47 protein-coding genes (1 of these 47 running past the window's edge) are annotated in these 57,671 nt (G+C 72.2%); 35 read left to right on the forward strand and 12 right to left on the reverse strand.

Going from position 1 to position 57,671, the window contains the following annotated elements:
* The first annotated feature begins 242 nt into the window (after nucleotides 1–242).
* The 7 genes from AB0G16_RS15685 (at nucleotide 243) to AB0G16_RS15715 (ending at nucleotide 8,019) form a co-directional block, all read left to right on the forward strand.
* Nucleotides 243–1,439 (forward strand): histidine kinase, encoded by a 1,197-nt coding sequence (locus AB0G16_RS15685; protein ID WP_362804818.1) that lies wholly within the window; start codon nucleotides 243–245, stop codon nucleotides 1,437–1,439.
* Nucleotides 1,440–1,567: 128 nt separating this feature from the next.
* A complete protein-coding gene (locus AB0G16_RS15690) occupies nucleotides 1,568–2,329 on the forward strand; it encodes a LytTR family DNA-binding domain-containing protein (RefSeq protein WP_362804821.1) in 762 nt (253 codons plus the stop codon).
* Nucleotides 2,326–2,856 carry a hypothetical protein gene (locus AB0G16_RS15695; RefSeq protein ID WP_362804824.1) on the forward strand — a complete coding sequence of 177 codons (531 nt, stop codon included), beginning with the start codon at nucleotides 2,326–2,328 and terminating at the stop codon, nucleotides 2,854–2,856. The genes AB0G16_RS15690 and AB0G16_RS15695 overlap by 4 nt, the downstream gene beginning before the upstream one ends.
* A 49-nt stretch (nucleotides 2,857–2,905) precedes the next feature.
* A complete protein-coding gene (locus tag AB0G16_RS15700; protein ID WP_362804827.1) occupies nucleotides 2,906–4,405 on the forward strand; it encodes a cation acetate symporter in 1,500 nt (499 codons plus the stop codon).
* 67 nt (nucleotides 4,406–4,472) lie between these two features.
* Nucleotides 4,473–5,789 (forward strand): MFS transporter, encoded by a 1,317-nt coding sequence (locus AB0G16_RS15705; RefSeq protein ID WP_362804830.1) that lies wholly within the window; start codon nucleotides 4,473–4,475, stop codon nucleotides 5,787–5,789.
* Between the two features lie 293 nt (nucleotides 5,790–6,082).
* The gene (locus AB0G16_RS15710) at nucleotides 6,083–6,412 is read left to right on the forward strand and encodes a DUF485 domain-containing protein (protein WP_362805103.1); all 330 of its coding nucleotides are present in this window, start codon (nucleotides 6,083–6,085) and stop codon (nucleotides 6,410–6,412) included.
* Nucleotides 6,409–8,019, forward strand: a complete 1,611-nt coding sequence (locus tag AB0G16_RS15715; RefSeq protein ID WP_362804833.1) for a cation acetate symporter — start codon at nucleotides 6,409–6,411, stop codon at nucleotides 8,017–8,019. Before AB0G16_RS15710 ends, AB0G16_RS15715 begins: the two co-directional genes overlap by 4 nt.
* 152 nt (nucleotides 8,020–8,171) lie before the next feature.
* Here the strand turns inward: AB0G16_RS15715 and AB0G16_RS15720 are convergent, their stop codons facing one another.
* Nucleotides 8,172–9,074, reverse strand: coding sequence for an aldo/keto reductase (locus AB0G16_RS15720; protein WP_362804836.1), 903 nt, complete (start codon nucleotides 9,072–9,074; stop codon nucleotides 8,172–8,174).
* Nucleotides 9,075–9,176: 102 nt separating this feature from the next.
* Between AB0G16_RS15720 and AB0G16_RS15725 the strand changes: the two genes are divergently transcribed.
* Entirely contained in the window at nucleotides 9,177–10,277 is a 1,101-nt protein-coding gene (locus tag AB0G16_RS15725) for an alpha/beta hydrolase-fold protein (RefSeq protein WP_362804839.1), read from the forward strand.
* Here AB0G16_RS15725 and AB0G16_RS15730 read toward each other — a convergent pair.
* The 8 genes from AB0G16_RS15730 to AB0G16_RS15765 form a co-directional block, all read right to left on the reverse strand.
* On the reverse strand, nucleotides 10,214–11,731 hold the full coding sequence (locus AB0G16_RS15730; protein WP_362804842.1) for a wax ester/triacylglycerol synthase family O-acyltransferase: 1,518 nt from the start codon (nucleotides 11,729–11,731) through the stop codon (nucleotides 10,214–10,216). The genes AB0G16_RS15725 and AB0G16_RS15730 overlap by 64 nt on opposite strands.
* Before the next feature lie 224 nt (nucleotides 11,732–11,955).
* On the reverse strand, nucleotides 11,956–13,128 hold the full coding sequence (locus AB0G16_RS15735) for a sulfite oxidase (RefSeq protein WP_362804845.1): 1,173 nt from the start codon (nucleotides 13,126–13,128) through the stop codon (nucleotides 11,956–11,958).
* Between the two features lie 186 nt (nucleotides 13,129–13,314).
* Nucleotides 13,315–15,000 carry a DNA polymerase/3'-5' exonuclease PolX gene (gene polX, locus AB0G16_RS15740; RefSeq protein ID WP_362804848.1) on the reverse strand — a complete coding sequence of 562 codons (1,686 nt, stop codon included), beginning with the start codon at nucleotides 14,998–15,000 and terminating at the stop codon, nucleotides 13,315–13,317.
* A 10-nt stretch (nucleotides 15,001–15,010) separates the two neighbouring features.
* Complete coding sequence (locus tag AB0G16_RS15745) at nucleotides 15,011–15,673, reverse strand: cupin domain-containing protein (RefSeq protein ID WP_362804851.1); 663 nt, start codon at nucleotides 15,671–15,673, stop codon at nucleotides 15,011–15,013.
* Nucleotides 15,674–15,754: 81 nt separating this feature from the next.
* Nucleotides 15,755–16,609, reverse strand: a complete 855-nt coding sequence (locus AB0G16_RS15750; RefSeq protein ID WP_362804854.1) for a PmoA family protein — start codon at nucleotides 16,607–16,609, stop codon at nucleotides 15,755–15,757.
* On the reverse strand, nucleotides 16,600–17,631 hold the full coding sequence (locus AB0G16_RS15755; RefSeq protein WP_362804857.1) for a Gfo/Idh/MocA family oxidoreductase: 1,032 nt from the start codon (nucleotides 17,629–17,631) through the stop codon (nucleotides 16,600–16,602). Before AB0G16_RS15755 ends, AB0G16_RS15750 begins: the two co-directional genes overlap by 10 nt.
* A 73-nt stretch (nucleotides 17,632–17,704) precedes the next feature.
* Nucleotides 17,705–18,976, reverse strand: coding sequence for a glycoside hydrolase (locus AB0G16_RS15760; RefSeq protein ID WP_362804860.1), 1,272 nt, complete (start codon nucleotides 18,974–18,976; stop codon nucleotides 17,705–17,707).
* Between the two features lie 281 nt (nucleotides 18,977–19,257).
* On the reverse strand, nucleotides 19,258–20,271 hold the full coding sequence (locus AB0G16_RS15765) for a LacI family DNA-binding transcriptional regulator (protein WP_362804863.1): 1,014 nt from the start codon (nucleotides 20,269–20,271) through the stop codon (nucleotides 19,258–19,260).
* Between the two features lie 196 nt (nucleotides 20,272–20,467).
* Between AB0G16_RS15765 and AB0G16_RS15770 the strand changes: the two genes are divergently transcribed.
* From AB0G16_RS15770 to AB0G16_RS15790, 5 genes are all read left to right on the forward strand, one after another.
* Nucleotides 20,468–21,766, forward strand: a complete 1,299-nt coding sequence (locus AB0G16_RS15770) for an extracellular solute-binding protein (RefSeq protein WP_362804866.1) — start codon at nucleotides 20,468–20,470, stop codon at nucleotides 21,764–21,766.
* Between the two features lie 8 nt (nucleotides 21,767–21,774).
* Nucleotides 21,775–22,758, forward strand: coding sequence for a sugar ABC transporter permease (locus AB0G16_RS15775; protein WP_362804869.1), 984 nt, complete (start codon nucleotides 21,775–21,777; stop codon nucleotides 22,756–22,758).
* Nucleotides 22,755–23,579 (forward strand): carbohydrate ABC transporter permease, encoded by an 825-nt coding sequence (locus AB0G16_RS15780; RefSeq protein ID WP_362804872.1) that lies wholly within the window; start codon nucleotides 22,755–22,757, stop codon nucleotides 23,577–23,579. The genes AB0G16_RS15775 and AB0G16_RS15780 overlap by 4 nt, the downstream gene beginning before the upstream one ends.
* Nucleotides 23,580–23,656: 77 nt before the next feature.
* A complete protein-coding gene (locus tag AB0G16_RS15785) occupies nucleotides 23,657–25,210 on the forward strand; it encodes a cellulase family glycosylhydrolase (protein WP_362804875.1) in 1,554 nt (517 codons plus the stop codon).
* Nucleotides 25,211–25,332: 122 nt separating this feature from the next.
* Nucleotides 25,333–28,371, forward strand: coding sequence for an endo-1,4-beta-xylanase (locus AB0G16_RS15790; protein WP_362804878.1), 3,039 nt, complete (start codon nucleotides 25,333–25,335; stop codon nucleotides 28,369–28,371).
* A gap of 100 nt (nucleotides 28,372–28,471) precedes the next feature.
* Here AB0G16_RS15790 and AB0G16_RS15795 read toward each other — a convergent pair whose 3' ends face one another.
* Nucleotides 28,472–29,170, reverse strand: a complete 699-nt coding sequence (locus AB0G16_RS15795; RefSeq protein ID WP_362804881.1) for a MerR family transcriptional regulator — start codon at nucleotides 29,168–29,170, stop codon at nucleotides 28,472–28,474.
* An 87-nt stretch (nucleotides 29,171–29,257) separates the two neighbouring features.
* Here AB0G16_RS15795 and AB0G16_RS15800 point away from each other — a divergent pair, with 87 nt between their 5' ends.
* On the forward strand, nucleotides 29,258–29,734 hold the full coding sequence (locus tag AB0G16_RS15800; RefSeq protein WP_362804884.1) for a DUF6194 family protein: 477 nt from the start codon (nucleotides 29,258–29,260) through the stop codon (nucleotides 29,732–29,734).
* Between the two features lie 81 nt (nucleotides 29,735–29,815).
* On the opposite strand, the gene AB0G16_RS15805 is transcribed toward AB0G16_RS15800, so the two are convergent.
* Nucleotides 29,816–30,478, reverse strand: a complete 663-nt coding sequence (locus AB0G16_RS15805) for a DUF4142 domain-containing protein (RefSeq protein ID WP_362804887.1) — start codon at nucleotides 30,476–30,478, stop codon at nucleotides 29,816–29,818.
* Nucleotides 30,479–30,789: 311 nt separating this feature from the next.
* Here AB0G16_RS15805 and AB0G16_RS15810 point away from each other — a divergent pair, with 311 nt between their 5' ends.
* The 17 genes from AB0G16_RS15810 to AB0G16_RS15890 all read left to right on the forward strand — a co-directional run bounded on the left by AB0G16_RS15810 (nucleotide 30,790) and on the right by AB0G16_RS15890 (nucleotide 52,584).
* Nucleotides 30,790–31,389 carry a sulfite oxidase-like oxidoreductase gene (locus AB0G16_RS15810; protein ID WP_362804890.1) on the forward strand — a complete coding sequence of 200 codons (600 nt, stop codon included), beginning with the start codon at nucleotides 30,790–30,792 and terminating at the stop codon, nucleotides 31,387–31,389.
* Nucleotides 31,359–32,117 (forward strand): ferredoxin reductase, encoded by a 759-nt coding sequence (locus AB0G16_RS15815; protein WP_362804893.1) that lies wholly within the window; start codon nucleotides 31,359–31,361, stop codon nucleotides 32,115–32,117. The genes AB0G16_RS15810 and AB0G16_RS15815 overlap by 31 nt, the downstream gene beginning before the upstream one ends.
* Nucleotides 32,114–32,386 carry a DUF6510 family protein gene (locus AB0G16_RS15820; protein ID WP_362804896.1) on the forward strand — a complete coding sequence of 91 codons (273 nt, stop codon included), beginning with the start codon at nucleotides 32,114–32,116 and terminating at the stop codon, nucleotides 32,384–32,386. The genes AB0G16_RS15815 and AB0G16_RS15820 overlap by 4 nt, the downstream gene beginning before the upstream one ends.
* Nucleotides 32,387–32,923: 537 nt before the next feature.
* Nucleotides 32,924–34,486, forward strand: a complete 1,563-nt coding sequence (locus AB0G16_RS15825; RefSeq protein ID WP_362804899.1) for an amino acid adenylation domain-containing protein — start codon at nucleotides 32,924–32,926, stop codon at nucleotides 34,484–34,486.
* A 12-nt stretch (nucleotides 34,487–34,498) separates the two neighbouring features.
* On the forward strand, nucleotides 34,499–34,717 hold the full coding sequence (locus tag AB0G16_RS15830; protein WP_362804902.1) for a phosphopantetheine-binding protein: 219 nt from the start codon (nucleotides 34,499–34,501) through the stop codon (nucleotides 34,715–34,717).
* Nucleotides 34,714–36,054 (forward strand): FAD-dependent oxidoreductase, encoded by a 1,341-nt coding sequence (locus tag AB0G16_RS15835; RefSeq protein ID WP_362804905.1) that lies wholly within the window; start codon nucleotides 34,714–34,716, stop codon nucleotides 36,052–36,054. The genes AB0G16_RS15830 and AB0G16_RS15835 overlap by 4 nt, the downstream gene beginning before the upstream one ends.
* On the forward strand, nucleotides 36,047–37,750 hold the full coding sequence (locus AB0G16_RS15840; protein WP_362804908.1) for a class I adenylate-forming enzyme family protein: 1,704 nt from the start codon (nucleotides 36,047–36,049) through the stop codon (nucleotides 37,748–37,750). The genes AB0G16_RS15835 and AB0G16_RS15840 overlap by 8 nt, the downstream gene beginning before the upstream one ends.
* A complete protein-coding gene (locus tag AB0G16_RS15845) occupies nucleotides 37,747–39,111 on the forward strand; it encodes a lysine 2,3-aminomutase (protein WP_362804911.1) in 1,365 nt (454 codons plus the stop codon). The genes AB0G16_RS15840 and AB0G16_RS15845 overlap by 4 nt, the downstream gene beginning before the upstream one ends.
* Nucleotides 39,108–40,142 carry a hypothetical protein gene (locus AB0G16_RS15850; RefSeq protein ID WP_362804914.1) on the forward strand — a complete coding sequence of 345 codons (1,035 nt, stop codon included), beginning with the start codon at nucleotides 39,108–39,110 and terminating at the stop codon, nucleotides 40,140–40,142. The genes AB0G16_RS15845 and AB0G16_RS15850 overlap by 4 nt, the downstream gene beginning before the upstream one ends.
* A gap of 4 nt (nucleotides 40,143–40,146) precedes the next feature.
* Complete coding sequence (locus AB0G16_RS15855; protein ID WP_362804917.1) at nucleotides 40,147–41,445, forward strand: AMP-binding protein; 1,299 nt, start codon at nucleotides 40,147–40,149, stop codon at nucleotides 41,443–41,445.
* Nucleotides 41,442–42,734, forward strand: a complete 1,293-nt coding sequence (locus tag AB0G16_RS15860) for an MFS transporter (RefSeq protein WP_362804920.1) — start codon at nucleotides 41,442–41,444, stop codon at nucleotides 42,732–42,734. Before AB0G16_RS15855 ends, AB0G16_RS15860 begins: the two co-directional genes overlap by 4 nt.
* Nucleotides 42,731–43,621 carry an SDR family NAD(P)-dependent oxidoreductase gene (locus AB0G16_RS15865; RefSeq protein ID WP_362804923.1) on the forward strand — a complete coding sequence of 297 codons (891 nt, stop codon included), beginning with the start codon at nucleotides 42,731–42,733 and terminating at the stop codon, nucleotides 43,619–43,621. Before AB0G16_RS15860 ends, AB0G16_RS15865 begins: the two co-directional genes overlap by 4 nt.
* Entirely contained in the window at nucleotides 43,618–44,040 is a 423-nt protein-coding gene (gene paaI, locus AB0G16_RS15870) for a hydroxyphenylacetyl-CoA thioesterase PaaI (protein WP_362804926.1), read from the forward strand. Before AB0G16_RS15865 ends, paaI begins: the two co-directional genes overlap by 4 nt.
* Nucleotides 44,041–44,125: 85 nt before the next feature.
* On the forward strand, nucleotides 44,126–45,388 hold the full coding sequence (locus AB0G16_RS15875) for a hypothetical protein (protein ID WP_362804929.1): 1,263 nt from the start codon (nucleotides 44,126–44,128) through the stop codon (nucleotides 45,386–45,388).
* Nucleotides 45,389–45,790: 402 nt separating this feature from the next.
* Complete coding sequence (locus tag AB0G16_RS15880) at nucleotides 45,791–46,375, forward strand: hypothetical protein (RefSeq protein WP_362804932.1); 585 nt, start codon at nucleotides 45,791–45,793, stop codon at nucleotides 46,373–46,375.
* Between the two features lie 616 nt (nucleotides 46,376–46,991).
* On the forward strand, nucleotides 46,992–50,630 hold the full coding sequence (locus AB0G16_RS15885) for a CARDB domain-containing protein (protein WP_362804935.1): 3,639 nt from the start codon (nucleotides 46,992–46,994) through the stop codon (nucleotides 50,628–50,630).
* Between the two features lie 664 nt (nucleotides 50,631–51,294).
* Complete coding sequence (locus tag AB0G16_RS15890; RefSeq protein ID WP_362804938.1) at nucleotides 51,295–52,584, forward strand: hypothetical protein; 1,290 nt, start codon at nucleotides 51,295–51,297, stop codon at nucleotides 52,582–52,584.
* A gap of 127 nt (nucleotides 52,585–52,711) precedes the next feature.
* Here AB0G16_RS15890 and AB0G16_RS15895 read toward each other — a convergent pair whose 3' ends face one another.
* Entirely contained in the window at nucleotides 52,712–53,743 is a 1,032-nt protein-coding gene (locus tag AB0G16_RS15895) for a LacI family DNA-binding transcriptional regulator (RefSeq protein WP_362804941.1), read from the reverse strand.
* 215 nt (nucleotides 53,744–53,958) lie between these two features.
* Between AB0G16_RS15895 and AB0G16_RS15900 the strand changes: the two genes are divergently transcribed.
* The 4 genes from AB0G16_RS15900 to AB0G16_RS15915 all read left to right on the forward strand — a co-directional run.
* A complete protein-coding gene (locus AB0G16_RS15900; protein ID WP_362804944.1) occupies nucleotides 53,959–55,233 on the forward strand; it encodes a sugar ABC transporter substrate-binding protein in 1,275 nt (424 codons plus the stop codon).
* A gap of 2 nt (nucleotides 55,234–55,235) precedes the next feature.
* Nucleotides 55,236–56,162, forward strand: coding sequence for a sugar ABC transporter permease (locus AB0G16_RS15905; protein WP_362804947.1), 927 nt, complete (start codon nucleotides 55,236–55,238; stop codon nucleotides 56,160–56,162).
* Nucleotides 56,163–56,253: 91 nt separating this feature from the next.
* Nucleotides 56,254–57,027 (forward strand): carbohydrate ABC transporter permease, encoded by a 774-nt coding sequence (locus AB0G16_RS15910; RefSeq protein WP_362804950.1) that lies wholly within the window; start codon nucleotides 56,254–56,256, stop codon nucleotides 57,025–57,027.
* Nucleotides 57,020–57,671 carry the beginning of a beta-L-arabinofuranosidase domain-containing protein gene (locus AB0G16_RS15915; RefSeq protein WP_362804953.1) on the forward strand. 1,220 nt of this gene lie beyond the right edge of the window, so the window shows 652 of its 1,872 coding nt (coding positions 1–652); the start codon lies at nucleotides 57,020–57,022; its stop codon lies beyond the right edge, outside the window. The genes AB0G16_RS15910 and AB0G16_RS15915 overlap by 8 nt, the downstream gene beginning before the upstream one ends.

Genomic DNA, 57,671 nt, shown 5'->3' on the forward strand with positions numbered 1-57,671 from the left:
CCCGCCGCCCCCGCCGCCCCCGCCGCCCCCGCCGCCCCCGCCGCCCCCGCCGCCCTTCGCCGTGCGCCACCGCCCTCCACCGGGTGCCGGCGCCCGCCGCCACCCGTCGCCGCGGTTCCTCCCCGCGCACCGCCGGTCGCGCGGAGGGGGCCGCCCGGCTCTGTCCTGATGTCCTGATAAGGAAAGCTCCGTGATCTCCATGGACGAGGCACGGGCGGGACGGGGAGTATAAGGTCCGGAGCGTGGAACCCGTCGTCGCCGTGTTGCTGGTCACCGCCCTGGTCGGCGTGCCCGCCCTGGTGCTGTGGCGGGTGCTGCGCGGGCGCCGGGAGCTGGGCAGCAGCCCGGCGGAGCGGGCGACCTTCGAGACCCTGCACACCGCCTCGCTGGCCGCCCCGCCCCTGCGGGCCGGGCTGACCGAGGCGGGGGCCCAGAAGGCCTCGCGGTACCTGCGGGAGCTGCTGGGCTCCCCGGCGCTGGCCATCACCGACGAGAAGCGGCTGCTGGTCTACGACGGGGAGGGCGACCACCACGCCCGGGACGTGTTCACCCACGCCGACAAGACCCTCGCCGGGGGGCGGACCAGGGTCCTGGGCCCTGAGGTCGTCTCGTGCGACCTTCCCGAGTGCCCGATCCGGTTCGCCGTGGTGGTTCCGCTGACCACCGACGGCCGGGTGGTCGGCTCGCTGGCCGCGTACGGCGGACACGCCTCGGCGGGCCTCGTCAGGGCCGCACACGAGGTCGCGAACTGGGTGAACTCGCAGCTCGAGCTGGCAGAGCTCGACCGCTCCAGGACGCGCCTGATGGAGGCCGAGGTCCGGGCGCTGCGCGCGCAGATCTCCCCGCACTTCATCTACAACTCGCTGACGACGATCGCCAGCTTCGTCCGCTCCGACCCGGACCGGTCCCGCGAGCTGCTGCTGGAGTTCGCCGACTTCACCCGCTACTCCTTCCGGCGGCACGGGGAGTTCACCACGCTGGCCGAGGAGCTGCGCTCGATCGACCGGTACCTGACCCTGGAACGTGCCCGTTTCGGTGACCAGCTCCAGGTGACGCTCCGCATCGCCCCGGAGGTGCTGGCGGTGGCGGTCCCCTTCCTGTGCCTGCAGCCGCTGGTGGAGAACGCGGTCCAGCACGGGCTGGAGAGCAAGCCCGGGACCGGGCGCATCTCGATCGTCGCCGAGGACGCCGGGGCCGAGTGCAGGATCAGCGTCGAGGACGACGGCGTCGGCATGGAGCCGGCCCGCCTGCGCCGCATCCTGGCCGGTGACGCCGACGAGCGCTCCGGGGCCGGGGGGGTGGGGCTGGTCAACGTGGACGAGCGGCTGCGTCAGGTCTACGGTGACGAGTACGGCCTGGTGGCGGAGACGGCCAAGGGGGCGGGCACGAAGGTCAGCGTCCGCCTGCCGAAGTACCATCCGGGTGTCTCGGCCCGTTGAGCCCGTGCCCGGTCAGCCGTCGCCGCCCGCCGTCGGGACCCTCCGCTCGCGACCACGAAGAGTTGACATGCGATGTCTGATTCACCACCCTCGAGAGATCCTCACGTGAACGGTCCGGGGGAGTGGACGTGACCGGCCTGCGCGTCCTCGCGGTGGACGACGAGCTGCCCGCGCTGGAGGACCTGGCCTACCTGCTGCGGGACGACCCCCGCATCGCGGAGGTCTCCCTGGCCAGGGACGGGGCCGCCGCGCTGCGCGTCCTGGACCGGGCGATCGCCGACGGCCGGCCGATCGACGCGGTCTTCCTCGACATCCGGATGCGCGGCCTGGACGGGGTGGTGCTGGGCCGGCTGCTCTCCCAGTTCGCCAACCCGCCCCGGGTGGTCTTCGTGACGGCCTACGAGGAGCACGCGGTCGACGCCTTCGAGATCAAGGCCGAGGACTACCTGCTCAAGCCGGTCCGGCCGGAGCGGCTCGCCGAGGCCATCCGGCGGGTGTTCGTCTCGGCCGAGCTGCCGGAGGGCGAGGCCGCCGGCCGCGGCGACCCCGACACCATCCCGGTCGAGCTCGGCGGCGTCACCCGGTTCGTGGCCAGCACCGAGGTCCGCTACGTCGAGGCGCAGGGCGACTACGCCCGCCTGCACACGGCGGGCGGCAGCCACCTGGTGCGCATCTCGCTGGCGACCCTGGAGGAGCGCTGGGCCTCGGCGGGGTTCGTGCGGGTGCACCGCAGTCACCTGGTCGCGGTCAAGCACATCGACGAGCTGCACATCGACTCGGGCCGGTGCGTGGTGCGCATCGGCGAGACCGAGATCCCGGTCAGTCGGCGCCACACCCGCGAGCTGCGGGACCTGCTGGTCCGCCGGGCGCGCAAGGGGCGGCCGGAGTGAGCCGCGTCCCCGAGCCCGGTCAGGGGGGCGAGCCGCGCCGGTGGATCGGCGACCGGTCGCGCCGGGAGCCGGAGCGCTCCCGCAAGGAACCCGAGCGCCCGCGCCGGGACGCCGACCGCCCGTCCCGCAGGGACGCCGACCGGTCCAGGCGGGAGTCCGAACGGCCGCGGCGCGAGGTGGTGACGAGCCCCCGGACGCTGGCCCCCCGCCACCCGCGCTACCCGGTCACCCGGGAGATCGACGAGCAGACCCGGCTGGGCGAGATCTACATGCGCTCGCTGATCCGCACCCAGTTCCGGCTGGCCCTGTTCGTCTGCACGGTGCTGGGCTGCGTGGTGGGCGGCCTGCCGCTGCTGTTCCTGCTGGTGCCCGACCTGCGCGCGGTCCGCCTGCTGGGGATCCCGCTGCCCTGGGCGGTGCTGGCCGGCCTGATCTACCCGGCGTTCGTGGCCGGCGCCTGGCTCTACGTCCGGCAGGCCGAGCGGAACGAGCGCCACTTCGCCGAGCTGGTGGACCGGGCCCGTTGATCCGCCACCCGGGGCCGCGGCCCCCCGTCCGACCGCCGGGGGAGACCGGATGAACACCGCGTACGGGATGACGGCGGTGGTGCTGGTGGTGCTGGCGGCGGTGCTGATCGGCGCGTTCGGCATCAGGCTGTCGCGGACCACCTCCGACTTCTACGTCGCCTCGCGTACCGTCTCCCCGCTGTGGAACGCCTCCGCCATCGGCGGCGAGTACCTGTCGGCGGCGAGTTTCCTCGGCATCGCCGGGCTCATCCTCACCTACGGCGCGGACATGCTCTGGCTGCCGGTCGGCTGGACGGGCGGCTACCTGGTGCTGCTGGTACTGGTCTCGGCGCCGCTGCGGCGCTCGGGCGCGTACACGCTGCCCGACTTCGCCGAGGCGCGGCTGGAGTCGATGGCGGTACGGCGGATGGCCGGGGTGCTGGTCGTGCTGATCGGCTGGCTGTACCTGATGCCGCAGTTCCAGAGCGCCGGCCTGGTCCTGCGGGCCATCACCGGCGCCCCCGAGTGGGCCGGGGGGCTGCTGGTGGCCGCGGTGGTCGCGGTGAACGTGATGTCGGGCGGCATGCGGTCGATCACGTTCGTCCAGGCGTTCCAGTACTGGCTGAAGCTCACCGCGCTGGCCGTGCCGCTGATCTTCCTGCTGCTGGCGTGGCGGGGCGGCGGGGCGCCGGGCCTGAACGCGCGGGACGCGGCCGTCTGGGCGCTGCCGCTGGCCGGCGACCGGGAGTACGGCCTGTACTCCACCTACTCGCTGATCCTGGCCACGTTCCTGGGCACCATGGGACTGCCGCACGTGCTGGTCCGGTTCTACACCAACCCCGACGGCCGGGCCGCCCGCCGCACCACGCTGGTGGTCCTGTCGCTGCTGGGGGCCTTCTACCTGCTGCCGGCCGTCTACGGCGCGCTGGGGCGCATCTACGTCCCGGAGCTGGAGGGCAGCGACACGGTGGTGCTCGCGCTGCCCGGCCACCTGATCGGCGGCGTGGCGGGCGACCTGCTGACGGCGCTGGTGACGGCCGGGGCGTTCGCGGCGTTCCTGTCGACCTCCTCCGGGCTGACGGTCTCGGTGGCCGGGGTGATCGGCCAGGACATCCTCAAGGGCGGGGTGCGCTCGTTCCGGGCCGCGGCGGTGCTGGCGGTGATCGTGCCGCTGGCGCTGGCCGCCGCCGCCCGCTCGCTGCCGGTCGCCGACGTGGTGGGCCTGGCGTTCGCGGTGGCGGCCTCCTCCTTCTGCCCGCTGCTGGTCCTGGGCATCTGGTGGCGGCGGCTGACGCCCGCGGGCGCGATGGCCGGCCTGCTGGCCGGAGGCGGCCTGGCCTGCCTGGCGGTCCTGATGACGATCGGCGGCGGGCCGCACTCCGGGCTGCTCGGCGCGCTGCTGGCCCAGCCCGCGGCGTGGACGGTACCGATCGCGTTCCTCGTCATGGTGGTGGTCTCGCTGCTGACGCCGTCACGCATCCCGCCGAACGTGGCGCGCACCATGGTGCGCCTGCACACCCCCGAGACCCTCGACCTGGACCGCGGCGACTGGCGGCCCCGTTCCTCTTGACGGGTCCGGCCGCCTATGGCGGAATGACCGTTATGCGGGTTTATTTAGGGTGTTTTGATTAGTTTTGGTGGATATCGGCGAGGTCCTGCGGCTGCCCCGGTTCAGGCTCGTCTACATCGGGATGGCCGTCAGCCTGCTCGGTGACGCCTCGCTGCTGCTGGTCCCCGGCATCCTGGCCAAGAGGCTCACCGGCTCGGACGGCGCCGCCGGCCTGACCCTGTTCTTCTTCACGCTCCCGCTCTGCGTCTCGCCCTTCTTCGGGTACCTGATCGACCGTACGGACCGCAGGAGGCTCCTGGTCGTCACCTGCCTGCTGTCGGGGGTCGCGCTCCTGCCGCTGGTCGCCGTCACCGGGCCGGAGACGTTCTGGCTGGTCTACCCGGTGTCGTCGGCCATGGGCTGCTCGTACGCGGTGATCTTCGCGGCGCTCGGCGGGCTGCTCAAGGGCATGCTGCCCGAGCGGTTGCTGGGGCAGGCCAACGGCGCCCTGCACACCACCCGGCAGGGACTGCGCCTGGTCGGGCCGCTGCTGGGCGTGGCGATCCACGCGAGCTCCGGGATCGCCGTGCTGGTGCTGTTCGACGTGATCACCTTCCTGGTCGCCGCCGCGGTCTTCGCGGCCCTTCCCGCCCCCGCGCCCGGACCCGCCCCCGCGCCCGGACCCGTCTCCGTGCCCGGACCCGCCGGCGGCCCTTCTCGCCCCGCCCGCGCCTCCCGTCCTGCCCGCTCCCCCCATGCCTCCCGTTCATCCCGCTCCTCCCGTCCTGCCCGGGTCCCCCCTGCCCGGCCGGCGCGGGAGGAGTTCTGGGCCGGGGTCAGGCACGTGGCCGCCGACCCGCCGCTGCGCCGGGCGGCCGCGGCCTCCTGCCTGATGTTCACGCTGGCCGGGGCCACCGAATCGCTGATCTTCGCCGTCATCGAGCACGGGCTCGGCAGGTCGCCGGAGTTCACCGCGCTCACCTCCGTCGCCATGGGGGCGGGGGCGATCGCCGGAGGCCTGTGGGGTCCCACGATGATGGCGCGCAGGGGTGAGCTGTCGGTGATCGGCGCGGGCATCGTGCTGTACGGCGTGGCGGTCATCTGCTGGGTGGTCCCGGCCGACACGGTCGTCCTGGCCGCGATGGCGGTCGCGGGCGCCGGTCTCACCATGGAGGGGGTGGCCAGGGCGACCCTGGTGCAGCGCCGCAGCCCCGGCCGGCTCGTGGGGCGGGTCTCCACCGCGTTCGAGTCCATGGCCGGGTTCACCCAGCTCTTCTCCCTCCTCGCGGGCGCGGCGCTGGTGTCGCTGGTCGACTACCGCCTCCTGCTGGTCCTGGTGGGCCTGTCGGTGTGCTGCGCCGGGGGCCACGCCCTCAGGGGACGGGCCCGGACCGCCACGCGGTGACAGCCGCGCCGGGCCGGCCGCCGGGGGGCGGGGAACCGCCCTGCGCCGGCCGTCGCGCGGTGCGGGGCGCGCTCCGCCCGGCCTCCGCGGGCGGGAGTGCCCGCCGTCCGCCGACGGGGGACGAACGGGGCCGATGACCATTCGGCGTACGAGACAGACCTTTCACCGCAGGACATATCCAATTGAACGCGACTCGTCGGCGCCTCGGCGAAGAGAACGCGTGCGGGTCTCCACGGAGGGTAGCGTCGCCCCCTACGTTGTCCGTGATCCAGATCACATTTGTGGGAGGTCTTGTGACCGCCAGGCAACACGATTCATCGGTTTATGAAGAGATTCAGGCCAGCGAACAGTTTCAGGAGCTGAGGCGCCGTTTCCGGGCGTGGGCGTTCCCGATGACCGCCGCGTTCCTCGCCTGGTACCTGTTGTACGTCATCCTGTCGGCCTGGGCCCGTGACTTCATGGGCACGAAGGTCATCGGCAACATCAACGTCGCGCTGATCTTCGGTCTGCTCCAGTTCGTGTCGACGTTCGGCATCGCCTGGGCCTACTCCCGTTTCGCCGGGAAGAGGCTCGACCCGCTGGCCGACGAGATCCGCCACGACACCGAGGGGAAGAGCGAATGAGCAGCCAGACGCTGTCCACGATCCTGTTCCTGCTCTTCGTCGTGGTGACGCTGGGGATCACCTTCTGGGCCAGCCGCAACACCAAGGACGCCACCGACTACTACGCCGGGGGCCGCGGCTTCAGCGGCGTGCAGAACGGCCTGGCCATCGGCGGCGACTACATGTCGGCCGCGAGCTTCCTGGGCATCGCCGGCATCATCGCGCTGTCGGGCTACGACGGCTTCCTGTACTCGATCGGCTTCCTGGTCGCCTGGCTGGTGGCGCTGCTGCTGGTCGCCGAGCTGATGCGCAACTCCGGCAAGTTCACCATGGCCGACGTGCTGGCCTTCCGGATGAGCCCCCGTCCGGTCCGCACGGCCGCGGGCGTCTCCACCATCACGGTGTCGATCTTCTACCTGCTGGCCCAGATGGTCGGCGCGGGCGCGCTGGTCGGCCTGCTGCTCGGCGTCACCTCACCGACGGGCAAGGCGCTCACCATCGTCGGCGTCGGCGTCCTGATGATCGTGTACGTGGTGATCGGCGGCATGAAGGGCACCACCTGGGTGCAGATCGTCAAGGCCGTGCTGCTGATGGGCGGCGCGGCCCTGATCACCCTGCTGGTGCTCGCCCACTACGGCTTCAACCTGTCGGGCCTGCTCGGCGACGCCGCCACGCAGAGCGGCAAGGGCGCGGAGTTCCTGAATCCGGGCGGGAAGTACGGCACCGAGGCGCAGGGCCTCGCGGGCAAGATCGACCTGATCAGCCTGGGCCTGGCGCTGGTGCTCGGCACCGCCGGCCTGCCGCACATCCTGATCCGCTTCTACACCGTCCCCACCGCCAAGGACGCCCGCAAGTCGGTCCTGTGGGGCATCGGCATCATCGGCGTCTTCTACCTGCTCACCCTGGTGCTCGGCTTCGGCGCGGCGGCCCTCGTCGGCGGCAAGGCGATCGCGGCCCAGGACAAGGCGGGCAACACGGCGGCACCGCAGCTCGCCGAGGCGATCGGCAAGCAGATCTTCGGCGACGTCGGGGGCACCGTCCTGCTGGCCGTGATCGCGGCGGTCGCCTTCGCCACGATCCTCGCGGTCGTCGCCGGGCTGACGCTGGCCTCCAGCTCCTCCTTCGCCCACGACCTGTACGCGCACGTCTTCAAGCGCGGCAACGTCACCGACAAGGAGGAGGTGCTGGTCGCCCGGATCTCCGCCTTCGTCATCGGCGCGATCTCGATCGGGCTCGGCATCCTCGCCCAGGGGCAGAACGTGGCGTTCCTGGTCGCGCTCGCCTTCGCGGTGGCCGCCTCCGGCAACCTGCCGGCGATCCTCTACAGCCTGTTCTGGAAGCGCTTCAACACCGCCGGGGCGGTCTCGGCCATCTACGGAGGCCTGGCCTCCGCGCTGTTCCTGGTGATCTTCTCGCCGGTCGTCTCGGGCAGCGCCACCTCCCTGTTCCCCGACGCGAACTTCGCCTGGTTCCCGCTGAGCAACCCCGGCATCGTCTCGATCCCGATCGGCTTCCTGGCCGGCTTCATCGGCGCGAGGCTCAGCAAGGAGTACAGCGCCGAGAAGTACGCCGAGATCGAGGTCCGCTCGCTGACCGGCGTCGGCATGGAGAGGGCCTCCAAGCACTGACGGCCCACCCGGGGTCCCGCCGCGGCGGGACCCCGCTTCGACGGGGCCCGGCCTCGGCGAGGTCCGTCCATGACGGGACCCTGCCTCGGCGAGGTCCGGCCGCGACGGGGCCCGGCCGCATCGCGCGGCCGGGCCTCGTTCTCATCGGCCCGTCAGCGGGACGCCTCGTCCAGCAGGGCCAGCTCGTCCTCCGAGAGCGTCAGCCCGGCCACCGCCAGCAACGGCCGCAACTGCTCGACGTTGCGGGCGCTGGCGATCGGCGTGGCCACCGTCGGCTGGGCGGCGAGCCAGGCGAGCGCCACCGTGGCCGGGGCGACATCGTGCGAGGCCGCCACCTTGTCCAGCGCGTCGAGCACCCGCGGGCCCCGCTCCGACTCCAGGTACTGCGCCGCCTTGCCCGCCCGGGGGCTGTCCACGCTCACCCCGGCACGGTACTTGCCGGTCAGGAAGCCGCGGGCCAGCCCGTAGTAGGGGGTGGAGGTCAGCCCGTGCTCGATGACCACCTCGCGCAGCGCCCCCTCGTAGTCGCGTTCGAGGAGGTTGTAGTGCTGCTGCAGCACCCCGTAACTGGCCAGGCCCTCCCGCTCGGAGACCCGCATGGCCTCGTCGAGGCGCTCGGCGCCGTAGTTGGAGGCGCCGATGTTGCGGACCTTGCCCTCGGTGACCAGCTCGTCGAACGCGCCGAGGGTCTCCTCCAGGGGCGTGTCCGCGTCGTCGACGTGGGCCCAGTACAGGTCGATGTGGTCGGTGCCCAGCCGGCGGAGCGAGTCCTCGGCCGCCGCGCGGATGTTGGCCGCCGACAGGCCGGGCCGCTCGCTCCACATGCCCACCTTGGTGGCGACCACGATGCGGTCGCGGTTGCGGCGCGAGGCCATCCACTCGCCGAGGATGGTCTCCGACACCCCGCCGGAGTAGAGGTCCGCGGTGTCGACGAGGTTGCCGCCCGCCTCGGCGTAGGCGTCCAGTACCGCGAACGAGTCGTCTCGATCCGCGGTCCAGCCGAATACGTTGCCACCGAGGCAGAGAGGGAACAGGTTCAGCTCAGAAAAGCTCATGTGCTAACTCTATTTCGCGAATAATCGCGCGGTTGCCGGGCATCGGCGACGACCGGCGGAGCGTTATTATGATCGGCGTCAATAAGACCGCCGGAGGCTCCCATGGCGCCAGGTTCACGGGTACGCGGATTCCTCGCCGGCGCCGCCGTCGCGGCCGGGCTGTTCGTCCTGGTGGCGGCCGTCGTGGTCGCCGTGGCCTCCCACCGGCCCGGATCCACCGGCCCCGCGCCCCCCGGGCGGCCCGGCGCCTCGGGCGCGCCCCGCACCCCGGACGCCCCGCGGGAACCGAAAGCCACCCTCGGTGACCCCTCCGGCGGGACCTCCGGCAGGGCCTCCGGCGTCCCCGGCGGTGTCGAGGTGATGGCGGAGGAGAGGTCGGGCGACCGGCGGATGGACCTGACCCTGCGCTCGGCCGCCCTCGGCGACGTCACCCGGGTGCGGCTGCTGCTGCCCGAGGGCTGGTCCAGGGACGCCGGCAGGACCTGGCCGGTGCTCTGGCTGCTGCACGGCGGCCTCGACGACCACCGCTCCTGGTCGGCGTCCGACGTGGACGGGCTCACCCGGGACGACCCCGTCATCGTCGTGATGCCGGACGGCGGCCGGTGCGGCAGCTACTCCGACTGGTACAACGGCGGCGACGGCGGCCCGCCCCGGTGGGCGACCCACCACCTGAGGGAACTCCTCCCGCTGCTGGAGAGCCGGTACGCGGCGAGCCGGGAGCGGGCGGTCGCCGGATACTCGATGGGCGGCCAGGGCGCGATGCTCTACGCCGCCGCCGGCGGTTTCAGGGCCGCGGCCTCCTTCAGCGGCGCGCTGCACACCCTCATGCCCGGCGTCGACGTCGCCGTCATGCTCGGCACCACCGCGGGATGCCCCGGCACCGACTGGAAGCGCGTCTGGGGTGACCCGCGCGAGGACCGCGAGGTCTGGGAGCGGCACGACCCGTACCATCTGGCGGACCGGTTGCGCGGCGTCCGCCTCTACGTGGCCTCCGGGGACGGCGGCAGGCGCGACGGCGAGCTGTTCGGCGACCTCACCGAGGAGCTCGCCCACAAGGCGGCGCTGGCCTTCACCGGCCGCCTCGAGGCGCTGGACATCCCCTTCGAGCCGCACTTCTACCCGGGCCGCCACGACATGACCTACTGGAACGGTGAGCTGCGCCGGGCGCTGCCCATGCTGCTGCGGTCGGTCGGGGCCCGCTGAACCTGCTCGGTCAGCTCGTCCATGGCCCCCCGCAGGTGGTCCATCAGCCGCCACACGTCGGCCACCCGGTCCGGGCAGGACAGGATGCCGAAGTCGAGCGAGCCGTCGTAGGAGAAGCAGGTGATGCTGACCCCGCCGCTCACGTCGGTCAGCACCGACATGGGGTGGTAGGCCAGCACCCTGGCCCCGCACAGGTAGAGCGGCAGCTGCGGGCCGGGCACGTTCGAGACGATCAGGTTGACCGGCGGCAGCACGATCGAGGCCAGCCGGAACACCGCGGAGGTCGCCAGCGCGGTGACGGCGGCCGGCAGCATCGACGACAGCTCGCCCAGCCAGCCCGCCGGGGAGCCGGCGAAGCGCAGCTTGGCCGCGCGCATCGTCCCGGCCATGACCCGCAGGCGCTCGCGCGGGCAGGACAGGTCGGTGGGGATGGGGGTGACCATGACGGAGATCTGGTTGCCCACCACCCGTCCGGAGCCGTCGCCGCGGACCGCGACCGGCACCGCCGCGATGAGCGGCCGGTCGGGCAGGGCGTCGCGCTCGCGCAGCCACGTGCGCAGCGCCGACGCGCAGAGCGTCATGACCACGTCGTTGACGCTGGCCCCCGCGCCCCTGGCCACCCGCTTGACGTCCGAGAGCGGGATGGACCCGAAGGCGAAGCGCCGCTCGGCGCCGATGGGGCCGTTGAACGGCGTGCGCGGCGCCGCCAGCACCGGCAGCTCGGGCAGCTCCTCCGCCTTCCCCGTGACCATCCGGGTGACCGCGGCGGCCACCTGCCGGGCACCCGGCAGCGCCGAGGCCAGCGGCATCGTGTCGAGCTCGGCCGCCATGCGGCCCAGCGAGTACAGCGTCCGGGCGGGCTGCAGCACCGTCCTGACCGCCGCCACGGCGAGCATCCCGGCCAGGCCCGGGGCGGCGGCCGCGGGCACGGGCGGCGTGGCCGGCGGCCCGGGCGGCTCGACGGCGCGCGGCTCGGGCGTCAGGTCGAGCAGCGCGGCGATCGTCTCCGCCCCGGACACGCCGTCGATGGCGCAGTGGTGCACCTTGGCGTAGAGGGCGACCCGGCCGCCGGTCAGGCCGTGGATGAGGTGCATCTCCCACAGCGGGCGGGAACGGTCCAGGTGCCGCTCGTGGATCCGGGCGACCCGCTCGGCGAGCAGGGCGTCGTCCCCCGGGGCGGCGAGGGTCGTCTCGTGGACGTGAGCGGCGACGTCGAAGGCGGGATCCTCCACCCAGTAGGGCCGGTCGAGGTCGAACGGCACGGTGGCCAGCCGCATCCTCAGCGCCGGGGTCAGGTGCAGCCGCTCACGGAGCAGCCCGACCAGGCGTGCCAGGGTGAGGGGCCCGGCGCCCGCGCGCGACGGGGCCAGGACGGCCAGCCCGGCGACGTGGGCCGCCGTGGTCGCCGACTCGGCGTGCAGGAACTGCGCGTCGAGCGCGGTCAGCTGGCGCATCGGACGGACCTCCCGGGAACCGGGGGGAACGCGTGCAGCCGTCATCTCGCCCTCATCGCCTCGGCACGTCTCGTCTCGCCACGGGACCCCGGACCTCTCCCCGCCCCGGCCGGTGGTCCCGGCCGGACGCCGTGACCGTGTGCCCCGGCCGCCCGTCGCCCCGGGTGACCTTCCCGTTCCTTTGGGTCACCACACCTTCCGGCTCGTGGCCCGCCCGGCGCCGGTCATCCGTCCACGACGGTCACCGGGTGGCGGACGACGGCGTCGAAGAGGTAGCCGAGGTCGTTGTGCGGGGTGTGGTCGGGCTGGACCGCGCCGGTCTCGTCGGTGGCGCGGGCCAGCAGCAGGTACGGGCCGGTCCTGGGCGGCCTCCAGACGACCTGCCAGCGGGTCCAGGCCGTCGCCGTGTCCGGGCCGCGCAGCGCGACGCGCTGCCAGGAGACGCCACCGTCCAGGCTCACCTCCACGTCGGCGATCCGGCCGCCTCCCGACCAGGACCTGCCGCGCAGCACGTACGGCCGCCCGGCGCTCAGCACGGCGCCCCAGGGCAGCTCGAAGGCGCTCCTGACGCCCCGCGCGGTCAGCGGCGGGCCGCCCCCGGGCGGGTAGGCGTCGCCGAACATCCGGTAGAGAACGGTGTTCCACGGCGAGGACAGCGGCGAGGTGGAGACCTCGATGTCACCGACCCACTTGATCGACGCCAGGCCGATCCAGCCGGGGACGACCAGCCGCACCGGGTGGCCGTGGTCGGGCGGGAGCGGCTCGCCGTTCATCTCGTAGGCCAGCAGGACGTCACGCATCGCCTTGGACACCGGGATCGGGCGGCGTACCCGGCCGTGGTCCACGCCGTCGGCCACGTAGGCCGGGTCGAGGCCGCGGGCCATCACGTCGACGGCGTCCGGGGTGATCCCGGCACGTTCCAGCACCGTGGCCAGCGGCACCCCGCGCCAGCGGGCCACCCCGACGCCGCCCAGGCCCCATGGGGTGCCGGTGGCCGGCCGGTGCTGCTGGGAGGCGAACAGGCTCCGCCCGTTGCCCGCGCACTCGATCGCCACGTCGCGCGTCACCGAGGGCAGGGCGAGCAGCTCCCGGTGGCCGAGGTCGCGGGGGGAGGCCAGGCCGGTGCCGTGCAGGCGCAGCCGCCAGGAGGACGCGTCGACGATCGGGGTCCGGGTGTGGTTGCGCACGAAGAAGCGGTCGTTGGGCACGTGGAAGCCGACCTCGCGCATGGCCTCCCAGCGCATCTCCGCGTTGGTCTCCAGCTCGGCGAACAGCTCCGGCGGCAGCGGCTTGACGATCCCCGAGGAGGGACGCGCGCCCCCCGCGGGGTCGTCCTCGGCGATCCCGCCGGCCCGGCGGCGGTAGGTGGTCTCGTGACGGCTCTTCTCGTACGGCATCCGGCATCACCCCTTCGTCTACATCTATTTCCTACCAGGAAAGTCTGTAATATCGAAGGACGGAACATCTCTGTCACCCATGATGTCGCCGGGTCCCCGGGACCCGGGACCCGGGACCCGGGACCCGGGGCCCGGGACCCGGGGCCCCGCGTCCCGGGGGTCCCGGGAGTCCCGGGTCCCGGGGCCTCAGCGGCCGAGGAAGGCCAGCAGCCGTTCCAGCGGCCAGGTGTTGATCACGTCGTCGGCGGTGAGCCAGCCGCGCTGGGCGACGCCGACGCCGAAGCGCTGGTTGTCCAGGTGCGGCACCGCGTGGGCGTCGCTGTCGACGGAGAACCTCACCCCGTGGTGGCGCGCCAGCCGCACCAGGTCCGAGGGCAGGTCGGAGCGGTCGGGGAAGGAGTCGATCTCCATCGCGGTGCCGGTGCGGGCCGCGGCGCGGAACACCTCGTCCCAGTCGGCGTCCACCGGCGGGCGGACGCCGATCCTGCGGGTGGTCGGGTGGCCGATGATGTGCACGTGGGGGTTCTCGCAGGCGGTGACGAAGCGCCGGGTCATCTCCTCGCGCGACTGGTTGAAGTGCGAGTGCACGCTGGCCACGCAGACGTCGAACCCCTCCAGCACCTCGGCGGGCCAGTCGACCGAGCCGTCCGGGGCGATGTTCAGCTCGCTGCCGTGCAGCAGCCGCATGTCCGGGTAGCTCCCCTGCAGCGCGCGCAGCCGCTCCCGCTGCTCCAGCGCCTTGTCCAGCGTCATCCGCTGCATCGCCAGGTCGGGCGCGTGGTCGGTCACCGCGTAGTAGGCGTACCCGCGCGCGCGGGCGGCGGCGACCATGTCCTCCAGCGAGGCGATCCCGTCGGTCAGGTCGGTGTGGGTGTGCAGGTCGCCCCGCAGGTCCTCGACGGTGACCAGGACGGGCAGCTCGCCGGCGAGCGCGGCGGGGATCTCGCCGCCGTCCTCGCGCAGGGTCGGCGGGATCCACGGCATGCCGAACGCGGCGAAGACCTCCTCCTCGGTGGCGGCCGCGATCACGCGTTCCCCCTCGAACAGGCCGTACTCCGAGAGCTTCCAGCCCTTCTTCACGGTGATCTCCCGCAGGTGCACGGTGTGCTCCTTGGAGCCGGTGAAGTACATCAGCGCGGCGCCCCAGGACTCGGCCGGGACCAGGCGCAGGTCGACCTGGACGCCGTGGGCCGTGCGGATCGAGGTCTTCTTCGGCCCGGAGGCGACGACCTCGGCCACGTAGGGCTGCGCCTTGAAGTCGTCCATCAGCGACTCGGGGCCGACCGCGAGGACGTCGACGTCGCCGACGGTGTCCTTCATCCGGCGCAGCGACCCGGCGTAGGCGATCCGCTCGGCGCCCGGCAGCGAGGCGATCACCCGCTCGGCCAGGTCCATGGCCGTCCCGGTGTGCATCCTGGCGCTGTTCTCGGCCAGGTGCTCGACCCCCTTGAGGAGGTTCTCCACGGTCTTGGCGCCGAAGCCCTTGACCCCCTCCAGCCGCCCCTCCTCGATGGCCCTGGCCAGCGCCTCGGGGGAGTCGATGCCCAGCTCCTTGTACAGGAAGACGGCCTTCTTCGGCCCGAGCGAGGCCACCCGGGTCAGCCGCCGCACCCCCTGGGGGACCTTCTCGCGCAGCTCGTCGAGCTGGCGGAAGCCGCCCCGCTCCAGGTACTCCTCGACCTTCTTGGCGATCGCCTCGCCCACCCCCGGCACGCTCCGCACCGGTACGGCCGTGATGTCCTCGGCGAGGCCGGCGATCGCCTTGGCCGCCTTCTGGTAGCTGCGCACCCGGAAGGCGTCGCCGCCGTTCATCGCGAACAGCTCGGCGTACTCCTCCAGGGCGGACGCGACGTCGTCGTTAGCTCGTGCCATGCCCCCCAGCCTAGAAGGCGGCGTGCTCCGGGACGGGATAGGTCAGCAGATGGCCGCACATGCCGTCGCGGGGCACGGCGGCCACCCGCGTGACCCCGGCCTCGCGCAGATGGCCGAGGTCGCCGGCGCGCAGGGCGGCGAGCTGCTCGCCCGTGGTCTCGGCGGCGCGCAGCGGGCCCTCGCGCCAGCGGGACTCGAAGGCGTCCAGCCGGGGCGCGAGCAGACCGGCGGCGGCCTCCAGGAAGGCGGCGAAGGCCTCCCGGCCGCCCTCGCGCAGCGTCAGGAACCCCTCGACGGCCAGGTCCCGGCGCTCCAGCGGGTCCGAGCCCACGGCCAGGGCGTACCGGGCGGGGTCGGCCAGGACGTCGGAGGGGAAGGTCAGGACGGCGTCGCCGGCCTCGGGCAGGCCGCTGTTCTGCATCAGCACCACGATGCGCAGGTCACCGCCGTTGACCAGGCGGTGGACGGTGCCGGGGGTGAACCGGACGACCTCGCCGGGGGCCAGCGGGGTCTCCCGGTAATCGCTCCAGGTCAGGGTCTGCACGGCGCCGGAACCGGCCACCACGACGTAGGCCTCGGAGCAGAGCGTGTGCAGGTGCGGCGAGCCGCCGTGCAGGCCGTCCGGGGCGGGCTCGTCGTAGACGGACAGGTCGCTCACACCCACACCGAACACGGGTCCTCCTTCACGTCGGTCCCGCGCTCACGCCCGGGTCGTACACGGGTCCTCCCTCACGCCCGGATCGGGGACGAGATCTCACGTCGTCCCGTTCCGGCCCGGTGCCGGGCACGGGTGCTCCCTCACGTACGCCTCCAGCCGGGCGCGGTCCCACGCGCCGGTGGCGACCGTCATCCGGTAACGCAGGAACAGCGTCTCCCCGGGCGGCAGGACGAGCGGGTCGTGGAAGGCGATGGAGGGGTTGACGGCCGCGAACGGCGTGGTGCGGACGAACCAGACGGCCGGCCGGCCGCTCTGGAACAGCAGGGTGGAGGACCGGTCGACCTCGTCGTGCGCGCCGACGTAGGCCAGCCACGCCGACTCCCGGCCCATCATCTCCGGCCCGTCGCCGCGCTCGGCGATCACCGTGCCGTGCTCGAAGGAGCGCGGCCCGCGCCAGAACAGGCCGCAGTAGCCGGCCATCGGGCGGCCGTTGGTGGTGGGACTGCCGAAGACCAGGTCGCTGCCGCGCACGTTGACGATCTCCGTGGACACCTCCAGCGTCCAGGAGTCCTCGCACACGTCGCGCACCTCGAACGTCCGGAGCTCGTCCACCCAGTGCTCGCCGCCCTGGGTGTGCCAGGTCAGGCGCTCCACGCCGGGGGAGGGGAAGTCCTCGTGCCGCATGGTCCCGTTGTTGGGCAGGTCCACGTACCCGGCGGCCTCGCGGACGTAGCTGCCGCCGCCCCAGAAGTTCTCCCCCGACAGGTCCGAGACGGTGAACTGCAGCCCCCGGTGCCAGCGGTGGTCGTGCGGGCGGTAGGCGCTGACCACGTCGCCGGCCGTCGTGCGGATCGGGTGGAAGTAGGGTTTCGGCGACTCGAAGACCGGTGTCTCCGGCTCGTACACGTAGCGCAGGATCGGCACGCCGCGCTCGGTGAGGGTCAGCTCCATCCGCGTCCGTCCAGTCGGTCGTAGAAGGGGTGGCCGGGAACGAGGTCGGCGCGGAGCACGGGCCGGCCGGTGGCCGCCGAGGCGTACAGGCCGGTGGCCAGCTCCAGCGCCCGGCGCCCGTCGGCCCCGCCCATGGGCGGGGGCTCGCCGCGCTCGTAGGCGTCCAGCAGGTCGGCGAGCTGGGCCTCGTGCGAGCTGGGCAGGTCCTCGGGGGGGTTCCACAGCGCCGAGGTGGAGCTCCAGTCGGCGTTGCGGTAGCCGTACAGGTGGCGCAGCTCCACGGTGGCCTCGGTGTAGTCGAAGCGCAGGTAGCTCTCCTCGCGCCGCGACAGCACGCTGTTGACGATCGAGGCCATGGCGCCGGAGTCGAACCGCACCGTGGCCATGGAGACGTCCTCGGTCTCGATCCGGCGCTCCAGCGTGCCGGTCATCGCGCGGATCTCCGTCCAGTCGCCCAGCACCGAGAGCATCAGGTCCATCTGGTGGATGCCGTGGCCCATCGTGGGGCCGCCGCCCTCGGTCTCCCACCGGCCGCGCCAGGGCACCTCGTAGTAGGCGTCGTCGCGGTACCAGGTGGTCACGCAGAGCGCGACCAGCGGGCGGCCCAGCTCGGGCGCGAGCGCGCGCAGGTGGCGCGCGCCCGAGCCGAAGCGGTGCTGGGAGACGACCGAGGCGCGTCCCGGCCCCTCGGCGGCCGCGATCCGGTCGTACTCGGCCAGCGACAGGCAGGCGGGCTTCTCGATCCACACCCAGGCGCCCGCCTCCAGGCAGGCCACCGCCTGCGCGGCGTGCAGGTGCGGGGGCGTGCACAGGTGGACCAGGTCGGGCCGCTCGGCCTCCAGCATCTCCTCCAGCGAGGTGTACGCCCCCTCGATGGAGTGCTCGGCGCAGAACGCCTTCACCCGCGCCTCGTCCACGTCCATCGCGGCCACCGGGCGGACCCGGTGGGCCTGGGAGCGCAGCGCGGGCAGGTGGCAGATCCCCGCGATGCCGCCGGTGCCCACCACCGCCGCCCGGATCACCGCCCCCTCCCCGCGGTGCTCCGTGCGAGGGGGGACTTTCCGGGCGAAGGTGACAGGAGGAGGCTCATGATCCTCATCGTACGACCACGGTCGTCAGGGAGCGCGGCGGCAGCACGAGATCGCGGCCGGTGTGACGGCCCGGCAGCGGGGTGGGCGTGAGCGAGTGCGCGGTGTCGGTCAGGTAGGAGGTGGCCCGCCCCGGCTTGGTCCTGATCCTGGTGGAGACCTCGGTGGTGGCGGTGTTGAGGATCTCCACGACCTCCGAGCCGTCGGCGTTGCGGAAGGCGGTCACCTTCAGCGCCGGGTCGGGCGCCTCGGCGGCCAGCCGGACCGCGCCGGGGCGGATGAAGCGGCTGTAGGCGGCCAGCGCCCACAGGCGCTTGGCGACGCGGTAGGTGGCGGTCGCCTCGTCGATCTGGATCAGGCCCCGGGTGGTGCCGCGCGAGGCGCCGAACCAGAAGACGTAGCCGGAGACCCCGCCCACGGTGAACGAGTCGTGGATCTGCCGGGCGACCGCGAAGCCGTCGTAGCCGCTGCCGTCGTCCCAGGCCTCGTTCCAGGTGTCGCCGTTGGGCGACCACTCCGACATCCACGTGGGCCGGTCGGTGGGCAGCGGGCCGTCCACCGGGCTGACGTAGGGGTGGCCGGTGTGCGTGGCGACCCACTTGCGCGCGACCGGGTCGGCCTCGATGGCCTTGGTGTACTCGCGCTGCTGGGACCATCCGGCGGCGTCGCAGCAGGCGACCTTGATGCCGGCGCGGGCCGCGACCGGGCCGAGCACCTTGACGAAATCGGCGGCCTCGGCCGGGGTGAAGCGCATCGAGGCGTAGGAGACGGTCAGGTCGGGCTCGTTGGTGAAGCCCAGGTCGGTGACGCGGATGCCCTCGCGGGCGTAGAACTTCGCGTACTGCACCAGGTAGTTCGCGTACGCCTTGCGCCACTCCGGCAGCAGCGAGCCGCCGTTGCTGTCGGAGCCGTTGTCCTTCATGTAGCCCGGGGCGCTCCAGGCGTCGGCGTAGAAGCGCTTCACGCCGTACCGCTTGGCCTCCTTGGCCAGCCACACCTGGCCGCCGTCGTCGCCGTCCCACACGTACCTCGGCGGCGCGTCCGGGCCGCCAGGGTCGACGGGCTGGATGGAGGACATCAGGTCGTACGGGCTGCCGGTGGGGGAGGAGCCGATGCCCAGCCGCAGGATGCTCAACCCGGCCCCGGTGCGCGGGTTGAGCCACAGGTCGAGGATCTCCCGCTGCGACGCGGCGGGCAGCGCGCGTACCAGCTCGTTGCGCCGGAACGCCTGGGAGAAGCCGAAGCCGTCGATCCGCTGGAGGGTCCGGTGGCGGTCCACCCGGATCTCCGGACCGGCCCCCGAGCCGGTCGGTGAGCCGGAGGGGCCGGCCGGTGGGGCGACCGGCGAACCGGTTCGCGGACCGCCCTTGGCGCCGGCCTCGGGGCCGTCCCCGGGGCCGGCCTGGGCGGCGGCCGGGACCGCGCCGAGCAGAGGGAGGAGGAGGATCGGTACCAGTACTGTCCTGCGACGTCGAGACACGCGGAAACCCGCTTTCCGAAACTTTCACAAGATTACAGATACTTTTCGTCTCAGTACCGTAAACGTCACGTGGGTGAGCGTCAACGCCCCGTCCGGGGCGCGGTGCTCTCCCGCACGACGAGCTCGGTGCTCAGCTCCACCCGCCGGGGCTCGCGTCCGTTCGCGGACGGGTCGAGCACCATCCGGGTGGCCAGCGCCGCCATCTCCTGGAGCGGCTGGCAGACCGTGGTCAGCGGCGGCCAGGCCGAGCGCGCCAGCGGCAGGTCGTCGAAGCCCACCACCGACAGGTCCCCGGGCACCGCCATGCCGCGCCTCCTGGCCGCCTCCAGCACGCCGAACGCCTGCATGTCGCTGCCCGCGAAGATCGCGGTCGGCGGGTCGGCCAGGGAGAGCAGGTCGTGGCCCCCGTCGCGGCCGGACCCGACCAGGAAGTCGCCGTACCCGATGAGCGCGGGGTCCACCGGCACCCCCGCGGTCTCCAGCGCGGCGCGGTAGCCGTCGACGCGGGCCCTGCTGCACAGCATGCCGGGCGGGCCGCCGATCATGCCGATCCTGCGGTGCCCCAGCTCCAGCAGATGGCGGGTGGCGGCGAGGCCGCCGTGCCAGTTGGTGGCCCCGACCGAGGCGACCCCGGGCGGCGGCTCGCCGTCGGGGTCCACCACCACGAAGGGGATGGACCGGGCGGCCAGCCGGTCGTGCCGGTCGGCGCTGATCCGCGAGCCGACCAGGATGGCCCCGTCGGTGCGCCGGGCGGCGATCCGCTCCACCCAGTCCCGGCCCGGACCGGTCCGGTCGTGCAGGACCGAGATCACCACGCCGGCGCCGACCTCGCGGGCCGCGGCCTCCACCCCGCGCACCAGCTCCATCGCCCAGGGGCTCTCGATCTCGGTGAACACCAGGTCCACCAGCCCGGCGGGGCCGTCGCCCTGGCCGCCCCTGCGCCGGTAGCCGTGCTCGCGCAGCAGCCGCTCCACCCGCTGCCTGGTCGCGGGGGCGACCTCGGGCCGTCCGTTGATGACCTTCGAGACGGTGGGCGCGGAGACTCCCGCCCGCTCGGCGATGAGGGCGATCGTCACGCGCCTTGTGGTCGACATGAAGCGAATACTAACCGAAAACTTTCGGAAATTTCACCGTCCCGATCGGGGGCGGGCCCGGGGGCCGGAGGGCACGGGACGGCATCACTACCTCGGTGACTATTGACGCGTAACCGCCGGTTTACCTATTCTCCGGGACACGAAATATTCGGGGTACATATGAAACTTTCCAGCCTCACTCCCGAAAGGGGATCCCATGCTGAGTCGGCGAGGCGTGGTGGCTCTGGCGGTATCGACGCTGCTTCTCGGAGCTTGCAGCACGAGCGGAGAAGACGGCGGTGCCACGTCCGGTGCCGCCGCCGGCTCTGACAAGGTCACCTTCGAGTTCTGGAACCTGGCGACGGCGGAACCGATGAAGACGTTCTGGGCGGATCGCATCAAGGAGTACCAGGCGGCCCATCCGAACGTGACGATCAAGAACATCGCCATCGAGAACGACTCCTACAAGCCCAAGCTGGCCACGCTCACCCAGTCGGGCAAGGCGCCCGACCTGTACTCCACCTGGGGCGGCGGCGTGCTGAAGCAGCACGTCGAGGCGGGACTGGTCAAGGACCTGACGACCGACGCCGCCGACGTCATCGGCGGCATCACCCCGGCCGCCATGTCCGCCTACCAGTTCGACGGCAAGACCTACGGGCTGCCCACCGACATCGGCATGGTCGGGTTCTGGTACAACAAGGCGCTGTTCAAGAAGGCCGGCATCACCGAGCCGCCCACCACCTGGACCGGGTTCCTGGACGCGGTCAAGAAGCTGAAGGCGGACGGGACCACCCCGATCGCCCTCGCGGGCAAGGCCAAGTGGCCGGGCCACTACTACTGGTCCTACCTGGCCATGCGGATGGCCGGGCTGGAGGCGTTCAAGCAGGCCGGCACCACCCACGACTTCACCGGGCCCGACTTCGTCGCCGCCGGGCAGAAGCTCAAGGAGCTCGTCGACCTCCAGCCGTTCCAGAAGGGCTTCCAGGGCGCCGACTACTCCACCCCCGACGGCCAGGCCGCCACCATGGGCAACGGCAAGGCCGGCATGGAGCTGATGGGCCAGTGGGCCCCGTCCGTGCAGAAGGACTCCGGCAAGGGCCTCGGCGACGACCTCGGGTTCTTCACCTTCCCCGCGGTCGAGGGCGGCAAGGGGGCGCCCGGCGACGCGTTCGGCGGCGGCGGCGGCCTGGCCGTGGGCGCCAACGCCCCGGCCGCCGCGCTGGACTTCCTGAAGTTCGCGCTCAAGGCGGAGAACCACAGCAAGGCCGTCAAGGCGGGCGGGGTGCTGCCCGTGCTCAAGCAGGGTGAGGAGGCGGCCGTCACCGACCCCCACATCAAGACGGTCTCCGAGACCCTCGCGGCCGCGAGCGGCTTCCAGCTCTACCTCGACCAGGAGTACCCGCCGGCCGTCGGCCAGGAGATCAACGACTCCGTGGCCGAGCTGATCGGTGGCACCAAGACGCCCGAGGAGGTCGTCCAGAGCATCACCGAGACGGCCAAGGCGGAGTCGGAGTAGCCGCCCGGATGAAGACGCTGACAGGGCCGGACGCGCGTCCGGCCCCTCCCCCCCAGGGACCCGCCCCCGCGCCACGGCGCGGGGGCGGGTCCCGCCGGGGGCGCGGCTGGGTCACCGCGATCCTGTTCGTGCTCCCCGCGCTGGTCCTGTTCACCCTGCTGGTGCTGGCCCCCATCGTGGTGGCCGGCTACACCAGCCTCTACAAGTGGAACGGCATCGGGCCGCCGAGCAACTTCATCGGCCTGGACAACTTCACCCGGCTGTTCGCCAGCGACATCTTCATCGGCGACCTGCGCAACGGCGGCATCCTGATCGTGCTGGGCCTGGCGGTCCAGCTCCCGCTCTCGCTGGGCCTGGCGGTGATGCTGAACCAGCGGATCCGCGGGCGGGCCTTCTACCGGCTGCTGTTCTTCGCGCCGTACATGCTCTCCGAGGCGATCATCGGCGTGCTGTTCTCGCTGATCCTCTCGCCCGAGGCGGGCCTGGCCAACCGGATACTCGTCTCCTGGGGCCTGGAGCCCTGGACGTGGCTGTCCGAGCCGGACACCGTGATGTTCTCGCTCTTCCTGGTGATCACCTGGAAGTACTTCGGCTTCCACATGATCCTCTACCTCGCGGGCCTGCAGAGCATCCCCAAGGAGCTGAGCGAGGCGGCCAGGATCGACGGCGCCGGAAGCTGGAACGTGTTCCGCCACGTCACGCTGCCGCTGCTCGGCCCCACCATCCGGGTCAGCGTGTTCCTGTCCATCATCGGCACCATCCAGCTCTTCGACCTGGTGTGGATCCTCACCGGGGGCGGTCCCTCGCACGCCTCCGAGACCATGGCCGTCAGCATGTTCGAGTACGGCTTCAAGCGGTCCCAGATCGGCTACTCCAGCGCGATCAGCGTCGTCATGTTCCTGATCAGCCTCGTCTTCGCCCTCGGCTACCAGCGGTTCGTCCTGCGCCGGGACCTGGAGGGGGCCAGCACCACCATGGGAGACCGCCGATGATCGCCCGGCTCCGCACGTTCCCGATCCACGCGCTCATCTGGATCGCCGCCGTCTTCATCGTCATCCCCTTCCTGTACGGCCTGCTCGGCGGGTTCAAGACCTCCGACCAGCTCTCGGGCAACCCGCTGGGCCTGCCGTCGCCGTGGGTGACCGGCAACTACACCGACGTGATCGCCTCCGGCACGTTCTGGCGCCAGTTCCTCAACAGCCTGTTCATCGCGGTCGTCACGACCGCGCTGGTCGTGGGCCTGTCGGCGATGGCCGCCTTCGCCTTCGCGCGCTTCGCCTTCCGGGGCCGCGAGTTCCTGTTCACGCTGTTCGCCATCGGGCTGATGTTCCCGTTCGCGGTGGCGATCCTGCCGCTGTTCGTCCTGCTGCGCACCTTCGGACTGCTGGACAACCCGCTGGGGGTGATCCTGCCGCAGGCCGCGTTCGGCCTGCCGCTGACCGTCATCATCCTGCGGACGTTCTTCCGGTCCATCCCGAAGGAGATCGAGGAGGCGGCCATCATCGACGGCTGCAGCCCCTTCGGCTTCTTCTGGCGGGTGCTGCTGCCGATAGCCCGCCCCGCCCTGGCCACGGTCTCGGTCCTGGCGATCGTGGCGAGCTGGAACAACTTCTTTCTCCCGCTCGTGGTCCTCAACGACCCGAACCTGTGGACGCTGCCCCTGGGCGTCCAGCAGTTCCAGGGCGAGTACATGGCCGACACCGCCAGGATCCTGGCCTACGTCATCGTCTCCATGGTCCCGGCCCTGGCCTTCTACGCCGTCGCCGAGCGCCAGCTGATCAGCGGTCTCACCGCGGGCGCCACCAAGGGCTGATCCCCATCCCCGTTCACCCCCGTTCGTCGTCGTTCGTAGTGATTCATCGTGGTTCGTCGTGTAGGAAGTGAGAAACAATGACCCTGAGCGTTGCCGGATCCCGTCTCGTCGACGCGGCCGGCACCCCGGTACGGCTGCGCGGAGTGGGCCTCGGGGGCTGGCTGAACATGGAGAACTTCATCACCGGCTACCCGGCCAACGAGTCGTCGATGCGCGCGGCCGTCAGGGACGCGCTGGGCGAGGAGCGCGCGGAGCTGTTCTTCGACCGCCTGCTCACCTCCTTCTTCGGCCCGGACGACGCCGCGCTGCTGGCCGGGCTCGGCGTCAACTGCGTCCGCGTCCCGGTCAACTACCGCCACCTGGAGTCCGACGACCGCCCCTTCGAGATCGACGAGCACGGCTTCCGTCACCTGGACCGGGTGATCGGCCTGCTCGGCGAGCACGGCATCCACAGCGTCATCGACCTGCATGCCCTGCCCGGCGCGCAGAACCAGCACTGGCACTCCGACAACCCCACCCACATCGCGGCGTTCTGGCAGCACCGCCACTTCCAGGACCGCGCCGTCCACCTGTGGGAGGTCATGGCCGACCGCTACCGCGGCAACCCCTGGGTGGCCGGCTACAACCCGGTCAACGAGCCCGGCGACCCGAGCGGGCAGGTCGTCGGCCCCTTCTACGACCGCCTGGTCAAGGCCGTGCGCGCCGTCGACCCGGGCCACGTGCTGTTCCTGGACGGCAACACCTACTCCACCGACTTCTCGATCTTCCGCGAGGTGTACGAGAACACCGTCTTCGTCTGCCACGACTACGCGCTGGCCGGGTTCGCGCACGGCGGCCCCTATCCCGGGCACACCCGGGGGGAGTGGGTGGACCGGGAGCAGCTGGAGCGCTCCTTCGAGCGCCGGACCGTCTTCCAGCGCCAGACCGGCACCCCCATCTGGGTCGGCGAGTTCGGCCCGGTCTACACCGGGGACCCCGACATCGACCGGCAGCGCTACCAGATCCTCCGCGACCAGCTTGAGATCTTCGACTCCTACGACGCCGGCTGGTCGCTGTGGACCTACAAGGACGTCGGCCTGCAGGGGCTGGTCTGCGCGGGCGAGCCGTACATGGGCCGGTTCGGCGACTTCATCGCCAAGAAGCAGCGGCTGGGCGCGGACCGGTGGGGGTCGACGATGGAGGAGGCGGCCAGCGAGCTGGCGCCGCTGCACCGGCTGATGGAGACCGAGTTCCCCTCCTGGGACCCCTACCCCTGGGGCGCCCGGTACCAGGTCGACGACCTGATCCGGCACATCCTCATCGCGCAGGCGCTGCTCCCCGAGTACGCCGGGCTGCTGCGCGGCAGCTCCGACGAGGACCTGATCGCCCTGGCCGACTCGTTCGCGCTCGCCCGGTGCAGCCGGCGGCAGCCGCTGCTGGACCTGCTCGCCGAGAACCTGGGCGCCGGGAACCCGAGCGCCGAGCACCTGCGCGCCGGGGATCCGCTCGGAGGGGATCTCCTCGGCGGGGACTCACGCGGCGGGGACTCACGCGGCGGGGACCCGCTCGGGGAGGGCCGGTACGGGGAGGAGTCGCACGCCGGGGACCCGCGCGGGAAGGAGCGGCTCGGGCAGAACTCCCTCGGGGCCTGACACCCTGACGGCTCCTAGGTAGATATCCGGAAAAATCCGGAAAGGCGTGGTATTCCGGGAAAGCCAATACACCCCCCACCCGATTCGTTTCCACTCCTACCTGACCGAGGAGCCCTGGAAAGATGCGCCGCCCCCGGCCGCGAAAAACGGCCCTGGCCCTGCTCCCCCTCGTCCTGTCCCTGCTCGCCGGAACGGTGGCGGGCCTGCCCGCCGCCCCGGCCGCCCACGCGTCCGCCGCGTGCGCGGGCGCGCACACGTCCGCCACGCACACGTCCGCCGCCGCGATCGCCACCTACGACTTCGAGTCCGGGACCCAGGGCTGGGAGCCGCGAGGCTCCGAGGTCTCGGTCACCGCCACCTCCGACGCCGCGCACGGCGGCACCCGCTCCCTGCTCACCACCGGCCGCACCGAGACCTGGCACGGAGCGGCCGTCACCCCGCCGTTCGAGAAGGGCGTCACCTACGAGGTGTCCGCCTGGGCGCGCGCCGCGGCCGGCCAGGAACCCTCGACCCTCGCGCTCACCGTGCAGCGCACCCCCGCCGGGGGCGAGGCCGTCTACGAGCGGGTCGCGGCGGCCACCGTCACCGACTCCGCCTGGGTCCGCCTGACCGGCACCTACACCTACAGCGCCGACTCCGCGCTGTCGCTGTACGCGGAGAGCTCGGAGGCGACCGCCGCGTTCCACCTCGACGACATCGTCGTCACCGCCGACACCGACCCGGCCAGGTCCGGTCTGACCAGCGACTTCGAGACCGCCACCGCCGAGGGCTGGACCTCGCGCGGCGGCGCCGTCCTGACCGCCGAGGCCGGCGCCGCGCACGGGGGCGCTCACGGCCTGGCCGTCACCGACCGGCAGGCGGCCTGGGACGGCCCGTCCCGCACGGTCCTCGGCAAGATGGCCAAGGGGTCGAAGTACGACCTGTCGATCTGGGTGCGCAGCGCCACCGCCCAGAGCGTGAGCCTGGCGGTCGAACGCCGGACGGGCGACACCCCGTCCTACGACCGGGTCGCCGGGCCCCGCGCCCTGGCCGCCGGCGAGTGGACCAGGCTCACCGGCACCTACCTGCTGGCCCACGACGTGGACCTCCTGAGCGTCTACGTCGAGTCGGCCGAGGGCACGGCGCCCTTCGCCGTCGACGACTTCCGCCTGGCCTACATCGAGCCCAAGCCGGTGCAGACCGACATCCCCTCGCTCAAGGACACGGTGCCGTTCACGATCGGCGCGGCCTTCGAACGGGCCGCCACCCTGGGCGAGCACGCCAAACTGATCACCAAGCACTACGGGAGCGTCACCCCGGGCAACAGCCTCAAGTGGGACGCCACCGAACCGGCCGAGGGGGAGTTCACCTTCGGCGACGGCGACCACCTGGTGGACTGGGCGACCGCCAACGGCCTGCGGGTGCGCGGCCACACCCTGGTCTGGCACAGCCAGACGCCCGCCTGGGTCTTCGAGGGCGCCACCAAGGAGATCCTGCTCCGGCGCATGGAGAACCACATCCGCGCCGTGATGGGCCGCTACAAGGGCCGGGTCGGCACCTGGGACGTGGTCAACGAGGTCGTCGACGAGAACCGCCCCGACGGGCTGCGCCGCTCCCCGTGGTTCGAGATCGCCGGCCTGGACTACATCCGGACCGCCTTCCGCGTGGCCCGCGAGGTCGACCCGGACGCGACGCTCGTCATCAACGACTACAACACCGAGTTCCCCCGCAAGCGGCGGGCGCTGTACGACCTGGTCGCGAAGCTGCGCGCCGAGGGCGTCCCGATCGACGCGGTCGGCCACCAGTTGCACGTCAACATCGAGCACCCGCCCGCCTCGTACATCGAGGACACGATCGAGACGTTCGCCCGCCTGGGCGTCGAGCAGCAGGTCACCGAGCTGGACGTGAGCGTCTACACCGACTTCGTGAGCTCCTACGACACGGTCCCGGCCGAGGTCCTCGCCCTGCAGGGGCACCGGTACCGGGAGATCTTCGACGTCTTCCGGCGCCAGGCCGAGCACCTGTCGTCGGTGACCGTCTGGGGCGTGGCCGACGACGCGACCTGGCTGTCGACCTTCCCGATCACCCGGCTGAACCCGCCGCTGCCGTTCGACGACGAGCTCCAGGCCAAGCCCGCCTTCTGGGGCATCGCCGACCCCACCCGGCTGCCGCCGCTCGTCCGCGCGCTGAACGCGCCCGCGGGCACGGTCACGGTGGACGGCAAGCGGGACGGCGAGTGGGACCTGCTGCCCGGCGCCCCCGTCCCCCGGGCCGGTGACCTGTCCGCGAGCTGGCAGGCACGCGTCGCGCCCGGCGGCCCGTCGGGCCCGTCGGGCGGTCTGTACGTGCTGGCCGAGGTCGTCGACGCCACCGCCGACAAGGCCGACACCGTCACCTTCACCGTGGACGGCACGGCGTACCGCGTCCGGCGGGGCGGCACGCACGCCCACGGCTTCAGGGCGCACGCCAAGCCGACCGCTACCGGTTACCGGGTCGAGGCGCTGCTGCCCGCGCGGATCGGCGCGACGGCCGAGGCGCGGGTCGTGGTGGACGACGCGTCCGGCGGGGAGATCTCCTGGACCGGGAGGCTGACCCCCGTACCGGCCGTCAGGACCACCACCGCGCCCCGGGGCGCACCGGTCGTGGACGGCGTCGCCGAGGCCGCCTGGAACAGGGCGCCGGAGATCGTCACCGCCACCCGCGTCCAGGGCGCCTCCGGGGCGAGCGCCAAGGTCAGGGCCGTGTGGAACGCCGGGGTCCTGTACGTCCTGGCCCGGGTGACCGACCCGGCGCTCAGCGAGGAGTCGCCCGACGCCTGGGCGCAGGACTCCGTGGAGATCTTCGTGGACCCGGGGAACGACAAGACCCGGGGCTACGGCGACGACGACGGCCAGTACCGGGTGAGCTTCACCGGCAGGAAGACCGTCGGCGGCACCTTCGACGCGGTCTCGGTCCGGGACAACCTGACCGCCACGGCCGTCCGGACCTCCGGCGGCTACACGGTCGAGGCGGCGATCAGGCTGCCCACCGTCACCCTGGCCAAGGGCACCCTGCTCGGCTTCGACGCGCAGGTCAACGACGCCACCGGCGCCGCCCGTACGGGCGTGGTGACGTGGAACGACCCGACCGGGCGCGCCCACGTCGACACGTCCAGGTGGGGCGTGCTCCGGCTCACCTCCTAGCCGGACCCTCCGGCGCGGGCCGGTGCCCGGGTCTTTCGGCCGGGCACCGGCCCGCGCCGGGCGGGGCGGGGCGGGGCGGGGCGGCCCCGCGCCGGGCGGCTCACGCCGGCGGGATCAGCGCGGCGAGCGCGGCGAGCGCGGCGGAGGCCTCGAGGAGGGCCCTGGAGCGGGCGTCGACGCTCGCGTCCCGGGCGGCCAGCGCGGCCGTCACCTCGTCCCACCGGCGCGCGCCCCGCAACTCCGGCATCAGCGCCCGCAGCGGGGCGACGCGGTGACCGGCCCTGCGGAGCTGGTGGACGATCCGCGCGTCGCGGACGTCGTCCGGGAGGTACCGGCGCGGCCCTCCCGGGGAGGTCCGGCGGGGCACGACGAGACCCTCGGCGTCCCAGTGCCGCAACGTCGAGGGCCGCACCCCCAGCGCGGCGGCGAGCTCGGAGACGCCCATGGCGTCCGACGGGCGTACGTCGGCGATCGGCTCCTCGGCGATCGTCGCGGCGGCCCGCCTGGCCAGCCCGACGTCCCGCCGCTCCGTGTCGAGCCGGGCGTGCGCCGCGTCCAGCAGGGCGAGCAGCTCTGGCAGGGGGCGCGTGTGGACCGCGCGCATGATCCGCCTGGCCTCGACCGGCCCGGCACCGGCCGCGAGGGCCCGGTAGGCCAGCGCCGACCGCACGTGCGTCTCGTCGTAGACGCGGTATCCCGTGGCGGTGCGCGCCGCCGGGGGCAGCACGCCGTCGTGCTCCAGATCGCGCACGTGCTGGACCGAGCACCCGGCACGCCGCGCCACGTCCACCGTCCTCATGACGGGCGACTTGCGACTTCTCCCCGGCCGAGCTCGGGGCCGTCGGGGCGAAGTCTCCACATGGACATGAATGAAACGCTACAACACATGAGCATCGACGAGATCATCGAGTTCCTCAGCGGCCTCGAGGGGGTTCTCACCCTCAGGCCGGCGCCCGGTGACGGTTCACCCGAGATCAGCTGGGGCGACGTGTTCTTCTACCACGCGCCCGACGGCGCGATCCCGGAGAGGACCCAGCCCTTCGCGACGATCGTGACGAAGGACTACCCGGGCGACGGGCGCTCACGGCTGGACCGCCCCGGCGCCTTCCGCGTCAACGTCTCCGCCGGGAAGGACGCGTTCGCCGAGTGGACGGGCCGCCGGCCGCGCGACCCGGAGCCGGAGGGGACCGACCCGAGCGTGACGGACACCGTGATCGCCCACCCCGTCTACGGCGCCCAGGGCTGGCTGGCCGTGGTGAACCCGGGGCCGCGGACGGAACCGGCGGTCCGGGAACTGCTCCGCACGGCCCACGACCTGGCCCGCTCGCGGCACGGGCGGCGCGCCGGGCCGGGATCGGCGTGATCCTCGGCCGTGCCGTTCCCCGGCCCGGCCTCGCCCCGAAGGCGCCGGGCCGGGGATCCGTCCGTCGCCCGGTGACCCCGCTCAGCTCTCCGACGGGCCGGGGGCCGGGCTCTCCTCGGCCTGGAGCAGCATGTCGATGTGCTTCTGCACGACCGGCTTGGCGGTGACGGCGATCTGCTTGACCTCGGGCGAGGCGCCGCTCTCGATCTCCTTGTCCACGGCGGCGAGGGTCGCCCGGTGACCGGCGAGCTCGGCGGTGATCCAGGCCTTGTCGAACTCGGCGCCGTTCAGCGCCGCGACCTTGTCGAGCTGCTCACGCTGCGCCGGAGCGGGAGCGGGCGGGAGCTCGACACCGAGCCGGCCGGCCACCTGCCGTACCGTCGCGTCGAGCTTCGTGTGGTCGGCGATGAAGATCTCCCCGAGCTCGCGGACGGTGGCGGCGTTCGGCCGCCCCGGCGCGTCGGCGGTCTTCTGCTGGGCCGCCTTGCCCGCCTCGATCTCGGACAGGTTGGACTGGTGCGCCTTGACGAGGAAGTCCCGGTCCTGCCGGTTGGCGGCCTGCGGCGAGCCCGCCGGGGGCGGCGGGGGCGCGGGGGAGCCCACCGGGGGCGGCGGAGGCGGCGGGGGCGCGGGGGAGTCGGCCGGTGGCGGCGGTGGTGGTGGCGGGGGCGGTGAGGACGTGAAGGCGGTGCCGCCCGCCACGGCCAGGACGGCGGCCAGCAGAATGATCAGCTTTCGAAGCATCGGATCCTCCGTCGATCGGTCCACGATCGGAAACATCACTCCTCTCACATATGCGCTTATTGAGGGAGATATAGCTCCTAGAGCGGTAAACCCTGACAAAAAGACTCATGTGCTTCGCCGGTCGGCGGTCGTCCCTCGGGAAGGAGAGCTCTTTTGGATACGCCCGGTCACTGGTCATCCGGCCGGGTGTGATGAGATTTACCTGTCGTGACCGTTCACGTCGCGACCGGTCCGGGACCGTCACGGCCGCCGGGCGGCGGCGGGACCGCCCGGACCGGCAGGATCCCGTCACGTACAGGGAGGTGGGCGTCATGGGTGTCGTCTCGCCCGGGTTCTTCGGCCGCCGCCGCGCCGCCAACCCGGATCTGCCGCCGGGGCAGTACCTCACCGAGGACTTCCCGGTCCTCTCCGCCGGGCCCACCCCGCAGGTCTCCACCGACGAGTGGGCCTTCGAGATCGTCAACGAGACCGGTGAGACGACCCGCTGGGACTGGGCGGAGCTCACCGCGCTGCCCGTGGAGCGGTTCACGGTCGACCTGCACTGCGTCACCAAGTGGTCCAAGCTCGCCACCGCCTGGGAGGGGGTGTCGCTGGACACCCTGCTGGCCGAGGTGGAGACGTCCGCGGAGTACGCCCTGGCGCACTCCTACGGCGGTTACACCACCAACCTCCCGCTGGAGGACCTCCTCGACGGGCGGGCCTGGATCGCGATCCGCCACGACGGCGAACCCCTCGACCCCGAGCACGGCGGGCCCGCCCGGCTGCTCGTGCCGCACCTCTACCTGTGGAAGAGCGCCAAGTGGGTGCGCGGCATCCGGCTCCTGGACGAGGACCGGCCCGGGTTCTGGGAGGGCGTCGGCTACCACAACTACGGAGACCCATGGCGCGAGCAACGGTACTGGGGCGACTGACCTGGCGGGTCGCCACGGTCGCCGCCGTGCGCGACGAGACCCCGGACGCGCGCACGCTCGTCCTGGACCTGCCGGGCTGGCCGGGCCACCTGGCCGGCCAGCACCTCGACGTGCGGCTCACCGCCCCCGACGGCTACTCCACCCAGCGCTCGTACTCCATCGCCTCGGCCCCGGACGGGGACCGGGTGGAGCTCACCGTCGAGGTGCTGCCCGACGGCGAGGTCTCCCCCTACCTCGCGCGCGTCCTGGCGCCGGGCGACCCGCTGGAGGTGCGCGGCCCGATCGGCGGCTGGTTCGTCTGGCGCCCCGAGACGCCGGAACCGGTGCAGCTCGTCGCGGGCGGCTCCGGCGTGGTCCCGCTGATGGCGATGATCCGCGCCCGCGCCGCCGCCGGTGCCGAAGCGCCGTTCCGGCTGCTGTACTCCGCGCGCGAGCCCGAGGCCGCCCTCTACCGCGCCGAGCTGGACCGCCTGGCCGCCGGCGCCCTGGGCCCGGAGGTCACCTACGCCTACACGCGCCGGGTGCCCGAGGGGTGGGGACGCCCTCCGGCGCGCGTCGGCGCGGACCTGCTCGCGCGGGCCGTCTGGCCGCCGGAGCGGGAGCCCGCCGTCTTCGTCTGCGGGCCCACCGGCTTCGTCGAGACGGTCGCCGGCCTGCTCGTCTCCGCCGGGCACGACCCCGGCCTGATCCGCACGGAACGCTTCGGCCCCAGTGGAGGACGATCATGACCCAGGACCACATCGACGGCAACGCCGCGGGGGGAGCCCTGCGCGACGTCTTCGCCGTCGACCTGACCGCGGCCACCGGCCGCTGCTCCGCCTGCGACCGGTTCCTCGCCCTGGCCGAGGCGCACCTCTACACCCACGCCCCGGGCCTGGTGGCCCGCTGCCCGGGGTGCGAGGAGGTCGTCTTCCGGCTGGTCCGCGCCTCCGGCAGGGCCTGGCTGGACATGCGCGGCATGACCTGCGTCCAGTTCGAACTGCCCGCCCGGTCCTGACCCGCCGGCGGTGGCGGTACATCCGGAAAGGCGGCTCCACCGGACCGTGAACGGATCGGGGGCCGGCCGGCGCCGTCCCGCGGCCCCGCCCGGGTTCTCCTTCGCCGTACAACGACCGTGCCGGGGATTCGCCGACGCGGTCCTCGCGGTCCTCGCGGATCTCTCGGTCCTCTCGGTCCTCTCGGTCCTCGGTCAACGGCCTCGATCGCGGTGAACGATCCGCAATTCACGGCGCCCGCGGTGGGATGACGATCGTGGGTGGCCGGACGGCCGGGAGGTGATCCGTTCGATCATCCGGCGACGGTATCCCGCTCCCTGTCCGGAGGCAATGCTTTTACGGGCGGCGCGTACCCGGACGTGCTTACGGCCATACCGTCATGGCAGCTCAGGGTAGGTGTGGGACTTTTCGGCGGGAGTTTTTAGGGTTTGCGGCGCGGACCGGAAATCGGGCTTACCCCAGTATGCTTCGCTAAAATAAGGGCGATTTCAATATCTCGTTACAAAGCGTCCCTTGGTATACCATCCCTGGCATTTGGTATGGCATCCAAGGAAGGCGCGGCCGTGCCCGAACCGCACCATGACGTGATAACGGAATTCGCCGATACGGTCAGCCGGAATCCGGACCGACCGGCGATCACGCACAACGGCCGATCCCTCACCTATGCCGAACTCGACACGTGGGTGCGTGCCACGGCCCGGCGGCTCGGCCCGGATCCCGGAGTGGTCGGGGTGGTCACGTCGCGGTCGCCGGCCACCGTGGCCGGCCTGCTCGGCACGCTGGCCGCGGGCGGTACGTACCTCCCCGTCGACCCCGCGTACCCCGAGCCGAGGCGGTGGGCGTCCATCGCGGCGGGCGGATGCCGCCTGGTGCTCACCACCGGGCGGGAGACGTCCCTGCCGCCGGGGACGCGCGCGGTGGAGCTTCCCGGCCTCGCCGAGGTCGTGGACGCTCCCGGGGGCACGTCCGGAACCGGGCCGGAGCCCTTCGCCGCCGGCGATCCCGGCGATCCGGCCTACATCCTGTTCACCTCCGGCTCCACCGGGGAGCCGAAACCGGTGGTCACCCCGCGCCGGGCCGTCACCGTCGCGGTCGGCGCGCTGCGGGACCTGTTCGGCCTCACCCCGGCGGACCGCGTGCTGCAGTTCGCGTCGCTGAACTGGGACACCTGCTTCGAGGAGATCCTGCCCACGCTCACCACGGGCGCGACGCTGGTCTTCCACGACCACGCCCACTCCGGGTCCTTCCGGCGGATGCTGCGGATGCTGGAGGCCGAGCGGGTCACCGTCCTGGACCTCCCCTCGGCGTTCTGGCACGAGCTGGTGCGCCACCTGGTGGAGGAGCCGGCGACGCTCCCCGCGTCCGTGCGGACGGTCGTCGTCGGCGGGGAGGCGGTCAACCCGGTCCGGCTGGCGGACTGGTGCGCGCTCGACACCGGCGCGATCCGCCTGGTCAACACCTACGGGTGCACGGAGACCACGCTGGTCACCCACGCCGTCGACCTGGGCGGCCCCCTGGCGGCACCCCGGCCGGCGCCGTGGGGGGCCGGGGAACGCGTGCCGATCGGACGCCCCCTGCCCCATGTCCTGCAGCACCTCGGCGAGGAGGGCGAGCTGCTCGTCGGCGGCCCGTCGCTGGCGCTGGGGTACGGGGACAGGCCGGACGCGGACGCGGAACGGTTCGTCGAGATCGATCTCGGCGCCGGCCCCGAGCGGTACTTCCGCACCGGTGACCGGGTCGGCCGGGGGCCCGGCGGCCTGCTCGTCCACGAGGGCAGGCTCGACCACGAGCTCAAGGTGCGCGGCGTCCGGGTGAACCCGACCGAGGTGGAGGCCCAGATCACCGGTCACCCCCGCGTGGCCGCCGTGGCGGTGGCGGGGGTCACCGTCGGCGACCACACGACGCTCGCGGCCTACGTCGTGCCGCGCTCGCCCGACGGCGCCGTGACGCTGGCCGAGGACGTCCTGAACCACCTGCGCGACCGCCTCCCGGCTCATCTCGTGCCCGGCCGGGTCACCGTCGTGCCGGAGCTCGTCCACACGACCGGCGGGAAGGTCGACCGGGCGGGTTCACACCGGCGATACGCGTCCACCACCACCTGAGAGGGGCATTTTATGGACGTAGAGGATTTATCCGACATATTTCGACGTGTTCTTGAAAACGATGGGGTCCGTGCGGATTCGGACTTCTTCGTCATGGGCGGGGACTCCCTGCTCGCCACCCGTGTCCTGAGCGCGGTCGCGCGCGCCTGTGGCGTGGAGCTGGACTTCGACGACTTCCTGGAGGCGCCGACCCCCGAGGCCCTGTGCAAGAAGATCGCGAGCCTGACGTGAGCGTCGTCGTCGTCGGGGCCGGGCTGGCGGGCCTCACCGCCGCCACCGGCCTGGCGGCGCGCGGCGTCGAGGTCACCGTCCTCGAGGCGCGCGACCGGGTCGGCGGCCGCACGCGCGGCATCGAGGTCGAGCCCGGCGGCTGGGTGGACGCCGGCGCGGCGTACCTGGGCGACCGGCACACCGCGCTGATCGCCCTGATGGGCGAGCTGGGCCTGAGGACGACGCCGGCCACCGTGGCCGGCGACAGCCGCTTCGCGCTCGGCGACGGCGAGCTCACCCGGCCCGGCCGGTTCCCGCCGCTGTCCGCGGTCGCGCTCGGCGAGATGTTCGACGCGCTGGACGAGCTGGTCCGCACCGTGGGCGCGGACGCCCCGTGGGCGTCGGCGGACGCCACCCGCCTCGACACGCTCACCGCGGCCGAGTGGGCGCGCGAGCACCTGCGCCACCCGGACGCGCGGCTGTTCTTCCCGCTGTTCCTCGGCGAGATGATGGCCGCCGACCCGGCGGACGTGTCCGTCCTGCACATGGCGTTCTACCTCCGCTCGGGGGGCGGGATCCGCTACCTGAACGCGTTCGAGGGCGGTGCGCAGGAGCACCGGATCGCCGGCGGGGCGCACCGGTTGTGCGAGCGGCTGGCCGCCGGACCGGGCATCCGGGTGTACCTGAACGAGCCGGTGCGCGCGATCCACCAGGACGACGACGGCGTGACCGTGACGACCCGCGCCGGGTCGCTGCGCGCCGACGCCGTGGTGGTCGCGGTGCCGCCGTCGCTGGCCGACACGATCGACCACGGCCCCGCCCTGCCCGCACCCCGCTCCACCGAGCGCACCGCGCCCGGCTGCGCGGTGAAGGTGCACCTGGTGTACCCGGCGCCCGTCTGGCGGGAGCACGGGCTGTCGGGCTGGTCGGTCAGCGCGCGGGGCCCCTTGCTGTCCACCGTGGACGACTCGCCCGCGGACGGGACGGTGGGCGTACTGACCGGATTCGTGACCGGCGGGGAGGCGCACCGGTTCGCGCGGCTGGGTGAGGGCGAGCGGCGTGAGCGGGCGGTCGCCCAGGCCGCGCGGCTCTTCCCCGGCCTGCCGCCGCCGATCGGGTTCCACGTCACCGACTGGATCGGCGAGGACTACAGCCGGGGATGTTACGCGGCGCTCTTCGGGCCGGGGGACTGGCCGCGGCTCGGCCCGCACCTGACGGCCCCGCACCGGCGGGTGCACTGGGCCGGAACCGAGACGAGCGTGGAGTTCTTCGGACTGATGGAGGGAGCCGTCCGATCGGGGCACCGGGCGGCCGAGGAGATCATCGCAACGTACAGACGGAGGGACGTCCATGCCTGACCCCACCTCGATCGCGCCACTGCCGGTCCGGCGATCGCTGATGACCGAGCCGGAGCTCGGCGCGGGGAACTTCCTGCGGTACGCCCTGGAGACCAACCCCCACCGCGGGGTGCCGTTCGTCTACGCCCACCACACCGACCACCGCGGCCAGGTGGTGCTGCGCGGCCACAGCCTGATCGACCTCGCGGCCCTGCGGGACCGCTACGCCACCTGGTACCGGGCCAACGGCGTACGGCCCGGCGACCCGGTGGGCGTCGTGGTGGGGGAGGGGCTGGAGCCGCTGCTGCACTTCCTGGCGCTCACGGCGCTCGGCGCCGTACCGGCGATGATCAACGACGCGATGCGGCTCGACACCATGGTCCGCTACCTCGACCACGTCGGTGTCGTCGGCGTCGTGGCCGACGACCCGACCCGCCTGCGGCCGGCCTACCGCGACGGACCCCGGAACAGGCCGCGCTTCGTCGTCCCGGCCTCGGAGGTCAGGGCCCACGACGCCGACGTGGCCGCCCTCCCCGGCGAGTACCCCTACCGGCACGCCCCCGACGACGTCGTGGCGCTGATCCACTCCTCCGGCACCACCGGCACCCCCAAGTCGACGATCCTGGGCCACCGGCAGTTCTGGGACGGCAAGCAGCCGCGCATGCTCCGTTTCCCCGCCGAGCCGTACGACAGGCTGATGTCCCTCATGCCGCACACCCACGCGGGCGGGCTCAGCTACTTCCTCACCGCGGTGCTCCTCGGACTGCCGACCGTGATCATGTCGGACTGGCGGCGCGCGGTCGTGGAGCCGGTCATGGAGGTGTTCCAGCCGACCATGGTGGCCTCGTTCCCCCGGACGTTCGTCGAGCTCGCCACCGGGGAGCTCCCGGTCAAGGGGGCGGCGAGGGTCCACTCCTGGTTCAACACCGGCGACAGCGCCCACCACGGGCACATCAGACGGCTGGTGCGGCTCGGCGAGCGGCCCGCGGGCCTGATCAGGCCGTGGCTGGTCCCGGGCGGCGCCGCGGCGGGAGAACCGCTCCCCGGCTCCCAGTTCGTCGACGGCCTCGGCTCCTCGGAGATGGGGATGGCGCTCTTCGGCCAGGTGACCACGCCGGAGACCCCGCGCGACGACCGCTGCGTGGGCAAGGCCCAGGAGGCGGTGATCAAGGCCGCGGTGCTCGACGGGAACGGCCAGGAGGTCCCCGACGGCACCGTGGGCCTGCTGGCGGTGATGGCGCCCTCCATCACCCCGGGGTACTGGAACGACCCGAGGCTGACCCGCAGCTTCGAGCTCAACGGCTACTGGCTCACCGGCGACGTGGCCCACCGGGACGCCGAGGGCAACTTCTACCACCTCGACCGGACCGTGGACGTCATCGAGACCCGCGACGGGCCGGTCTACAGCCTGCCCGTCGAGGAGGTCCTCATCGCCGACTGCGACGCCCTCGTCCAGGACTGCTCGGTCATCGGCGTCCCCGGTGAGAAGGGGGAGGGGCAACGCCCGATCGCCGTGGTGCGGCTGCAGGCCGACGCCGGCGACGTCACCGCCGACGACGTGCGCGAGAGGGCCAACAAGGCCCTCACCGACGCGGGCCTGGCCACGCTCGACGCGGTGGTCGTCGCGCGGACCGACGAGGACCTCCCCCTCGGCCCCACCGGCAAGGTGCTCAAGCGCGAGCTTCGCACCCGGCACGCGACGATGTTCACGGGATGAGCGCCGACGCCCCCCACCGGCCGTACGCCTACGCGCGCCGGCCGCTCGTCGAGCCGGACTGGCGGCGATTACCGGGCTGGCGCGGCGTCGACGACGCGCAGTGGCGCGACGCCCGATGGCAGCGCGCCCACTGCGTCAAGAACGCCGGGCAGCTGCGCGCCGTCATGGGAGACCTGCTCCAGGACTCCTTCTACGCCGACCTGGCGGCCGACGCGGAGCGGTTCGCGACCATGTCCACGCTGATCCCGCCGCAGATGCTCAACGTGATGGTGCCGCACGCCGAGAGCGACCCCGCCTCCTTCACGGAGGCGTTCATGGCCGACCCGGTCCGCCGGTACATGCTGCCGGTGCGCTCGGACCGCCACCCGCGCTGGCCCAGCCACCCGCACGCGCGACGCGACTCGCTCCACGAGGCGGAGATGTGGGTGGTGGAGGGGCTGACCCACCGCTACCCGACCAAGGTCCTGGCCGAGCTGCTGTCCAGCTGCCCCCAGTACTGCGGGCACTGCACCCGGATGGACCTGGTCGGCACCTCGACCCCGCAGGTCGTCAAGACCAGGCTCGCCCTCAAGCCGATCGACCGGCAGGAGCTGATGCTGGACTACCTCAAGCGCACGCCCGGCGTGCGGGACGTGGTGGTCTCGGGCGGCGACGTGGCCAACGTGCCCTGGCCCCGGCTGGAGACGTTCGTGCTGCGGCTGCTGGAACTGGAGTCCGTACGCGACATCCGCCTGGCGACCAAGGCGCTGGTCGGCCTGCCGCAGCACTGGCTCCAGCCCGCGGTGCTCGAGGGGATGGCCCGGATCGCCGGACTCGCCCGCCGCCGCGGGGTGAACCTGGCCGTGCACACCCACGCCAACCACGCCCGGTCGGTGACGCCGCTGGTGGCCGAGGCCGCCAGGGCCCTGCTGGACGCGGGGGTGCGGGACGTGCGCAACCAGGGCGTGCTCCTGCGGGGGGTGAACACCACCCAGGCCGACCTGCTGGACCTGTGTTTCGCCCTCCAGGGCGAGGCGGGCATCCTGCCCTACTACCTCTACCTCTGCGACATGATCCCCAACGCCGAGCACTGGCGCGTCCCGGTCCACCAGGCCCAGCGGCTCCAGGAGGCCATCATGGGCTACCTGCCGGGCTACGCGACGCCGCGCGTCGTGTGCGACGTGCCCTACGCCGGCAAACGCTGGGTGCACCAGGTCGTCGAGTACGACCGGGAACGCGGCATCTCCTACTGGGCCGGGAACCACGGGACGGGACTCGGCCGCGACGGCTCCCCGGACCGCCGGTTCCCCTTCTACGACCCGATCGACACCTTGCCCGAGCCGGGCCGCCGCTGGTGGACCGAAGGAGAGGGACGAGCATGACCCCCGCGACCCCGGCGGCCCCCGCCACCGAGAGCACGCTGCGCCGCATGTGCTGGATCTTCCCCGACAGGGAGTCGAGCCGGGCGACCGCGATGTGGCACGACTTCTTCTGGGACGTCTACGCCGACGTGGCCGCCGAGCTCGGCCTGAGCTGGACCAGGCACGCGCCCGACGCCGTGACGGTCGACCACCTGGGGCCGGGACGGCCGCGCGTCCACGTGGACGACGAGCTCGTCACCCCCGAGGACACGCTCTTCATCACCGCGCTGTACTCGCTGCCGTACCAGTCCATGGACATCTTCAACCAGTACGCGCTGTACGCGGTGCTGGAGAAGGCCGGCTTCTACCTGTCGTTCCCGCCGGGCCTGTCGGCCGTCGCCAACGACAAGCTGGCCACGATCCTGCACCTGAGGGACTCGCCCGTCCCGCCGATCCCCACGCTCCGCATCGGCACCGGGCGGGACATCGGCAAGCACCTGTACGAGGTGGCGCTGAAGGACCTGACCTACCCGGCCATCGTCAAGCCGGCGGGATGGTGCGGCGGCGGCGGGGTGAACCTGGCCCGCGACGCCGAGGAGATCCGGGGGCTCGCCAGCCTGGCGCAGGGCGGCGACACCACCCTCGTCATCCAGCCCTACCTGGGCGACGGCACGGTCGACTACCGGGTCTACGTCGTCGACGGCGAGCCGTACGCCGTCATGAAGCGGATCCCCGAGCCCGGCTCGCCGGTCGCCAACGCCAGCCGCGGCGCCACGATGGAGTTCCCGCCGGTCCCCGCCGAGCTCGCGGAGGCGACGGCGTACTTCTACCGCAAGGTGCCCGTCCCGTTCTTCTGCGTCGACTTCCTGTTCGACGGCGAGCGCTTCTGGTTCTCCGAGCTCGAACCCGACGGCGTGATCGCCCCCGACTACGGCGACCCGGACCGGACGCTCCAGCGGGACATCACCCGGGCGCGCTGGATCGCCTACCGCGACGCCCACGCCCGGTGGCTGGCCGCGGGCGCCGCGGACACGACCATTGAAAGCTGGTGATCACATGACCGGATCGTCCCCGCCGCCGCCCGGCGGCGACACGACCGGATCGTCCCCGCCGCCCGGCGGCGACACGACCGAGTCGTTCTCGCTGCCGCCCGAGGCGGCCGAGCCGAGGCTGGACGTCTCCCGGCGGTCCCTGGAGCGCCTCCGGAGCGTGCCGGAGCTCGCCCCCCGGTACGCCGGCCACGACAAGGTGCTCACGCTGGGGGACGTCGCCGCCCTGCCGGTGCTGGTGAAGGACGACCTGAACGTGGCCCTGGCGCACCTGAGGCCGAAGGCCGAGCGCGGCGCCACCTGGATCTTCCAGAGCGGCGGCAGCACCGGCGCGCCCAAGGTCGGCCACGCCCCCACCGGCTTCTACATGGAGGGCGTGTACGAGCAGTGGCGCCCCCTGGAGCGGGACGACGTCTTCGTCAACGGCTGGGGCGCGGGCCGCATGTGGGGCGCCCACTTCCTGGCCGCCGCCTTCGCCGACCTGTCCGGGTGCGACGTCATCGCGCTGGGCTCGGTCGGCAGGGAGGAGTACGGCGACTGGCTGGCGTTCTTCGCCGCCAGGGGCGTGACGGCCTTCGGCGGCACGCCGAGCGTGCTGCGGTTGTGGTTCGCGCACGCGCGGGCGGCCGGGACACGCCTTCCCGCGCTGCGCAAGGTGCTCTGGCTCGGGGAGGCGTGGCACCCGCAGCTCGACGAGGACCTCGCCGAGGTCGCGCCGCGGGCGCGCCGCTGGGGCATGTTCGGCAGCACCGAGACCTGGGTCGTCGGCACCAACACCCCCGACTGCCCGCCGGACGTCTTCCACCCCCTGCCGTCCCAGCTCGTGCACGTGGGCGAGGACGAACTGCTGGACTTCACCACCCTCGATGCGGACATGCTCAACCCGGTGCTGCGGTACCGGACCGGTGACGCGGGCCGGCTCGTGACGTGCGGGTGCGGCCGGGACGGCAGGGCGATGCGGGTCCTGGGCCGCCGCGACTCGGTGGTGCAGGTGCGCGGGCTGGGGCTGCACGTGGACGACGTCGTCGAGCGGGCCGAGCGGGAACCCGGCGTCTCCCGGGCGCAGGTCCTGATCACCGAGCGGCGGGGCCGGGTGTCCACCGTGGAGGTGCTGCTGCTCACCGACCGGGACGCGCCGCCGGACCTGGCCGGACGACTGCGCGCGGACCTGATGTCCTCGACGTTCACGATCAGCACGGCCTTCCAGCACGACCCCGGATCGTTCCGGGTGGAGGTCGTCGACGCGCTGGTCGGCAACGAGCGCACCGGGAAGACCGCGGCCTTCGTCGTACGGGAGGAGCGGTGAGGCCGCCGGGCTCGAACTCCACGGGCTCCACGGGCTCCACGGGCCGGGAGTTCAACCTGCTCTGGGGCGGCCAGACGGTGAGCCTCCTCGGGGACCGGATCACGGTGTTCGTGGTGCCCGCCCTGATGATCTTCGCGTTGGGCGCCTCGCCGTTCGAGGTGGGCGTCGTGGCCATGGCCCAGTACCTCGGCATCCCCCTGCTGGGACCGATCGCCGGCGTGCTGGTCGACCGGTGGGACCAGCGCCTGACCCTGGTGATGTGCGACCTGGTGAGGCTGGCGGCGGTGCTGGCCATGCCCGTGGCCTACTGGCTGGGGGTGCTGTCGACACCGGTGCTGTTCGCCTGCGTGGCGCTGATCAGCGGCGCCACGATCTTCTTCAACGTCGGGTACCTCGTGGCCGTGCCCGCCGCGGTGCCGCAGGACCGGCTGGTCGGGGCGTACTCGCGCCTGGAGGGCAGCAGGACGGTGTCCGAGGTGGCCGGCCCCTCGGTGGCCGCGGGGCTGTACCACGCGCTCGGGGTGGCCGCGCTGCTCGTGGACGCGGCGACGTACCTGATCTCCGCCGTCTGCCTCCGCTCCATGCGATCCTGGGGAACCAGGACGGTCCAGCACGGTTCGGTGCTGTCGCGGCTGGGCCTGGGGTTCAAGCTGAACTGGGCCGACCCGGTCCTGCGCCGTGTGATCGTCGCCGCCGTGATCCTGAACTCGGGCGGGCCGATCTTCGTCACGGTCCTGCCGGTGCTCGCCTACCAGGGCCTGGGCGTCTCGGTCGGCGTGTTCGGGGCGGTGATGTCGGTGGCCGCGGTCGGCGCGGTGCTCGGCGCGCTCGTCGCACCCAGGATCGCCGGCAGGCTGGGCCTGGGGCGGACCATGGCGTGGGCACTGCTGCTGCACTGCCTGGCCGGCCTGGGCGTCCTCGCCGCGCCCGCGCTGCCGCCCGCGCTCGTGATCGGCATGACCATCGGGTTCTACGGTTTCTTCATGTCGTGCATCAACGTCTGCAGCGCCCCGATCCGGCAGTCGCGGATGGCGGCCGACAACCAGGGAGTGACGCACGCGGCCTTCCGCACCGCCACCTGGGGGGTGATCCCGCTGGCCGCCTTCCTCGGCGGCCTGGGGGTCACCCTGCTGACCGACGACCTCGGCGTGCTCGACGCGACCAGGGTGGTGATGGTCGCCGGCACCCTGCTGGCCGCCCTGTCGTTCCTGCCGGCGACGAGGATCCAGCCGCTGCTCGACGAGGCCGGACGGCGGCCCGAGCCGGAACCCTCGGAGAGCACGGCATGACGGCGCGGCGGAGGACCGTGCTGATCACGGGGACGTCGTCGGGCATCGGCCTGGCCACCGCGGTCACCGCGGCCGGGGCCGGGTTCACCGTGGTGGCGACGTTACGCGATCCGGACGGGGCGCACGCCCTGCGGGAGGCGGCCGACGAGGCGGGGGTCACGCTGGACGTCCGCCGCCTCGACGTCACCGACGAGGAGTCCGTCGCCACCTGCCTGAAGGGGGTGCGCGAGACCTACGGGCGGCTGGACGCGGTGGTCAACAACGCCGGGATCTCCAACTTCGACCCCACCATGGAGATGTCGACGACGCGGGCCCTGCGGGCCAACCTGGAGGTGAACTTCTTCGGGGTCGTCGCCGTGAGCCGCGCCGCGATGCCGCTGCTGCGCGCCTGCGGGGGCCGCCTGCTGAGCGTCGGCAGCGTCCACGGGGTCGTCGGCCAGCCCTTCAACGAGGCGTACGCGGCGGCCAAGTTCGCCGTCGAGGGCTTCATGGAGAGCCTCGCGCCGGTCGCGGCCGAGCACGGCGTGAAGGTCTGCGTGGTCGTGCCCGGCTTCGTGCGCGACACCCGGTTCGGCTACTTCCCCGACATCAACCGGGAGACGATCCGGGCCGCCTCCGGCCCGTACGCCCGGACGTTCACCGACTACCTCGACTGGGTGGTCGGTCACGGCTGGGGAGGGGCGAGCCAGACGAGGTGGGAGGTGGCCGAGGTGGTGGTGCGCGCGCTGACCGCGGAGGACCCGCCGTTCCGCGTCCCGACCAGCGACCGGGTGGCCGAGTACCTGGCGCGCAAGCTCGCCGACACGGACGGTTCGGCGATCCAGGCCCTGGCCAGGACCTGGATCGCGGGCGCCGAGGGCGCCGAGCGGGGGGTGGGGCCGGCGTGAGCGCGGAGAGGGACCCGTCCCCGGCCGCCTGCGAACAGGACCCGGCCTGCCGGGCGCTCGGCATCGCCGTCGAGGAGGTCACCGTCGGGCGGGCACGGCTGAGCATGCGCGTCTCCGAGGACATGCTGAACGGGCACGGCATCGCCCACGGCGGATACCTGTTCCTGCTCGCCGACGCCGCGTTCTCCTACGCCTGCAACAGCCACGGCCCGGTCACGCTGGCGCACAGCGCGCAGGTGACGTTCCTGCGCCCGGCCGCCGCCGGCGACGACCTGGTGGCCGAGGCGGCCGAGCGCGTCCGGTACGGCAGGGGCGGCGTGTACGACGTGACCGTGCGGCACGCCTCGGGCGAGGTCGTCGCCGAGTTCCGCGGGCAGAGCGTGACGGTCTCCGGCACCCCCGGGAGGCCGCCGCGATGACGGCGGCCGTCGTCACGCGCCGCCCGCGCCTCGTTCCGATTCCACGGTGCCGGCCCGGCACACCGACCAGACAGGGGAGCAGCACATGCCCGCCAAGCCACTGCACGTCCTGATCGACTTCGCCCGGCGGAACTCCCCGTTCTACGCGGAGCTGTACCGTGACGTGCCGGACGTCGTCTCCGACCTGACCCAACTGCCGATCATCGACCAGAAGGCGTTCTGGGCAGCGAACACGTGGCCGGACAACCGGCTGCTGACCGGGCCGCTGACCGACGCCGGCGTGTACACCTCCGGCGGCACCACCGGGGCGCCGAAGTTCTCCCCGTGGACCCGCACCGAGCACGCGGACTCGGTGACCGCGTTCGGCGCCGGCATGGCCAGGGCCGGCCTGAGGCCGGGGCACCGGGTGGCGAACCTGTTCTTCGCAGGGGAACTGTACGGGGGGTTCCTCTACATCGAGAACGCCCTGCACCACGCCCCGGTGGAGAACGTGCGGCTGCCCGTGGGCGGCTCCACGACGAACGAGTACGTCGCCGACCTGATCGCGACCTTCGGCGTCAACGTGCTGGCGGGCCCGCCGATGAAACTCGGCGCGGTGGCCGACGTGGTGAGCGCCCGGGGCCAGGCGGCCGACACGGTGGAGCTGCTGCTGTTCGGCGGCGACCTCCTCTTCGACGACCTGCGGCCCCGGCTGGCCGGGGCCTTTCCCCGGGCCGTGATCGCCTCGCTCGGGTACGCGTCGGTGGACGGCGGGCTGATCGGCGCCCCGGTGCCGGGCGACGACCCGCGGGTCCACGAGGCCTTCCCCGACCGCACGATCGTGGAGCTGGTCGACGAGGTGACCGGCGAGCCGATCACCTCACCCGGCGTCCCGGGCCGCGTGGTGGTCACCAACCTGTTCCGGACCCTGATGCCGGTCATCCGGTATCCGGTCGGGGACCTGGCCGAGTGGGTCGACGACGACCGTCGCCGGTTCCGGCTGGTCGGCAGGGCGATCGAGGGCGCCAGGGTGGCGATGGTGACGATGAGGACCGAGGACGTCCGCGCGGCGCTCGCCTCGGCCGACCCGGACCGGGTCGTTTCCGGGGTGCAGCTGGTGCAGCGCCGCTGGGACGGCAAGGACGGCCTGGTGCTGCGGCTCGCCCACGCCTGCGCCGGGGAGCCCCCGGCGGAGCTGACCCGCAGGCTCGTCGACGCGGTCCACGAGGCCCGCCCGCTGTACCCCGACCACGCCGGCGAGGGCTTCATCCACCCCCTGTCGATCGAGTGGGTGCGGCCGTCCGGCCTGGTGACGAACCCGCGCACCGGCAAGCTGGTGCAGGTGGTGGACGAACGCCCCCACTCCTGAGCTCCTCCCGCCCGGCCCGCGACGGCGCCGCCCGGGGACGGGAAAGGTTCGGCACCTTGCCTCACGTGCTCGCTGTCACCGTGGAAGGCAACGGGTCGGCCCCCTCACGTGGTAGAGGCCGCGATCATCCCCGTCAACGCGGGCCGGCCGTTCATCCAGTCGGGTGAACCATTCCGATTCGGCCGCCAAGGCCCGTCAACCGTCACATCACCGATCAGTACATCGCCGACACGGTAATCGTCGAAAGGCGGGTGGAAACGGCCTCCGGCGGACGGAGTGTGAACACGCGGCCTGGCGTGAGTCAGCACAATGATCATGCGGGGGAGTAATGCATGTCACATGCTCGTCACCGACCATGAGGTCCCGGGACCGGTCCCGGTGAGACCGGCGCAGCATGGTGACATGACACCTCTGACGTTCCGTTTCCTGGCCGCCGCGGCATGTGCACTCATGACGACGGTCGTCTCGGCGGGCTGCGGCGGCGCCCAGGTGAACGGCGCCGGTTCCGCGGGCGCGTCGCCCGCCGCCTCGAAGAGCGCGACCGGTTCCCCGACCGGCGGTTCGGCGACCAAGCCCGCCCCGACCCCGACGGCCGGCGGTTCGGTGACCGAACCCGTTCCGACCCCGACACGGCCGAGCGCCCGGAACGGTACGAACTACAAGGCCTGTTCCGACGGTAGGTGCGAGATCGCCGTGTCCAAACGGGTCAAGCTCAAGTTCTCCAAGTCTACGACCACCCTGACGATAAAGAAGGTGTACGCCGACTACATCGTGGTACGCCGGGCCTCACCCGACGGATATGTCGACCTCAGCGTCGGTGCGGGCTGCAAGGTCAGCTTCTACGAGTACTTCGAGTTCGGATGGGGCGGCACGTGGTGCTCGGGAAAACCGTTGAGAGAAAATAAGTACGCCTACCAGGTCAAACGAATCATGACTGTCAAGAGCATCACCGACGGCACCGCGATCCTGGACCTGAAGTCCTGGTGAGATCACCCGGGCGGGGTGGCCGGGCCCGGTGCCGGCGGCGGGCCGCGGTCTCCGGGCCGCGGCCCCGGTCCGCCCGTCCCGGTGCGAGGTCACCGCCGCGGAGGCGCGGGTTCCCGTGGTCGCGGGATCGTGATCCCGCGAGGCGGGCGCGGAGGGCGGCGCGGCCGAACGCGCGTGAGCCGCCCACGGCGTCGTCGACGATGACCCCGTGCCCGGCCGTCCGCCGCTCCTTGTCGCCGTGGGTCACCCACGACCACGAGGAGAAGCCGGATGCGCGCGTCCGGATCACGTGAGCGCACCGGCCCCCGGAGGTCATGCCCCGGCCGGTGTCCGCGCCGCCCGGTGCGCGCGGTGCGCCGGAGCCGGGCCCCTCGCTCCCCGGGCAGGACGGTGTCAGAAAGCCGTTTCCCGGCCGTTGACGCGCCCGTAGCGTGTATGTAACCTTTGGCCAACGCTAAGCAAAAACTGTACAAAAACATGCAGTCTTTTTGACTCTCCTCGTAATTCCTCAGGGACGCGCCGCAGCCGTGCACCTGCCCCCCACCCGTGAGCGCCGAGGGCGTCCGCCTTCACGCCCCGACCCCGTCGTGCATGACGAGAGACAGAGGAAACGCGGATGAGAAAGCCGTACGGACCGTTGAGGCTGGTGGCGGCCGTGGTCGCGACCGGCCTGCTGGTGATGGGGGCGGCCGTCCCGGCCTCCGCCGCGGCCGGCCCCAACCTGTCGCCGGGCAAGGCGACCCAGGCCTCCGGCTCCACGGCCGGCCACGAGGTGTCGGCCGTCAACGACGGCGACCAGTCCACCTACTGGGAGAGCGCCAACAACACCTTCCCCGGATGGGCGCGAATCGACCTGGGCGCCGCCACGAGCGTCGACCGGGTCGTCCTGAAGGTGCCCGCCCCGGTCGTCTGGCAGACCCGCACCCAGACGCTCTCGATCCAGGGAAGCTCCGACGGCTCCACCTACAGCACGGTCGTGGCCTCGGCGAACCACACGTTCGACCCGGCCACCGGCAACACGGTCACGATCGGCTTCGGCGCCGCGACCCACCGGTACTGGCGCGTCAACGTCACCGCCAACACCGGCTGGCCCGCCGCGCAGATCTCCGAGTTCGAGATCTACGGCGCCGCCGGCACCGGCGACACCCAGAACCCGTCGGCCCCCGGCAACCTCGCCCTCACCCAGCCGGCCGCCGGTCAGATCAGGCTCACCTGGAACGCCTCGACCGACAACGTGGGCGTCACCGGCTACGACGTCTACGCAGGCGGGCAGCTGCGGGGCAGCGTCGGCACCGTGCTGACCTACACCGACACCCAGCCGGCGTCGGCGACCGTGACGTACACGGTGCGCGCCAGGGACGCGGCGGGCAACCGCTCGGCCGAGAGCAACGCCGTCACCCGCACCGGCACCGGCGACCCCGGGACGAACCTGGCGACCGGCAAGGAGATCACCGCCTCCGGCCACGTGCACAACTTCGTCGCCGCCAACGCGAACGACGGAAACCCCGCCACCTACTGGGAGGCGAATTCAGGGGCGTTCCCGAACACGCTGACCGTCAGGCTCGGGGCCGACGCCTCCGTCAACGCGGTCGTCGTCAGGCTCAACCCCGACCCCTCCTGGGGCCCCCGCACGCAGAACATCCAGGTCCTGGGCCGCGAGCGGAACGCCACGACCTACCAGAACCTGGCGTCGGCGGCGAACCGCACCTTCGACCCGGCCTCCGGCAACACGGTACGGATCGACGTGTCCGCGAACGTCGCCGACGTCCAGCTGAGGTTCACCGCCAACAGCGGCGCGCCCGGCGGGCAGGTCGCCGAGTTCCAGGTCCTCGGCACCCCCGCGCCGAACCCCGACCTCACGGTCACGAACCTGTCGTGGACGCCGGCCGCCCCGACCGAGACCGGCGCGATCACGCTGTCGGCCACGGTCAGGAACGCGGGCAACGCCGCCTCTCCCGCCGACAGCGTCACCCTCTCCCTCGCCGGGACGCAGGTGGCGACCGTCGCGATCCCCGCCCTGGCCGCCGGCGCGAGCGCCACGGTCACCCAGAACATCGGCACCCGGGGCGCGGGCAGCTACGCGGTCGTCGCCAGGGTGGACGCCGACAACACGGTCGCCGAGCGGAACGAGGACAACAACACCCTCACCGCGTCCTCGCCGCTGGTGGTCACCGAGGCCCCCGGCCCTGACCTGCAGGTGCTCGGCATCACCTCCAACCCCGCGAACCCGGCCGTCGGAGCGTCCGTCACGTTCACCGTGGCGGTGCGGAACCGCGGCAGCGCCGCGACGGGCGCGGCCACGGTCACCCGCCTGACGGCGGGGAGCACCACGCTCAACACCACGACCCCCTCGATCGCCGCCGGCGCCACCGCCAACGTGGCCGTCAGCGGAAGCTGGACCGCCGTCAGCGGCGGCGCCACGCTCACCGCGACCGCCGACGCGACGAACACCGTCACCGAGACCAACGAGACCAACAACACGTTCTCGCAGGCCATCGTGGTCGGGCGCGGCGCCGCCGTCCCGTGGACCGAGTACGAGGCCGAGGCCGCCACCTACCAGGGCACGCTGCTGGAGGCCGACCCGCTGCGCACGTTCGGGCACACCAACTTCGCCACCGAGTCCTCCGGGCGCAAGTCGGTGCGGCTGAACAGCACCGGGCAGTTCGTCGAGTTCACCTCGACGGCCCCGTCCAACTCGATCGTGGTGCGCAACTCCATCCCCGACGCCCCGAACGGCGGCGGCATCGAGGCGAGCATCAGCCTCTACGTCAACGGCACCTTCTCCAGGAAGCTGACGCTCTCCTCACGCCACAGCTGGCTGTACGGCGACACCGACGGCCCCGAGGCGCTGTCGAACACCCCCCAGGCCGACGCCCGGCGGCTGTTCGACGAGTCCAACGCGCTGCTCTCGCAGACCTACCCGGCCGGGACGAAGTTCCGGCTGCAGCGTGACGCCTCCGACACGGCCTCGTTCTACATCATCGACCTGATCGACCTGGAGCAGGTGGCGCCGCCGACGAGCCAGCCGGCCGGATGTACCTCGATCACCACCTACGGCGCGATCCCCGACGACGGGCTCGACGACACGGCCGCCCTGCAGCGGGCGGTGACCGACGACCAGAACGGCGTCATCGGCTGCGTGTGGATCCCGGCGGGGCAGTGGCGCCAGGAGAAGAAGATCCTCACCGACGACCCGCTGAACCGGGGTCAGTGGAACCAGGTGGGCATCAGGGACGTCACCATCCGCGGCGCGGGCATGTGGCACTCCCGGCTCTACACGCTGACCGAGCCGCAGGACGCGGTGGGCGGCATCAACCACCCGCACGAGGGCAACTTCGGCTTCGACATCGACAGCAACACCCAGATCTCCGACATCGCCATCTTCGGCTCGGGCCGCATCCGCGGCGGGGACGGCAACGACGAGGGTGGCGTGGGCCTGAACGGCCGGTTCGGCCAGAACACGAAGATCACCAACGTGTGGATCGAGCACGCCAACGTGGGCGCCTGGGTCGGCCGCGACTACGACAACATCCCGGCCCTGTGGGGTCCCGGCGACAACCTGCTGTTCAGCGGCATGCGCATCCGCAACACCTACGCCGACGGCATCAACTTCACCAACGGCACGCGCAACTCGAAGGTGTTCAACTCCTCGTTCCGCACGACCGGCGACGACGCCCTGGCGATCTGGGCCAACCAGGCCGTGAAGGACCAGGTCGTCGACAACACCCACGACAACCACTTCGTCAACAACACCGTCCAGCTCCCCTGGCGGGCGAACGGCATCGCGATCTACGGCGGGTACGACAACTCCGCCGAGAACAACCTGATCTACGACACGATGAACTACCCCGGCATCATGCTGGCGACCGACCACAGCCCGCTGCCCTTCTCGGGGACCACGCTGCTCGCCAACAACGGGATCTACCGGAGCGGCGGCGTCTTCTGGAACGAGGACCAGGAGTTCGGCGCCATCACGCTGTTCCCGTCGACCAAGGACATCACCGGCGTCACCATCCGTGACACCGACATCCACGACTCGACCTACGACGGCATCCAGTTCAAGACGGGCGGCGGCAACATGCCGAACGTCGCGATCACCAACGTGAGGATCACCAAGTCCAACAACGGCGCAGGGATCCTGGCCATGGGCGGCGCCCGGGGCAACGCGACGCTGACGAACGTCACGATCAGCGGCTCGGCCGACGGTGACATCGTGAAGGAACCGGGGTCGAGCTTCGTCATCACGAGGAACTGATCCCTCCCGGTGGTCACGCGGGGCCGGCACCCTCCGCGACCACCGGACCCCCTCCTGCCGCGACAGGGGCGGCCTCCTCCGCGATCAGGAGGAGGTCGTCCCGTCCCGCGATCACGGGGAACCGGTCCCCGCCCCGTGATCGCCGAGGAGCCGGCTCCGCTTCGTGATCACGGGCGGCGGGCCCTCCCCGGCGTGAAAGTTTCATCGGTCCCCGATCACGGGGACCGGCGGGCCGCCCGGCGTGCTCCCCCGGTGGAAGGACCACCGGGGGAGCACGCGCGTGTCCGCCCCCGCCCGCCCCCGCGGGTGCCGCCCTGCGGGAGGTGAACGCCGCGCGGCCATCGCCCGGCCGTCCGCGGGAGACCCCGGCGGGCACGTTCCACCGCCCGCCCGGGAACGGCCCCGAGGCCGGGAATCCCGGACGGGTCCCGGCCGCGCGGGCCCGCGAGGTCCCGACGGCCGCGCGAGGCGGGGCTTGACAGGGTTTTTCGCATCCTCAACACTCTGGGAAACCTTGTCGTGACATGAGATCTTTCGGCTCTCTGACCGTTGATTAAACGGTTTCTGTTAGCGCTAACAAAACCCGTAGGCGCCGACAGGAGGACGACGAGGTGACACGCACTCCCCGCGTTCGACACCCGACCCCCCACGGAGGTTCGTGCAGATGGGAAGACGATGGTGGACGGCGGCCCTGCCCGCCCTGATCCTCGGCCTGCTGATGTCCCCGGCCGACGCACTGGCCGCCGCGGCCCCCGGAGACGGCAACCTGGCGGTCTCCGCCACGGCGAGCGCCTCCTACACCTCCTCCTGGGAGAGTGTCGCGGCGATCAAGGATGACATCGACCCCCCGAGCTCCAACGACACCGCCAACCCGCGCTGGGGCACCTGGCCCGAGACCGGCACCCAGTGGGCGGAGCTGACCTGGAGCCAGCCCCAGACGCTGCGCTCGGCGCAGGTGTACTTCTTCGACGACAACGGCGGCGTGCGGGTGCCCGCCTCGTGGAAGCTGCAGTACTGGAACGGGAGCTCCTACGCCGACGTCGCCGGCGCGAGCGGCTACCCCACGGCGGTCAACGCCTACAACAAGGTCGTCTTCAACAGCGTGTCCTCCGCCCGGCTGCGCGTGGTGCTGCAGAGCGGCGCGGCCTCGGTCGGCCTGCTGGAGGTGAAGGCGTACTCCACCGAGTCGCCGGGCAACGGCGGCGGCACCAGCGGCTGGACCCCGCCCGCCAACCTGGTCACCCCCCTCGACCAGGTCTGGCAGCACGTCGAGAGCACCTACAACCCCGGCCCCACGGTCTTCCGCAACTTCGGCTGGGACCAGATCATGGCCAACCGGGGGAGCATCAACTACTGCGTGCGCTGGGACTCCTCGGCGCCGGTCTCGGCCGCCCTGCGCGACCGGATCCACGCCTCGCTCGCCCGGCAGTTCAAGAAGTGGATGGACGTGATGGTCGGCCACAACGGCTGGCCGTACACGGAGGTCCCGGTCAAGGTGGTCGGCTGGGCGGTGCGCGACCGCGCCACCCTGCAGTGGAGCGACAACTCCGTGGACGTCTACGTCAACGACATCCGGGAGAACGCGCCCCAGTGCGCCCCGCCCTGCGGCCGGTTCTTCAACCAGAACGGCCAGTACCCCAACTGTCCGGGCGGGGCCGCGCGCCACTACGACATGTCCCTGTGGCTGACCGCGGGCATGGGCGGGGGGGCGGGTGGTGACTGGGGCCAGCGCCTCGGCAGCGAGTACTTCGTGAACAACATCGACGCCGCCGACATGCACATCCTGCTCCACGAGATTGGCCACAGCTTCGGCCTGGACGACTTCTACGACTGGACGCCCACCGGGGTCGGTGGCTTCCTCATGAAGGCCGGGAGCGCGAGCCGGATCACCGAGTTCGACAAGTGGATGTTCCGCGACTGGTGGAGGCACCTCAAGGGTCGCTACGGTCTCTGACCCTCACACCGCGCGACACGCGAGACAACCGCACGACACCGCACGACACCGCACGGCACGACACCGTGCCGGCGCCGGCCGGTCCGGACCTTCGGGTCCGGGCCGGCCGACGCGTTCCCGGCGAGGCCTACGGGAACGTTCCGGACTGTCGTTCAGGCGGCGCGGGCGGCGCGGGTGGCGCGGTGGACTCCCGGATCACCAGGCGGCACGGCATGGAGTGCACGCCCGGGGCCGCCTGGCCGTCGATGGCGGCGAACAGGTGCTGCGCGGCCGTGTGCCCCAGCCGCTCCAGGTTCGGGTCCACGCTGGTCAGCAGCGGCCTGGTCTCGGCCGAGAGCACCTCCCAGTTGTCGTAGCCGATCACCGCCACGTCGGAGGGCAGGCGCAGGCCACGCTCGCGTGCGATCTCCATGAAACCGGCGGCGATCTGGTCGCTGCCGCAGAACACCGCGTCCAGGCCGGGCTGGGTGAGCAGCAGCATCTCGGCGGCCTGCCGCCCCCAGCGCTGCGACCACGCGCCGAACAGGGTCTCGCCGGCCTGTTCGAGACCGGCCTCCTCCAGCGCCCGGCGCGCCCCCTCGGCCCGGTCGGCCGCCGCCTTGTAGTGCGTGGGCCCGGTGACGTGCGCGATCCTGCGCCGCCCGGTGGCCAGCAGGTGCCGTACGGCGAGCACGGCCCCGCCCACGTCGTCCGGCGTGAACGACACGTCGCCGGGGTCGTCGGACGGGCCGTAGGCGTACACCACCGGGATCGGGAGCTCGCGGCTGATGGAGGGGCGCGGGTCGGTGCTCCCTCCCACGACGATCAGGCCGTCGACGCGACGCGACAGCAGCATCCGCAGGTGGTGCTGCTCGCGGATGGCGTCGCCGCGGGCGTCGCACAGCACCACGGCCATCTCCCCGGCGCCGAACGCGTCCTCCGCGCCGAGCAGGACCGGGATGCCGAACCGGCCGACGCTGTCACTGGTGAGCAGGCCGACCGTGCGGCTCTGCCCGGTCAGCAGGTTCCTGGCCAGCGCGTTGGGCCGGAAGGAGAGCTGCTCGGCCGCCTCCAGCACCCGGCGGCGGGTGTCGGGGCGGACGTTGTCCTTGCCGTTGAGGGCCTTGGACACGGTGGCGATCGACACCCCGGCCAGCGAGGCCACATCGCTTATGGTCACCGAACGCGACCGCCTGCCCGTCATCTTGACGAAATCCTTTTCCCCGTGCCTGTCCCCGCGACCCCGGACGACCGCCTGGCAGAACCCCCTGAGATTACCTCATGTCGCCCAACTGGCCAGCGGGTGTTGACACGCCCTCGCGTTTCTTTTACGTTTCCGAAAACCTTTTATTTCTATTTCGTGCGTCGCGGGGGATGCCGGAAGAGGAGAGGACCATGCAACCACGCGCGCGTGCCGCCGGTGCCGCCGTCATGCTGTTGGCGCTGGCCCCCATGATCGCCTGTGGGGGGAGCGGGAGCGAGCAGGCCGCGCCCGCCTCGGCGGAGCCGGTCACGATCACCATGTGGACCCGCGCCGCGACGCAGGCGCAGAGCGAGCGCCTGGTCAAGGCCTACAACAGCGGCCACAGGAACCAGGTGAAGCTGACCGTCGTCCCCACCGACAACTACCAGCCGCGCATCGCCGCGGCGGCGGGCGCCAAGCAACTGCCGGACGTGTTCGCCGCGGACGTGATCTTCGTCCCCAACTACACCTCCCAGGGGCTGTTCCTCGACATCACCGACCGGATCGCCGCGCTGCCGTACAAGGACTCCCTGGCGCCCGGCCACATGAGGCTGGGCACGCAGGACGGACGCCGGTACACGCTGCCGCACACGCTGGACCTGTCGGTCTGGTTCTGGAACAAGGACCTGTACGAGAAGGCCGGCCTGGACCCCGAGAAGGGCCCCACCACGCTGAAGGAGTTCGCCCAGCAGGCCACCACGGTCGACGAGAAGCTCGGCAAGGACGGCAAGGTGCACGGCACGTTCTTCGGCGGCAACTGCGGCGGGTGTTACGTCTTCACCTTCTGGCCCTCGGTCTGGGCCGCCGGAGGCCAGGTGATGAACCCCGAGGGCACCGCCTCGCTCAGCGACAGGCCGCCGATGACCGACGTCTTCGCGATCTACAAGGGGCTGCACGACAAGGGCGTGACCGGCCCGACGACCAAGGAGGAGCAGGGCCCCACCTGGACCGGCTTCTTCCCCAAGGGCGAGATCGGCGTCATGCCGATGCCCTCCACCACGCTCGGCTCGATGCCCGCCGACATGAGGGTCGGCGTCGCGCCGATCGCCGGTCCCGACGGCGGCGAGTCCACCTTCGTGGGCGGCGACTCGGTCGGCATCTCCTCCACCACCTCCAACGCCGACGCGGCCTGGGAGTTCCTGTCCTGGACGGTCTCCGACGAGGCGCAGGTCGAGATCATGGCCAAGAACAAGGACGTGCTCGCGCGCACCGACCTGTCGAACAACAAGTACTCCGCCGAGGACCCGCGCGTGGTGCTGATCAACTCCATGGTCGCCAAGGGGCAGACGCCGTACGCGCTGCGCTTCGGGCAGACCTTCAACGACCCGCAGGGGCCCTGGCTCCGCCTGGCCCGCGAGGCGCTGTTCGGCGACGCCGGCAAGGTCGGCCCGCTCAACGCCGAGATCACCAAGTCACTGCAGCAGTGATCATGACCCTGACCGGAACGCGGCGGAGGGTGGCGCGGGGATCCGTCCCGGCGCCACCCCCGCGGTGGCGCGGGCGGCGGGCCCAGGGCTGGCTGTACGCCGCCCCGACCGCCGTCATCGTCGTCACCCTCTTCGTGGCACCGCTGGTGCTCGTCGTCTGGATGTCGCTGAACCGCTGGCCGCTGCTCGGCCCGGCCACGTTCAACGCGCCGGACAACTACCTCAAGATCACCGAAAATCCGCTCTTCCTCGACGCGGTGGGCTTCACGCTGAAGTACACCGCCATCGTCACCGTGCTGCTGTCGGCGGCGGCACTCGGCCTGGCCCTGCTGGTGCAGGAGCGCAGGCCCGGCGTGGGCTTCTTCCGCACCGCGTTCTTCCTGCCGGGCGCGGTCGGCTTCGCCACCGCGGCCCTGCTGTTCTACGGCATGCTCAACAACGACTTCGGGCCGGTCGACCCCCTGCTGCGGGCACTGGGGGTCACCGACGAGCCGGTGAAGTGGACCGGCACCCCGAACATGGCGCTGTTCTCCACGATCGCGCTGGTGCTGTGGCGCTTCGCCGGGTTCAACATGCTGATCCTGCTCACCGGCCTGCAGTCGATCCCGGTGGAGGTCTACGAGGCGGCCCGGTCCGACGGCGCGAACCGGTGGCAGATCTTCACGAGGATCACGCTTCCGCTGCTGCGCCCCACCCTCGCGCTGATGCTCATCCTCAGCGTCACCGGCTCCCTGCTCGCCTTCGACCAGTTCTTCATCTTCACCAACGGCGGGCCGGACAACAGCACCGTCTCCATGGTCATGGTCATCTACCGCGACGCGTTCTTCCGGTTCGACCTGGGCGGCGCCGCGGCGCTCTCGGTCGTGCTGCTGGTCGCGCTGGTCGCGCTCAACGCCGTACAGATGCGGGTGTTCAGGAGGTCCACGTGAGGCGGTGCGAGCGCGGAAGAGACGCGCGTGCGCGACGAGGCGCCCTGCCCGGGGCCCTTTCCGGCGCGGGGGGCGGGGCGGTGGGAGGCCGATGAGGACGACCTACTACACCACGATGTCGGCGCTGGCGGTGCTCTTCCTGTTCCCGCTGGTGTGGAGCGGCTGGTCCTCCTTCGACGGGGGAGCGGGCAACTACGCCGAGATGGCCCGCTTCGGCGAGGGCGTGGACGTCTACCTCGTCAACAGCGTGCTGGTGTCGGCGATGACCGTCGCCGGCACGCTGGTCGTCTCCGCGCTGGGCGGCTACGCCTTCGCCCGCTTCGACTTCCCCGGCAAGAACCTGCTCTTCCTCGTCACCCTGGCCATCCTGATGGTGCCGTACGCGACCATCCTGATCCCGCTGTACGTCCTGCTCGGCCACATCGGGCTGCAGAACTCCCTGGTGGGCCTGTCGCTGGTGTTCGTGATGTTCCAGTTGCCGTTCGCGCTGTTCATGATGCGCAACGCCTTCGAGGCGATCCCCCGGGAGCTGGAGGAGGCCGCCCTCGTCGACGGCTGCGGCACCTTCCGCGCCTTCCGGCGCATCCTGCTGCACGCCGTGCGGCCCGCCCTGGTCACCGTCGCGCTCTTCGCCTTCCTCGCCTCCTGGAACGATTTCTTCGCGCCGCTCATCCTGCTCAACGACGGGGCGAACTTCACCCTCCCGGTGGCCGTGGTCAGCATGACCCAGCGCACCTTCGGCGCCATCGACTACGGCATGCTGCAGGCCGGCGTCATGGTCATGGCCGTCCCCTGCCTGATCCTCTTCGTCGTCCTCCAGCGCCACTACGTGCGCGGATTCATGTCAGGAGCCCTGCGTGGTTAACCCCGTCACCCCCTCCGCAGGGGTGCTGTCCCCCCTCGGCCTCGACGCCGTACGGCTCGCCCCCGGTTTCTGGGGCGACCGGGCGGACCTCAACCGGGAGGTCATGATCGACCACTGCCTGGAGTGGATGGAACGGGAGGGCTGGATCGGCAACTTCCGCGGCGAGCGCCCCCGCCGCGGCAGGGAGTTCAGCGACTCCGAGGCGTACAAGCTGCTGGAGGCGATGGCCTGGGCCGGCCACCCCGGCCTGCCCGAGCTGGCCGCGACCGTCGCCGCCGCCCAGGAGGGCGACGGCTACCTCAACACCCGCTGGAGCCAGGGGCGCTACAGCGACTTCGAGTGGGGGCACGAGCTGTACTGCTACGGCCACCTCATCCAGGCCGGGGTGGCCCGGCTGCGCGCGCACGGAGAGGACGAGCTCACCGAGGTCGCCCGCCGGGCCGCCGACCACGTCTGCGGCCGCTTCATGGAGACCACCGAGACCTGCGGCCACCCCGTGGTGGAGATGGCGCTGGTCGAGCTGTACCGGGTCACCGGGACCGAACGCTACCTGGAGATGGCCCGGCGCTTCGTCGAACGGCGCGGCACGCCCGCCCTGGGACCGATCCACCTGGGCCGCGCCTACTTCCAGGACGACCTGCCGG

This window comes from Streptosporangium sp. NPDC023615 (assembly GCF_040640155.1).
GTDB lineage: Bacteria > Actinomycetota > Actinomycetes > Streptosporangiales > Streptosporangiaceae > Streptosporangium.

Coding starts and splice junctions, on each gene's coding strand:
- AB0G16_RS15865 (WP_362804923.1), top strand. CDS start 42,731: ATGACGGCGCGGCGGAGGACCGTGCTGATCACGGGGACGTCGTCGGGC.
- AB0G16_RS15805 (WP_362804887.1), bottom strand. CDS start 30,478: ATGCTTCGAAAGCTGATCATTCTGCTGGCCGCCGTCCTGGCCGTGGCG.
- AB0G16_RS15790 (WP_362804878.1), top strand. CDS start 25,333: ATGCGCCGCCCCCGGCCGCGAAAAACGGCCCTGGCCCTGCTCCCCCTC.
- AB0G16_RS15830 (WP_362804902.1), top strand. CDS start 34,499: ATGGACGTAGAGGATTTATCCGACATATTTCGACGTGTTCTTGAAAAC.
- AB0G16_RS15750 (WP_362804854.1), bottom strand. CDS start 16,609: ATGGAGCTGACCCTCACCGAGCGCGGCGTGCCGATCCTGCGCTACGTG.
- AB0G16_RS15820 (WP_362804896.1), top strand. CDS start 32,114: ATGACCCAGGACCACATCGACGGCAACGCCGCGGGGGGAGCCCTGCGC.
- AB0G16_RS15735 (WP_362804845.1), bottom strand. CDS start 13,128: ATGCCGTACGAGAAGAGCCGTCACGAGACCACCTACCGCCGCCGGGCC.
- AB0G16_RS15850 (WP_362804914.1), top strand. CDS start 39,108: ATGACCCCCGCGACCCCGGCGGCCCCCGCCACCGAGAGCACGCTGCGC.
- AB0G16_RS15910 (WP_362804950.1), top strand. CDS start 56,254: ATGAGGACGACCTACTACACCACGATGTCGGCGCTGGCGGTGCTCTTC.
- AB0G16_RS15885 (WP_362804935.1), top strand. CDS start 46,992: ATGAGAAAGCCGTACGGACCGTTGAGGCTGGTGGCGGCCGTGGTCGCG.
- AB0G16_RS15700 (WP_362804827.1), top strand. CDS start 2,906: ATGAACACCGCGTACGGGATGACGGCGGTGGTGCTGGTGGTGCTGGCG.
- AB0G16_RS15825 (WP_362804899.1), top strand. CDS start 32,924: ATGGCATCCAAGGAAGGCGCGGCCGTGCCCGAACCGCACCATGACGTG.
- AB0G16_RS15795 (WP_362804881.1), bottom strand. CDS start 29,170: ATGAGGACGGTGGACGTGGCGCGGCGTGCCGGGTGCTCGGTCCAGCAC.
- AB0G16_RS15855 (WP_362804917.1), top strand. CDS start 40,147: ATGACCGGATCGTCCCCGCCGCCGCCCGGCGGCGACACGACCGGATCG.
- AB0G16_RS15840 (WP_362804908.1), top strand. CDS start 36,047: ATGCCTGACCCCACCTCGATCGCGCCACTGCCGGTCCGGCGATCGCTG.
- AB0G16_RS15775 (WP_362804869.1), top strand. CDS start 21,775: ATGAAGACGCTGACAGGGCCGGACGCGCGTCCGGCCCCTCCCCCCCAG.
- AB0G16_RS15715 (WP_362804833.1), top strand. CDS start 6,409: ATGAGCAGCCAGACGCTGTCCACGATCCTGTTCCTGCTCTTCGTCGTG.
- AB0G16_RS15815 (WP_362804893.1), top strand. CDS start 31,359: ATGGCGCGAGCAACGGTACTGGGGCGACTGACCTGGCGGGTCGCCACG.
- polX (WP_362804848.1), bottom strand. CDS start 15,000: ATGGCACGAGCTAACGACGACGTCGCGTCCGCCCTGGAGGAGTACGCC.
- AB0G16_RS15905 (WP_362804947.1), top strand. CDS start 55,236: ATGACCCTGACCGGAACGCGGCGGAGGGTGGCGCGGGGATCCGTCCCG.
- AB0G16_RS15845 (WP_362804911.1), top strand. CDS start 37,747: ATGAGCGCCGACGCCCCCCACCGGCCGTACGCCTACGCGCGCCGGCCG.
- AB0G16_RS15785 (WP_362804875.1), top strand. CDS start 23,657: ATGACCCTGAGCGTTGCCGGATCCCGTCTCGTCGACGCGGCCGGCACC.
- AB0G16_RS15900 (WP_362804944.1), top strand. CDS start 53,959: ATGCAACCACGCGCGCGTGCCGCCGGTGCCGCCGTCATGCTGTTGGCG.
- AB0G16_RS15875 (WP_362804929.1), top strand. CDS start 44,126: ATGCCCGCCAAGCCACTGCACGTCCTGATCGACTTCGCCCGGCGGAAC.
- AB0G16_RS15730 (WP_362804842.1), bottom strand. CDS start 11,731: ATGCGCCAGCTGACCGCGCTCGACGCGCAGTTCCTGCACGCCGAGTCG.
- AB0G16_RS15810 (WP_362804890.1), top strand. CDS start 30,790: ATGGGTGTCGTCTCGCCCGGGTTCTTCGGCCGCCGCCGCGCCGCCAAC.
- AB0G16_RS15890 (WP_362804938.1), top strand. CDS start 51,295: ATGGGAAGACGATGGTGGACGGCGGCCCTGCCCGCCCTGATCCTCGGC.
- AB0G16_RS15725 (WP_362804839.1), top strand. CDS start 9,177: ATGGCGCCAGGTTCACGGGTACGCGGATTCCTCGCCGGCGCCGCCGTC.
- AB0G16_RS15770 (WP_362804866.1), top strand. CDS start 20,468: ATGCTGAGTCGGCGAGGCGTGGTGGCTCTGGCGGTATCGACGCTGCTT.
- AB0G16_RS15780 (WP_362804872.1), top strand. CDS start 22,755: ATGATCGCCCGGCTCCGCACGTTCCCGATCCACGCGCTCATCTGGATC.
- AB0G16_RS15800 (WP_362804884.1), top strand. CDS start 29,258: ATGAGCATCGACGAGATCATCGAGTTCCTCAGCGGCCTCGAGGGGGTT.
- AB0G16_RS15720 (WP_362804836.1), bottom strand. CDS start 9,074: ATGAGCTTTTCTGAGCTGAACCTGTTCCCTCTCTGCCTCGGTGGCAAC.
- AB0G16_RS15880 (WP_362804932.1), top strand. CDS start 45,791: ATGACACCTCTGACGTTCCGTTTCCTGGCCGCCGCGGCATGTGCACTC.
- AB0G16_RS15765 (WP_362804863.1), bottom strand. CDS start 20,271: ATGTCGACCACAAGGCGCGTGACGATCGCCCTCATCGCCGAGCGGGCG.